Source organism: Gordonia amarae NBRC 15530 (genome assembly GCF_000241345.1).
Taxonomy (GTDB): domain Bacteria; phylum Actinomycetota; class Actinomycetes; order Mycobacteriales; family Mycobacteriaceae; genus Gordonia; species Gordonia amarae.
The window spans coordinates 57,496-115,166 of record NZ_BAED01000050.1; the positions used below are offsets into that span (position 1 = coordinate 57,496).

The 57,671-nt window shown below is 66.5% G+C and carries 51 protein-coding genes and 1 riboswitch (1 of these 52 running past the window's edge); of the genes, 20 read left to right on the top strand and 31 right to left on the bottom strand.

Annotation, left to right across the window (positions count from 1 at the left end):
* Positions 1–399 carry the 5' portion of an alpha/beta fold hydrolase gene (locus tag GOAMR_RS14180; RefSeq protein WP_244427417.1) on the bottom strand. It extends 396 nt beyond the left edge of the window, so 399 of the gene's 795 nt are visible here — the first part of the coding sequence; the start codon lies at positions 397–399; its stop codon lies off the left edge, out of view.
* A gap of 190 nt (positions 400–589) precedes the next feature.
* On the opposite strand from GOAMR_RS14180, the gene GOAMR_RS14185 reads away from it, so the two are divergent.
* The 3 genes from GOAMR_RS14185 (at position 590) to pgfA (ending at position 3,841) form a co-directional block, all read left to right on the top strand.
* On the top strand, positions 590–1,846 hold the full coding sequence (locus GOAMR_RS14185; protein ID WP_005189009.1) for an MFS transporter: 1,257 nt from the start codon (positions 590–592) through the stop codon (positions 1,844–1,846).
* A 55-nt stretch (positions 1,847–1,901) separates the two neighbouring features.
* Positions 1,902–2,297: an ArsR/SmtB family transcription factor gene (locus tag GOAMR_RS14190; protein ID WP_005189011.1), complete on the top strand. Its 396-nt coding sequence runs from the start codon at positions 1,902–1,904 to the stop codon at positions 2,295–2,297.
* 155 nt (positions 2,298–2,452) lie between these two features.
* Positions 2,453–3,841 carry a cell envelope lipid trafficking protein PgfA gene (gene pgfA, locus GOAMR_RS14195; protein WP_005189014.1) on the top strand — a complete coding sequence of 463 codons (1,389 nt, stop codon included), beginning with the start codon at positions 2,453–2,455 and terminating at the stop codon, positions 3,839–3,841.
* 396 nt (positions 3,842–4,237) lie between these two features.
* Here pgfA and GOAMR_RS14200 read toward each other — a convergent pair whose 3' ends face one another.
* Complete coding sequence (locus tag GOAMR_RS14200; protein ID WP_005189017.1) at positions 4,238–5,194, bottom strand: alpha/beta hydrolase; 957 nt, start codon at positions 5,192–5,194, stop codon at positions 4,238–4,240.
* Between the two features lie 297 nt (positions 5,195–5,491).
* Here GOAMR_RS14200 and GOAMR_RS14205 point away from each other — a divergent pair, with 297 nt between their 5' ends.
* The 5 genes from GOAMR_RS14205 (at position 5,492) to GOAMR_RS14225 (ending at position 12,862) form a co-directional block, all read left to right on the top strand.
* On the top strand, positions 5,492–7,156 hold the full coding sequence (locus GOAMR_RS14205; RefSeq protein WP_005189019.1) for an FAD-binding dehydrogenase: 1,665 nt from the start codon (positions 5,492–5,494) through the stop codon (positions 7,154–7,156).
* An 83-nt stretch (positions 7,157–7,239) separates the two neighbouring features.
* The gene (locus GOAMR_RS14210; protein WP_005189021.1) at positions 7,240–8,238 is read left to right on the top strand and encodes a Dyp-type peroxidase; all 999 of its coding nucleotides are present in this window, start codon (positions 7,240–7,242) and stop codon (positions 8,236–8,238) included.
* Positions 8,239–8,290: 52 nt separating this feature from the next.
* Complete coding sequence (locus GOAMR_RS14215) at positions 8,291–9,091, top strand: family 1 encapsulin nanocompartment shell protein (RefSeq protein ID WP_005189024.1); 801 nt, start codon at positions 8,291–8,293, stop codon at positions 9,089–9,091.
* A gap of 115 nt (positions 9,092–9,206) precedes the next feature.
* Entirely contained in the window at positions 9,207–10,940 is a 1,734-nt protein-coding gene (locus tag GOAMR_RS14220; RefSeq protein WP_005189026.1) for an ABC transporter ATP-binding protein, read from the top strand.
* Entirely contained in the window at positions 10,937–12,862 is a 1,926-nt protein-coding gene (locus GOAMR_RS14225; RefSeq protein ID WP_040515335.1) for an ABC transporter ATP-binding protein, read from the top strand. Before GOAMR_RS14220 ends, GOAMR_RS14225 begins: the two co-directional genes overlap by 4 nt.
* 25 nt (positions 12,863–12,887) lie before the next feature.
* On the opposite strand, the gene GOAMR_RS14230 is transcribed toward GOAMR_RS14225, so the two are convergent.
* From GOAMR_RS14230 to rnhA, 3 genes are read right to left on the bottom strand one after another with little or no spacing between them, the layout of a single operon-like run.
* Positions 12,888–13,556 carry a hypothetical protein gene (locus GOAMR_RS14230; RefSeq protein ID WP_005189030.1) on the bottom strand — a complete coding sequence of 223 codons (669 nt, stop codon included), beginning with the start codon at positions 13,554–13,556 and terminating at the stop codon, positions 12,888–12,890.
* Between the two features lie 20 nt (positions 13,557–13,576).
* Positions 13,577–14,491, bottom strand: a complete 915-nt coding sequence (locus GOAMR_RS14235; protein WP_005189033.1) for a D-isomer specific 2-hydroxyacid dehydrogenase family protein — start codon at positions 14,489–14,491, stop codon at positions 13,577–13,579.
* A 40-nt stretch (positions 14,492–14,531) separates the two neighbouring features.
* Positions 14,532–14,999, bottom strand: coding sequence for a ribonuclease HI (rnhA, locus tag GOAMR_RS14240; RefSeq protein WP_005189036.1), 468 nt, complete (start codon positions 14,997–14,999; stop codon positions 14,532–14,534).
* 90 nt (positions 15,000–15,089) lie between these two features.
* Between rnhA and GOAMR_RS14245 the strand changes: the two genes are divergently transcribed.
* On the top strand, positions 15,090–15,860 hold the full coding sequence (locus GOAMR_RS14245) for a methyltransferase domain-containing protein (RefSeq protein ID WP_005189040.1): 771 nt from the start codon (positions 15,090–15,092) through the stop codon (positions 15,858–15,860).
* A gap of 44 nt (positions 15,861–15,904) precedes the next feature.
* Here GOAMR_RS14245 and GOAMR_RS14250 read toward each other — a convergent pair whose 3' ends face one another.
* Positions 15,905–16,474 (bottom strand): TetR/AcrR family transcriptional regulator, encoded by a 570-nt coding sequence (locus GOAMR_RS14250; protein WP_005189044.1) that lies wholly within the window; start codon positions 16,472–16,474, stop codon positions 15,905–15,907.
* A 54-nt stretch (positions 16,475–16,528) separates the two neighbouring features.
* Here GOAMR_RS14250 and kstD point away from each other — a divergent pair, with 54 nt between their 5' ends.
* On the top strand, positions 16,529–18,208 hold the full coding sequence (kstD, locus tag GOAMR_RS14255; protein ID WP_040515337.1) for a 3-oxosteroid 1-dehydrogenase: 1,680 nt from the start codon (positions 16,529–16,531) through the stop codon (positions 18,206–18,208).
* 144 nt (positions 18,209–18,352) lie between these two features.
* On the top strand, positions 18,353–19,330 hold the full coding sequence (locus tag GOAMR_RS24225; RefSeq protein WP_005189048.1) for a hypothetical protein: 978 nt from the start codon (positions 18,353–18,355) through the stop codon (positions 19,328–19,330).
* A gap of 410 nt (positions 19,331–19,740) precedes the next feature.
* Here GOAMR_RS24225 and GOAMR_RS14270 read toward each other — a convergent pair whose 3' ends face one another.
* On the bottom strand, positions 19,741–21,087 hold the full coding sequence (locus GOAMR_RS14270) for a malate:quinone oxidoreductase (protein WP_005189050.1): 1,347 nt from the start codon (positions 21,085–21,087) through the stop codon (positions 19,741–19,743).
* A 92-nt stretch (positions 21,088–21,179) separates the two neighbouring features.
* Between GOAMR_RS14270 and GOAMR_RS14275 the strand changes: the two genes are divergently transcribed.
* Positions 21,180–22,067, top strand: coding sequence for a LysR family transcriptional regulator (locus tag GOAMR_RS14275; protein ID WP_040515341.1), 888 nt, complete (start codon positions 21,180–21,182; stop codon positions 22,065–22,067).
* Between the two features lies 1 nt (position 22,068).
* Here GOAMR_RS14275 and GOAMR_RS14280 read toward each other — a convergent pair whose 3' ends face one another.
* Positions 22,069–22,596, bottom strand: a complete 528-nt coding sequence (locus GOAMR_RS14280; protein ID WP_040515343.1) for a DUF1697 domain-containing protein — start codon at positions 22,594–22,596, stop codon at positions 22,069–22,071.
* Between the two features lie 59 nt (positions 22,597–22,655).
* Positions 22,656–23,594, bottom strand: coding sequence for a putative endonuclease domain-containing protein (locus GOAMR_RS14285; protein WP_005189056.1), 939 nt, complete (start codon positions 23,592–23,594; stop codon positions 22,656–22,658).
* A 158-nt stretch (positions 23,595–23,752) separates the two neighbouring features.
* Between GOAMR_RS14285 and GOAMR_RS14290 the strand changes: the two genes are divergently transcribed.
* Positions 23,753–24,427 carry a nucleoside/nucleotide kinase family protein gene (locus GOAMR_RS14290; RefSeq protein ID WP_050942733.1) on the top strand — a complete coding sequence of 225 codons (675 nt, stop codon included), beginning with the start codon at positions 23,753–23,755 and terminating at the stop codon, positions 24,425–24,427.
* Between the two features lie 44 nt (positions 24,428–24,471).
* Here GOAMR_RS14290 and GOAMR_RS14295 read toward each other — a convergent pair whose 3' ends face one another.
* Both GOAMR_RS14295 and GOAMR_RS14300 read right to left on the bottom strand, forming a co-directional pair.
* Positions 24,472–24,969 carry a hypothetical protein gene (locus tag GOAMR_RS14295; RefSeq protein WP_005189066.1) on the bottom strand — a complete coding sequence of 166 codons (498 nt, stop codon included), beginning with the start codon at positions 24,967–24,969 and terminating at the stop codon, positions 24,472–24,474.
* 34 nt (positions 24,970–25,003) lie between these two features.
* On the bottom strand, positions 25,004–25,498 hold the full coding sequence (locus GOAMR_RS14300; RefSeq protein WP_005189069.1) for a MarR family winged helix-turn-helix transcriptional regulator: 495 nt from the start codon (positions 25,496–25,498) through the stop codon (positions 25,004–25,006).
* 106 nt (positions 25,499–25,604) lie between these two features.
* Between GOAMR_RS14300 and GOAMR_RS14305 the strand changes: the two genes are divergently transcribed.
* Both GOAMR_RS14305 and GOAMR_RS14310 read left to right on the top strand, forming a co-directional pair.
* On the top strand, positions 25,605–26,045 hold the full coding sequence (locus tag GOAMR_RS14305) for a DUF5313 family protein (RefSeq protein WP_005189072.1): 441 nt from the start codon (positions 25,605–25,607) through the stop codon (positions 26,043–26,045).
* A gap of 55 nt (positions 26,046–26,100) precedes the next feature.
* Positions 26,101–26,910: a sulfite exporter TauE/SafE family protein gene (locus tag GOAMR_RS14310; protein WP_005189075.1), complete on the top strand. Its 810-nt coding sequence runs from the start codon at positions 26,101–26,103 to the stop codon at positions 26,908–26,910.
* Here the strand turns inward: GOAMR_RS14310 and GOAMR_RS14315 are convergent.
* The 18 genes from GOAMR_RS14315 to GOAMR_RS14400 all read right to left on the bottom strand — a co-directional run bounded on the left by GOAMR_RS14315 (position 26,907) and on the right by GOAMR_RS14400 (position 47,524).
* Complete coding sequence (locus GOAMR_RS14315) at positions 26,907–28,907, bottom strand: YhgE/Pip domain-containing protein (protein ID WP_005189082.1); 2,001 nt, start codon at positions 28,905–28,907, stop codon at positions 26,907–26,909. The genes GOAMR_RS14310 and GOAMR_RS14315 overlap by 4 nt on opposite strands.
* Positions 28,907–29,626 (bottom strand): ATP-binding cassette domain-containing protein, encoded by a 720-nt coding sequence (locus GOAMR_RS14320; RefSeq protein ID WP_138943744.1) that lies wholly within the window; start codon positions 29,624–29,626, stop codon positions 28,907–28,909. Before GOAMR_RS14320 ends, GOAMR_RS14315 begins: the two co-directional genes overlap by 1 nt.
* Before the next feature lie 195 nt (positions 29,627–29,821).
* The gene (locus tag GOAMR_RS14325) at positions 29,822–31,216 is read right to left on the bottom strand and encodes an NAD(P)/FAD-dependent oxidoreductase (protein ID WP_005189089.1); all 1,395 of its coding nucleotides are present in this window, start codon (positions 31,214–31,216) and stop codon (positions 29,822–29,824) included.
* A gap of 21 nt (positions 31,217–31,237) precedes the next feature.
* A riboswitch (ZMP/ZTP riboswitch) is annotated at positions 31,238–31,318 on the bottom strand.
* A gap of 71 nt (positions 31,319–31,389) precedes the next feature.
* Positions 31,390–31,773: a helix-turn-helix domain-containing protein gene (locus GOAMR_RS14330; RefSeq protein WP_005189092.1), complete on the bottom strand. Its 384-nt coding sequence runs from the start codon at positions 31,771–31,773 to the stop codon at positions 31,390–31,392.
* 333 nt (positions 31,774–32,106) lie between these two features.
* Complete coding sequence (locus tag GOAMR_RS14335; RefSeq protein WP_005189095.1) at positions 32,107–32,811, bottom strand: helix-turn-helix domain-containing protein; 705 nt, start codon at positions 32,809–32,811, stop codon at positions 32,107–32,109.
* A 20-nt stretch (positions 32,812–32,831) separates the two neighbouring features.
* Positions 32,832–34,019, bottom strand: coding sequence for an NAD(P)/FAD-dependent oxidoreductase (locus GOAMR_RS14340; protein ID WP_005189098.1), 1,188 nt, complete (start codon positions 34,017–34,019; stop codon positions 32,832–32,834).
* A gap of 11 nt (positions 34,020–34,030) precedes the next feature.
* On the bottom strand, positions 34,031–35,362 hold the full coding sequence (locus GOAMR_RS14345; protein ID WP_005189101.1) for an FMN-binding glutamate synthase family protein: 1,332 nt from the start codon (positions 35,360–35,362) through the stop codon (positions 34,031–34,033).
* 156 nt (positions 35,363–35,518) lie between these two features.
* Positions 35,519–36,238, bottom strand: a complete 720-nt coding sequence (locus GOAMR_RS14350; protein ID WP_005189104.1) for a GltB/FmdC/FwdC-like GXGXG domain-containing protein — start codon at positions 36,236–36,238, stop codon at positions 35,519–35,521.
* 29 nt (positions 36,239–36,267) lie between these two features.
* Positions 36,268–37,164: a class II glutamine amidotransferase domain-containing protein gene (locus GOAMR_RS14355; RefSeq protein WP_005189106.1), complete on the bottom strand. Its 897-nt coding sequence runs from the start codon at positions 37,162–37,164 to the stop codon at positions 36,268–36,270.
* Positions 37,165–37,292: 128 nt separating this feature from the next.
* Positions 37,293–38,654: a type III glutamate--ammonia ligase gene (gene glnT / locus GOAMR_RS14360; protein ID WP_005189109.1), complete on the bottom strand. Its 1,362-nt coding sequence runs from the start codon at positions 38,652–38,654 to the stop codon at positions 37,293–37,295.
* Between the two features lie 354 nt (positions 38,655–39,008).
* Positions 39,009–40,352: an ammonium transporter gene (locus GOAMR_RS14365; RefSeq protein WP_005189111.1), complete on the bottom strand. Its 1,344-nt coding sequence runs from the start codon at positions 40,350–40,352 to the stop codon at positions 39,009–39,011.
* Positions 40,353–40,410: 58 nt separating this feature from the next.
* On the bottom strand, positions 40,411–41,448 hold the full coding sequence (locus GOAMR_RS14370; protein WP_005189114.1) for a heme-dependent oxidative N-demethylase family protein: 1,038 nt from the start codon (positions 41,446–41,448) through the stop codon (positions 40,411–40,413).
* Positions 41,445–42,440, bottom strand: coding sequence for a PDR/VanB family oxidoreductase (locus GOAMR_RS14375; protein WP_005189115.1), 996 nt, complete (start codon positions 42,438–42,440; stop codon positions 41,445–41,447). The genes GOAMR_RS14370 and GOAMR_RS14375 overlap by 4 nt, the downstream gene beginning before the upstream one ends.
* A complete protein-coding gene (locus GOAMR_RS14380; RefSeq protein WP_005189118.1) occupies positions 42,437–43,978 on the bottom strand; it encodes a heme-dependent oxidative N-demethylase family protein in 1,542 nt (513 codons plus the stop codon). Before GOAMR_RS14380 ends, GOAMR_RS14375 begins: the two co-directional genes overlap by 4 nt.
* The gene (locus tag GOAMR_RS14385; RefSeq protein WP_005189120.1) at positions 43,975–44,937 is read right to left on the bottom strand and encodes a PDR/VanB family oxidoreductase; all 963 of its coding nucleotides are present in this window, start codon (positions 44,935–44,937) and stop codon (positions 43,975–43,977) included. The genes GOAMR_RS14380 and GOAMR_RS14385 overlap by 4 nt, the downstream gene beginning before the upstream one ends.
* A complete protein-coding gene (locus GOAMR_RS14390) occupies positions 44,934–45,473 on the bottom strand; it encodes a dimethylamine monooxygenase subunit DmmA family protein (RefSeq protein ID WP_005189123.1) in 540 nt (179 codons plus the stop codon). Before GOAMR_RS14390 ends, GOAMR_RS14385 begins: the two co-directional genes overlap by 4 nt.
* Positions 45,474–45,476: 3 nt before the next feature.
* Positions 45,477–45,881 (bottom strand): cupin domain-containing protein, encoded by a 405-nt coding sequence (locus GOAMR_RS14395; RefSeq protein WP_005189124.1) that lies wholly within the window; start codon positions 45,879–45,881, stop codon positions 45,477–45,479.
* 140 nt (positions 45,882–46,021) lie between these two features.
* Positions 46,022–47,524, bottom strand: a complete 1,503-nt coding sequence (locus tag GOAMR_RS14400; RefSeq protein WP_005189126.1) for a flavin-containing monooxygenase — start codon at positions 47,522–47,524, stop codon at positions 46,022–46,024.
* Between the two features lie 124 nt (positions 47,525–47,648).
* Here GOAMR_RS14400 and GOAMR_RS14405 point away from each other — a divergent pair, with 124 nt between their 5' ends.
* The 3 genes from GOAMR_RS14405 (at position 47,649) to GOAMR_RS14410 (ending at position 50,187) form a co-directional block, all read left to right on the top strand.
* Positions 47,649–48,866: a PucR family transcriptional regulator gene (locus tag GOAMR_RS14405; RefSeq protein ID WP_005189128.1), complete on the top strand. Its 1,218-nt coding sequence runs from the start codon at positions 47,649–47,651 to the stop codon at positions 48,864–48,866.
* A gap of 438 nt (positions 48,867–49,304) precedes the next feature.
* Entirely contained in the window at positions 49,305–49,646 is a 342-nt protein-coding gene (locus GOAMR_RS24845) for a hypothetical protein (protein ID WP_005189131.1), read from the top strand.
* Between the two features lie 76 nt (positions 49,647–49,722).
* Entirely contained in the window at positions 49,723–50,187 is a 465-nt protein-coding gene (locus GOAMR_RS14410; RefSeq protein ID WP_005189134.1) for a hypothetical protein, read from the top strand.
* 19 nt (positions 50,188–50,206) lie between these two features.
* On the opposite strand, the gene GOAMR_RS14415 is transcribed toward GOAMR_RS14410, so the two are convergent.
* Entirely contained in the window at positions 50,207–51,859 is a 1,653-nt protein-coding gene (locus GOAMR_RS14415) for a nuclease-related domain-containing DEAD/DEAH box helicase (RefSeq protein ID WP_005189135.1), read from the bottom strand.
* A 61-nt stretch (positions 51,860–51,920) separates the two neighbouring features.
* Here GOAMR_RS14415 and GOAMR_RS14420 point away from each other — a divergent pair, with 61 nt between their 5' ends.
* Both GOAMR_RS14420 and GOAMR_RS14425 read left to right on the top strand, forming a co-directional pair.
* A complete protein-coding gene (locus GOAMR_RS14420) occupies positions 51,921–52,991 on the top strand; it encodes an HNH endonuclease (protein WP_005189137.1) in 1,071 nt (356 codons plus the stop codon).
* 443 nt (positions 52,992–53,434) lie between these two features.
* Complete coding sequence (locus tag GOAMR_RS14425; protein ID WP_005189140.1) at positions 53,435–55,720, top strand: TPR repeat domain-containing protein; 2,286 nt, start codon at positions 53,435–53,437, stop codon at positions 55,718–55,720.
* A gap of 856 nt (positions 55,721–56,576) precedes the next feature.
* Here GOAMR_RS14425 and GOAMR_RS14430 read toward each other — a convergent pair.
* Positions 56,577–57,380 (bottom strand): alpha/beta fold hydrolase, encoded by an 804-nt coding sequence (locus tag GOAMR_RS14430; RefSeq protein WP_005189141.1) that lies wholly within the window; start codon positions 57,378–57,380, stop codon positions 56,577–56,579.
* Positions 57,381–57,671: the final 291 nt, after the last annotated feature.

The window sequence follows — 57,671 nt, forward strand, 5'->3', positions numbered from 1 at the left end:
CGGCGGCGTCACCAGCACCAGCCGCCCGAACCGGCCGGGATCTGCGAGGGCCGCGTACATCAGCGTCGCCGCACCCATCGACGCGCCCACCCCGTCGACCCGCTCACCGGGCGCGACCGCGTCGAGCAGCCCAAGGAGATCGGCGGCGAGCTCCGGCCAGGTGTACCCGGCCGGGTCCGGAGCACCCGACGACAGGCCGTGCCCGCGGGCGTCGTACCTGATCAGCCGGTGGGCGGACGTCAGCGGCGTCCAGTCGAACAGGCCGGCATCCTCCTGCGCGTACGACCGCGACGTGAGGCCGTGCGCCCAGATCACCGGCGGCCCCGATCCGGCCGCGGTCCACGCCAGCCGCGCACCCCGGACCCGGGAATGGACAAATCGCGCGTCGTACGACAACAAGTTCGCCTCCCCCACATGGAGCAAAACACTACGAAAGCTGCACAATTTAGCACTTCTTGGACATTGGTGACGGACCTCAGGGTGGGTTCAGTGCGGCGGCGCGGTCCCAGGGAGGACATTGCGCGAACAAGGCCACGGTGCGTCATATCTCATATGTGCGCAGATGCGCACATATGAGATACTAGAATGCATGGCACCACTGCTGCACAATCGCGTCTTCCGCCGGCTCTACGCCGCACAGTTGGCGTCGTTGCTCGGCTCCGGTCTGCTCACGGTGGCCCTCGCCCTGCTCGCGGCGCGGCTGGCCGGCGACGACGCGGGTGTCGTCCTCGGTGCGGCACTGACCATCAAGATGCTCGCGTACGTGGGCATGGCGCCGGTCATGCGCGCCGCCTGCGAACGCCTCCCGCGGGCGACGGTCCTCGTCGGCGCCGACGCCGTGCGGCTGGCGATGGTGGCGGCACTGCCCCTGGTCACGCAGGTGTGGCAGGTGTATGTCCTGGTGTTCGCGCTGCAGACCGCGGCGGCCACGTTCACGCCCACGTTCACCGCGGCGATTCCCGCGATCGTCGGGCGTCGCGAGGAGTACACGCGGGCGGTGGCGGCCTCCCGGGTCGCCTACGATCTCGAGGCGCTCGTCTCCCCGATGCTGGCGGCAGCCCTCCTGTTCGCGGTGCCGACATCAGGTCTGTTCCTCATCGCCGCAACGGGTTTCGCGGCGTCGGCGGCTCTCGTCGGATCGGTCCGGGCCGCACTGCGCGCCTCGGTACCGCCGGCCGCCCCCACTCTTCCACTCCACCGACGCGCCACCGCAGGACTACGGATCATGGTGTCGCACAGAGTGTTCCGTGGCCTTATCGCCGCCAACCTGTGCTGTGCGGCAGCCACCGCACCCGTCATGGTGTATTCGGTGGTCTACGTGCACACCGGGCTCGGCATGGGCGCCACCGCGCTCGCCGTCCTGCTGGCCGCCGGCGGCATCGGATCACTGTGCACCGCACTGCTGCTGCCGACGATCAGCCGCATCGCGCAACCTCGGGCGATCGCGACGGCCGGTGCGCTGACCGGCTGCGCGGCACTCCTGCTGACCGTGGTCGCACAGCTGGCGGGCCTCACCTATCCGGCGCTCCTCGCCCTCTGGTTCGTCACCGGGATCGCGACCTCACTGATGAACACGTCCGCCCCACGCCTCATCGCCGACCACACCGCACCCGGAACCGCCGACGACGTGTTCACCGCACAGTTCTCCGCCTCCCACGCGGCCTACCTCATCGCCTATCCGATCGCCGGCGCCACCGCCACCCAGGGCGCGGCCGGTCCCGCAATCCTGCTGGGCGTCGCGCTCATCGGGCTGACGGGCGCCGCACTCGCCTGGCGTCCCGCCGCCGGCATCCGATCGGCGACCCGGCGCCTGCCCACACGGGCTAGGGTGGCTACACCGACCTGACCGGCCGAACGAGACCGGGCGGATCAAGACAGGCGGATCAAATCAGGGGGCGCGCATGACAGGCACGGGCGGCAGAGCCGACCGCACCGCCCACACACCGGCGGTCCCCGAGACGGCACCCAGCCTGCATCACAGCGTCGACCCCGACGCCGCACATCTGCAGGCCGCCACCGAGGTGTTCGCCATGCTCGCCGACCCCACCCGGCTCGGCCTGCTCTGGCACCTCACCAACGGCGAATCCGACGTCTCGGCGCTCACCGACGCCGTCGGCGCCTCCCGGACCGCGGTGAGCCAGCACCTGGCCAAACTCCGCTTCACGGGCCTCGTTGACACCCGCCGCGAGGGCCGCCGCGTGGTGTACCGGATCCGCGACGGACACGTCGCCCGGCTGGTCCTCGAAGGGCTCAACCACGCCGATCACCGGATCACCGGAGAGCCCACCCACGACTGATCATCCCGGCCGCCATACTCCCGAACCCCGGGCTCCATACGCTGAAGTAGGGCGTGTCCGGGCGTAAAAACCCCACGGTCATGAGACCGTACGTACTGTCCGGACCACGGCGCGGGTTAGGGTATCACCGTCATGTGCAACCACAGGAGTCACGAATGAGACGTATCTGGCCGGCACTGCTGGCGCTGTTCGGCTTCGCCTTCATCACCGCGGCGATCCTCATCCCCACCGTGCTGGTGTCTCAGCTCCGTGTGGTGCCGCTGGATCTGGACATCACCTCCGATGCCACCACGGTGTCCGCCGACGGCGACGCCGGCGACCGCTTCCCCGCCGTCGTCCTCGACCGCTGCTCGCTCACCGAGAAGAAGGTCCGGCAGCTCGACGCCCACCTGACCCAGCAGCGCCGCTCGGTCATCATCGACCCGTCCAGCAAGACCCGCGCCACCGTGCAGTCGGCGCAGACGGTCCGGATCGACCGGGTCCGCGACGCCGACGGCAAGGAGACCGACCTGTCTTTCGCGGCCGCCGGTGAGCAGCGCACCTGCAAGGACGGCCTGCTCAGCGCCACCATCGACCGCATCTCGGTCAACCGCAAGACCTCCGTCCCCGACGGCAAGGTCCACTCCATCCAGTTCGAGGCACTGCCCGAGGGCGGCAACCTCGAGGACGTGTCGGTGGACGTCCCCCGTCAGGGCTTCCAGTACAAATTCGGTTTCGACGTCAAGAAGCGCCCCTACCTGTACTTCGACACCAACACCCGCACCGACAACCCGGCCAACTTCGTCGGCGAGACCACCCTCAAGGGCGTCAAGGTGTACGAGTTCGTCAGCGAGGTCCCCGAGACCGACCTGTCCGAACTCCCCAACCCGCAGGGCGAGGCCTCCCTCGGCACGCTGCTGACCCAGCCGGCGAGCTGGTGGGGCATCACCGGCAAGGGCATCAAGCCGGGCGACCCGGTCACCATGCACCGCTACGCCAAGGCCACCCGGCACGTGTTCGTCGAACCCGTCACCGGCACCATCCTCGACGGCAAGGAAGATCAGGAGCAGTACTACCGCTCCCCCGATCAGAGCGAGGCGATGCCCACCGCGATCCGCGAGTACAAGCTGCACGCACTCAAGGGCACCTTCAAATGGGCCGACAGCACCGTCGCACGCCAGGCCGACAAAGCCGACCACTACAAGGGTCTGCTGAACATGGCCAAGTTCTGGCTGCCGCTCATCCTCGGCATCCTCGGCGCCCTGCTGATCCTGGCCTGGCTGCTGCTGTTCCTGCGTGACCGCCGCAAGCCCGCCGGCGACGGCCCGTCCGACAGCGCCTTCGACTACGAGGCCCCCTCCGCCACCGCGGCAGGCACCACGACCGCCTGGTCGGCCCCGCAGGCCACCGAGGCCGAGTACCCGGCCGACGAGGGCGCCACGGCGATCCTGCCCCGCGACGACGAGCCCACCACGCCCGGCATCGGCCCCTGGGACCGCCCCACCGAGCAGATCCCCAACCTCAACCAGGGCGACGAGCCCGACGACCCCCTCCGCAAGAGGTAGTCACCTGAACCCACTGTGCCCCGCAGCCCCGGCTGCGGGGCACAGTGCTGTTTGCGCCCACTCGCAGGCTCGCGGATCGCGGGTCCTGCGGGCCAGGAGCCGTGTTCTTCCCTCGTCGTTCACGCGGACTCGCAAGCTCGCCCGGCTCACTCCTCACTCCAGAACACGACGGCCCTCCGGACCGTGCTATCTGCGCCCGCGACCATACATCTTGATCCCCGAGGCCGAAGCGACGAAGGAGCGAGGGTCACGAGGGGTCCGGCGACCTTTCCCCACCTGACGCCACCACCCCGAACCGATCGGCCACCGCAGCCTCCACCCCGACAACAACCCCCACAAACGACCACCGGCCGGTGACCAAGAAGGTCACCGGCCGGTGGCGGGATCTGAGCGGGATCAGCGCAGCGCGGGCTTGAAGGTGGTGTACCAGGACTCCTTGAACCGGTCCTGCCAGTAGTCCCACCAGTGTCCGCCGTCGGGCGAGATGTGGGTCTTGAGCTTCACACCGGGCACCGCGGCGAGGCGGGCGATGTAGAGCCGGCTGCTGGTGGAGGCGGCGACCTCCAGCGGAACCATCTGCGCGAACTTGACCGCGTCGAAGTTGGCGCTGCCGGGCACGAGGGCCGCGTTGCGGTTGCCGACGCCGCTGCCCGAGGACACGTACACGTAGTGGCCGGCCAGGTTGTTGGCGGTCAGGAACGGGTCGTTGGCGGTCCAGGTGCCGAACGGTGCGATACCCCACATGTTGGTCGGGTCACCACCCATCTCCATCACCGACACCTGGATGCCCTGGTTGAAGCCGGGCATGGTGACGGTCGGGTAGCCGCTGTAGGAGGCGACGGCCTTGTAGAAGCTGGGATGCCGCGAGGCCAGGTTGAGCGCGGCGGTACCGGACATCGACAGACCGGCGACGGCGTTGCGGCGGTTGTCGCTGTTGTACTTGCGCTTCATGTAGCCGGGCAGTTCACGGGTGAGGAAGGTTTCCCACTTGTTCTTGCCGAGCTTGGGATCGGTGCGCTGCCAGTCGGTGTAGAACGACCCGCCGCCGCCGAACGGGATCGCGACGTTGACGCCCTTGCCGACCATGAAGCTGTCGACGTTGGTGTTGATCAGCCAGCCGCTGTTGTTGGCGGGGGCGCGCAGACCGTCGAGCAGGTACAGCGTGGGCTTGGCCGCCCCGCCGCCACCGCTGATGATGCGGACGGGCACGTTGCGTCCCATCGCTGCCGAATAGACGTATTCGGTGGTCCCGGCGGCTGCCGCGTCGGGTGCGGTGGCGACAACCGCGCCGCTGGTAAGTGCGACCGCGGCGACGACGCCGGCCACAAGGCGTTTACGAACGCGCTTGAACATGGACTTCAATTCCTAACGATCTTGGCCGGGAGCGGCCTCGCTCGACGAGGGTGTGGTTCTACCGGCAGGCCTCGCGGAAGGAGGTCGGCCGGTCCATCGCATGACACTGTAACGGCTCAATAACAGCCCGGCAAAGGGACCAGCCCCGGCAAAGTCATTATTTTCCGCAGTACATTGCCGGTTTTCGGTACTTTCCGGGCCGCACGCCCCCGTACCCGGCGGTGTGTCCGTGACCACAACCTGCGGGTAGTGTCACCGATGGATTTCTCGCCGTGCGCCTCGATGAAGGAGTTCCTTGTGACGCAGCAGCAGGCTGACGCCGTCGTCGTCGGAGCGGGTCTTGCGGGTTTGGTCGCCACCTACGAGCTCACGCGGGCCGGGCGCAGGGTGATCGTCGTCGACCAGGAGAACCGGAACAATCTCGGCGGGCAGGCGTTCTGGTCGCTCGGCGGCCTGTTCCTGGTCGACAGCCCCGAGCAGCGCCGCCTGGGCATCCACGATTCGGCTGAGCTGGCGTTGCAGGACTGGATGGGTTCGGCCGGGTTCGACCGCGAGGTGCAGGACTACTGGCCCCGGCAGTGGGCGCGCGCCTACGTCGAGTTCGCGGCCGGCGACAAACGGCAGTACCTGCACGATCTGGGCCTGCGCTTCGTGCCGATCGTCGGCTGGGCCGAACGCGGCGGCGGCTTCGCCGACGGCCACGGCAATTCGGTGCCCCGCTTCCATCTCACCTGGGGCACCGGCCCCGAGGTGGTGCGCATCTTCCTCGAACCGGTGCTGGAGGCCGAGAAACGCGGCCTGGTGCAGTTCCGGTTCCGGCACCGCGTCGACGAACTGATCGTCTCCGGCGAGGCGGCGGTCGGTGTCCGCGGCGCCACCCTCGCGTCGTGCGACGAGCTCGAACGCGGAAAGGCGTCGAACCGCGACGTCGTCGGCGACTTCGAGGTGCGGGCCGGTGCGGTCATCGTCACCACCGGCGGCATCGGTCACAACCACGAGCTGATCCGCGAGAACTGGCCCACCGAACGGCTCGGCAAGGCACCCGAGCACATGATCTCGGGGGTTCCCGCCCACGTCGACGGACGCATGCTCGGCATCGCCGAGGAGGCCGGGGCGAGCCTGGTGAACCGCGACCGCATGTGGCACTACACCGAGGGCATCCACAACTGGGATCCGATCTGGCCCGATCACGCGATCCGCATCATCCCCGGACCGTCGTCGTTGTGGCTCGACGCCGAGGGCAATCGGCTCGCCGCCCCCAATTTCCCCGGTTTCGACACCAACGCGACGATGCGCGAGATCCTCAAGACCGGTCACGACTATTCGTGGTTCGTCCTCACCCAGACGATCATCGAGAAGGAGTTCATGCTGTCAGGGTCCGAGCAGAACCCCGATGTCACCGGCAAGGACGTCAAGGTCCTGGCGCGCAGCCGCGTCGCCAAGGGCGCCCCCGGGCCGGTCGACGCGTTCACCAGACACGGCGTCGACTTCGTGGTTGCCGACGATCTGCCGACGCTGGTCGCCGGGATGAACAAGATCTCCCGCGGCCCGGCCCTGGATCTGGCCCATATCGAACGGGTCATCTCCACCCGCGACGCCCAGATCGACAACAAGTTCACCAAGGACGCGCAGATCATGGCGATGACCAACGCGCGTCAATTCGTCGGCGACAAGGTGGTGCGGGTGGCCAAGCCGCACAAGATCCTCGACCCGGCGCACGGCCCGCTGATCGCGGTGCGCCTGAACATTCTGACCCGCAAGACTCTCGGCGGCCTGGAGACCAACCTCGACTCGGCCGTGATGCGCCCGGACGGAACGCAGTTCGATGGTCTGTACGCGGCGGGCGAGGTCGCCGGTTTCGGCGGCGGCGGTGTCCACGGCTACAACGCGCTGGAGGGCACCTTCCTGGGCGGCTGTATCTTCTCGGGCCGCGCCGCGGGCCGGGCCGTCGCAAGTATTTAATGGTCGGCCTCGTACTCAAAGGTCGAGTAGGCTAGGCGCGCCTTCATGGCGGTACCGTCCACACGGCACTAACGTGAATTCACGTGGCCACACCGCAGACGATCCTGACGCGCAAGACCAAGGTCGCGATCTTCCTCGTCGCGACCATCAATGACGGTGCCGAACAGACCGTCCACGATTTCCTGCCCGACCTGACCGGCCTGACCAGCGCCGTGTCGTCGCGGGCTCCCGAGGCGGCGCTGGCGGCGATCATCGGGATCGGCTCTGACGCCTGGGATCGCCTGTTCGACGGTCCGCGGCCGGAGGCGCTGCGCCCGTTCATCCCGCTGACCGGCCCGGTACACAGCGCGCCGTCGACGCCGGGTGATCTGCTGTTCCACATCAAGGCCGATCAGATGGATCAGTGTTACGAGGTGGGCAGGCTGATCACCGGCGCGCTCGGTGACGCGATCACCGTCGTCGACGAGGTGCACGGTTTCCGCTACTTCGATCTGCGCGACCTGATCGGTTTCGTCGACGGGACCGAGAATCCGACCGGGCAGGACGCCATCGACACCATCGTCGCCACCGACGACGACGGTTGCGCGGGCGGCAGTTACGTCGCGATCCAGCGGTATGTGCACGATCTGAGCGCGTGGCGGGCGCTGAGCACCGCGGACCAGGAGGCGGCGATCGGGCGGACCAAGACCGACAACATCGAGATGTCCGACGAGGTCAAACCCACCAATTCCCATATCGCGCTGAACGTGATCACCGACGACGACGGCAACGAGCTCGACATCGTCCGCGACAACATGCCCTACGGCGATGTGTCGGGCACGGGTGAGTCGGGTACCTTCTTCATCGCCTACTCGGCGACACCCGACATCACAGAACACATGCTGCGCAACATGTTTCTGGGTGATCCGCCCGGAAACCACGACAGGCTACTGGATTTCACCACCGCCGTCTCGGGTGCCCAGTTCTTCGCTCCCACAGTCGAATTCCTCGATGCCCCACCCCCACTGCCCGCCGCCGATAACCCCGCCGAGCCGGAACCGAAACCGGCGCATGGCTCGCTGGGCATCGGCTCCCTGCACTGAGTTCCCCGCACAACCTCCCACCCGACCGGATCACGCCAACAAAGGAGCAGCAATGAACAATCTGCATCGCGAACTCGCCCCCATCTCCGAAAGTGCGTGGAAGGAGATCGAGGACGAGGCCACCCGGTCGTTCAAACGCAACAGCGCGGGCCGGCGGCTGGTCGACGTCAACGGCCCGCTCGGCCTCGACACCGCGTCGGTGACCCTGGGCAGCCGCGCCAAGATCGACTCCCCCGCCGACGGCATCGCCGCCTTCCTGCGGCAGACGCAGCCGCTCGTCGAACTGAAGGTGCCGTTCGCGGTGACGCGCGAGGCCATCGACAACGTGGACCGCGGCGCCAAGGATTCGGACTGGGATCCGGTGCGTGACGCTGCCGCGCAGCTCGCGCTCGCCGAGGACCGGGCGATCTTCGAGGGCTATGCGGCGGCCGGCATCACCGGCATCCGCTCGCAGGCCGCCTCGCACGCCACGGCGCTGCCCGCCGACGTCCGCGACTATCCGGAGGCCATCAGCCAGGCGCTGACCGGGCTGCGCCTGGAATCGGTCGACGGACCGTACTCGCTGGCACTGTCGGCCGACCTGTACTCGCAGGTCGCCGAGACCTCCAACCACGGCTACCCGATCCGCCAGCACATCCAGCGCATCCTCGACGGGGAGATCGTGTGGGCGCCGGCGATCACCGGCGCCTATTTGATCAGCACCCGCGGCGGCGACTTCGAGCTGACCATCGGCCAGGACGTGTCGATCGGCTACGACAGCCACACCGGCGACTCGGTGAACCTCTACTTCCAGGAGTCCTTCACCTTCCTCACGTATACACCTGAGGCCGTCATCCCACTCACCGTCGCGTAGCGGGGACGATCCCGGATCCGGCATTCCGGGCGCGAGATCCATACCGGCAGCTAATGTCGTGGCCCGATGTCGGCACCGGTTGCTAGCGTGGTCGGATGCCCCAGGTCTGTCGCCCATGCTGATCCGTCTCGTCCGGACCTATCTGCCCCCGTATCAGAGCAATCTCGTCGCCGTCGTGCTGTTCCAGCTCGTCGCGACGGGCGCGATGCTGTACCTGCCCACTCTCAACGCCGACATCATCGATCGCGGCGTGGCCGTCGGCGACACCGGTTACATCCTGCGCACCGGCGGCATCATGCTCGTGTTCACGTTCCTGCAGGTGGCCACCACGATCGCCGCGCAGTTCTTCGGGGCGCGCGGGGCGCTCGGCATCGGCCGCGACATCCGGCACGACCTGTTGCACACCGTCGACGGCTTCTCGGCGCGTGAGGTGGGCCGGTTCGGTGCTCCGTCGCTGATCACCCGCACCACCAACGACGTCCAGCAGGTGCAGATGCTGAGCGTGATGGCCGCGGCGATCCTGGTGTCGGCGCCCATCATGTGCGTCGGGGGCATCGTGATGGGTGTGCACGTGGCGTCGGGACTGGCGTGGGTGCTGGTGGTGGCCGTGCCCATTCTGGGCGGGGCGATGGCGGTGCTGATCAGCAAGATGGTGCCGGGTTTCCGGGCGATGCAGGACAAACTCGATGCCATCAACCGGGTGCTGCGTGAGCAGATCACCGGTATCCGGGTGGTGCGGGCGTTCGTCCGCGAGCGCTATGAGACCGACCGGTTCGCCGTCGCCAACGACGAACTGTCGGCGGCCACGCTACGCGTCGGCAAGATGATGGCGCTGATGTTCCCGGTGATCCTGCTGGTCTCCAACGTGACGATTGTCGCGATCATCTGGTTCGGCGGGCACCGCGTCGACGACGGCCACCTCGAGATCGGGGCGCTGACGGCGATGATGTCGTACGTCATGCAGATCATGATGTCGGTGATGATGGCCTCGTTCCTGGCGATGATGGCCCCGCGCGCGTCGGTCTGCGCCGAACGCATCCTGGAGGTGCTGGGCACCGAGTCGTCGGTGCACGCTCCCGACGCACCGATCGGTTTCTCCACGGACCCGGCGACGGCGGAGTTCTCCGGCGCCGAGTTCCGTTATCCGGGCGCCGATTCGCCTGTGCTGAGCGATATCTCGTTCCGCATCACCCCGGGCACCACCACCGCGATCGTCGGCTCCACCGGCGCCGGCAAAACCACCCTGCTCAACCTCATCCCGCGGCTCATCGACGTCACCGACGGTTCGGTGTCCGTCGGCGGCGCCGACGTGCGGCAACTCGACCCCGACAGGCTGCGGGAGGTGATCGGGCTGGTCCCGCAGCGGCCCTATCTGTTCTCCGGCACCGTCGCGAGCAATCTGCGCTACGGCAAGGCCGACGCGACCGAGGAGGAGATCTGGGAGGCGCTGCGCATCGCGCAGGCCGCCGATTTCGTCTCGGCGATGCCGCAGGGCATCGACACCCCGATCGCGCAGGGCGGCACCACCGTCTCGGGCGGTCAGCGTCAGCGCCTGGCGATCGCCCGCGCCCTGATCCGCCGACCGTCGATCTACCTGTTCGACGACTCGTTCTCCGCGCTCGACCTCACCACCGACGCCAAACTCCGTGCCGCACTGGCCCCGGTCACCCGCGACGCCGCGGTGGTCGTGGTGGCGCAACGCATTTCGACGATCACCTCGGCCGATCAGATCGTCGTCCTGGAGCACGGCCGGATCACCGGCATCGGCACGCACGACCAACTGCTCGCCGGCTGCCCCACCTATGCCGAGATCGCCGAATCGCAGCGCGCCGTGGAGGATGTGGCATGACCGGACCACGTAGACCCGGAATGATGCCGATGGGGGCGCCCGGCGACAAGGCGCGTTCGTTCGGTCCGTCGATCAGGCGGATCGTGCGGCTGCTGTCGGGGTATCGGGTGCTGATGCCCACCATCCTGCTGTCGCTGACGTGTTCGGTGATCCTGCTGGCGATCGCGCCGCGGGTGCTCGGGCACGCCACCGACCTGGTGTTCAACGGCGTCATCGGCAAGGTGTTGCCGGCCGGGCAGACCAAGGCCGAGGCCGTGGCCGGGCTGCGGGAGAGGGGGCAGGACACTTTCGCCGACATGGTGTCGTCGATGGATGTCACCCCCGGCCAGGGCATCGATTTCGGCGCGGTGGGCCGCATCCTGCTGATCGTGCTGGGCCTGTACCTGGTGTCGATGACGATGGCCTGGCTGGCATCGTATCTGCTCAATATCGTGGTGGTGGCCACCATCCGGCGGCTGCGCGCCGACGTCGAGGCCAAGATCCATCGGCTTCCGTTGCGCTACTACGATTCCCAGCCGCGCGGCGATCTGCTCAGCCGCGTCACCAACGACCTCGACAATCTGTCGCAGAGCATGCAGCAGACCATCTCCCAGCTCCTCAACTCGGTGCTGACGGTGATCGCGCTGCTGGTGATGATGATCATCATCTCGCCGCTGCTGGCGCTCATCGCGATCGTGACGGTACCACTGGCGATCGGTGCGACCACGATCATTGCCAAGAAGTCCAAACCGCATTTCATCGCGCAGTGGGGATCCACAGGCAAGCTGAACGCGCAGGTGGAGGAGGCGTTCACCGGCCACGAACTGGTCAAGGCGTTCGGCCGTCAGCACGAGGTCGAGCAGGTCTTCGACGAGCGCAACCAGAAACTGTACGAGTCGAGCTGGCGGGCCCAGTTCATCTCCGGCATCACCATGCCGGTGATCATGTTCCTGGGCAACCTCAACTACGTCGCGGTGGCCGTCGTCGGCGGTCTGCGGGTCGCGTCGGGCGCGCTGAGCCTCGGCGAGGTGCAGGCGTTCATCCAGTACTCACGCCAGTTCTCGCAACCGCTCACCCAGATCGGGTCGATGGTCAACCTGCTGCAGAGCGGTGTCGCCTCGGCCGAGCGGATTTTCGACATTCTCGACGCCACCGAGGAAACCCCCGACCCGGACAAGCCGGCTTCCCCGCTCGAGGACCACGGCCGCATCGAGTTCGATGACGTCTCGTTCCGGTACCTCGCCGACAAACCGCTGATCGAGGACCTGTCGCTGGTGGCACGGCCCGGGCAGATGGTGGCGATCGTCGGCCCCACCGGCGCCGGCAAGACCACCCTGGTCAACCTGATCATGCGGTTCTACGACGTCGATACCGGCACCATCAGCGTCGACGGCCTCGACTCACGCCTGATGACCCGTGCCGACCTGCGGGAACGCACCGGCATGGTGCTGCAGGATTCGTGGCTGTTCGGCGGCACCATCTACGACAACATCGCCTACGGCGACCCCACCGCCGAGCGCGAGGAGGTCATCGAGGCCGCCACCCTCAGTCACGTCGACGCCTTCGTGCGGCATCTGCCCGACGGCTACGACACGGTGCTCGACGACGAGGGCGGCGGTGTGAGTGCCGGTGAGCGCCAGCTCATCACGATCGCCCGCGCGTTCCTGGCCAAACCGACCATCCTGATCCTCGACGAGGCCACCAGTTCGGTCGACACCCGCACCGAGCTGCTCATCCAGAAGGCTATGGCCCGGCTGCGCACCGACCGCACCAGTTTCGTGATCGCCCACCGCCTCTCGACGATCCGCGACGCCGACATCATCATCGTGATGGAGGACGGCCACATCGTCGAGCAGGGTTCCCACGAGCAGCTCCTCGCCACCCACGGCGCCTATTACCGCCTCTACAACAGCCAGTTCGCCGGCGCCATCGAATCCGAATAGGGCTCGTTCCGATGGCCGGGTTCGGTCAGTCCCGGCCGCGTTCGAGGGCCTGGGCGATGGATCGTTCGATGCGTTCCCCGGCGGCGGACGGCACGTCGATGATGCCGCGCAGTTCGTCGCGCAGCTTCTTGTAGGCGGTCTGCCGTTCGGCCGGGGTGGCACCCCCGTCTTCGGCGGTCGCGACCAGTTTGCGTGCGCGGCTCAGCGACGCCTGTTCCGCTGCGGTGAACCCACTGTCGCGGCGGCGTCTGGCCTCCCGTTCGGCGGCCTCGAACGACACCACGTATTCGCGGACGGAGTCCCGGTAGCGTTCGACGTCGGCCGCGTCGTCGATGTCGTCGGCGTCGGCGGGCCGCAGCGTGTCGGCACGGACCCGTGCCCTGTGGAAGGCCTCGGTGAGCGGTTCGCTGAGGTCGATCAGCAACGGGTAGTCGATGAGGGTGGCCAGGTCCATCTCGTAGGCGAACCAGCGTTCGTTCACCTTGTCGTGGGTGGCCATCGTCTTGGCCACCTGCCGGGCGTTCGGCGTCACGGCCGGCTGCGCGGACTGCGCCTCGATGCGGGCCAGTTCGATCTTGTCGCGGCGTCGTCTCTCGTTGTAGGCCGCGACAGCTCTGCCCCAGCCGCCGACGATCGCGGCGAACGGGAACACCAGCCACCAGTAGCTGGACAGGAAGCTGAACAACGGGCCCACCCGTTCGACCTTACGTGCCGTCAGTAGTTCCGGCCGGTGCTCACCCTCGCGATCAGGTCGTCACCGGCGATGAAGCGCCGCATGTTCTCGGCCAGGAACGGCGCCATCTCCCTGGTCAGACCCGATGCCGGGTTGGCGATGTGCGGGGTGATGATGACGTTGGGCAGCGACCACAGCGGGTCGTCGGGCGACGGCGGTTCGGGGTCGGTCACATCCAGCGCGGCCCCGGCGATCACCCCCTCGCGCAGCGCGTTGTACAGCGCTTTCTGGTCGATGAGCGGCCCGCGGGCCACGTTCACGACCCACGCGTGCGACGGCAGCGCGGCCAGGGTGCGCTCGTTGATCAGGTGCCGTGTCTCAGGTGTCGACGGCGCGGCGAGCACCACGTGATCGGTCTGCCCCCACACCTCGTCGAGCCGGTTGGTGGGCAGGGTGAGCTTGGCGCCGTCGACGGGCCTGCCGGACCGGTTGACGGCAATGACCGACGCGCCGCCCGCGGTCAGCCGCGGGATGAGCGAGGCCCCGATACCGCCGGCGCCGACGATAGCGACGGTTGCCCCGCGCAGCGTGCGCACCCCGGTGTCGATGGGTTCCTTGTCCCAGTGCCGCAGCACGGAGGTGTTGATCTGCCGCAGCCCGGCCAGCAGCAACGCCAGCGCGTGTTCGGCGACGCCTTCGGCGTAGAACCCGGACGCGTTGGTCCACAGCCGCTGGTCGTCGATGACCCCGGCCGCCACGTACGCCTCGATGCCCGCGGTCTTGAGCGCCACCCACTCGACGGCGTCGGACAACTCGGGGAAGCCTTTCGGCCCGGCGCCGATCCACACCAGCACCCGCGCCTCGTCGAGCGGCACCACCCGCCCGCCGGCGCCCTCCACGGCCGCCACGAGCTGCGGATCGTGTTCGGGCTCGATCGCCACCGTCAGTTCACTCACGTCTACTCCTTCAGTGCCCAACCCCTCAGCGCCCAACCCCTCAGCGCCCCGCGATCTCCCGCGCGGCGCTGGTCGCCAGGTCGTCGGCGATCTCGTTGTAGTGATCGCCGTTGTGCCCCTTCACCCATTTCCACGTCACCTCGTGACGTTTCTCCTCCTCGACCAGCTTGCGCCACAGGTCGGCGTTCTTCACCGGTTTGCGGTCCTTCGTCTGCCACCCGTTGGCCTGCCAGCCTTTCACCCACGACATGATGCCGTTACGGACATAACTGGAGTCGGTGTAGAGGACAACGGTAGACGGCCGCGTCAGCGCCGCAAGACCTTCGATCGCCGCGGTTAATTCCATTTTGTTGTTGGTGGTGTGTTCCTCGCCCCCCGACAGCCGCTTCTCCTGCCCCCGCCACCGCATGATGACACCCCAGCCACCCGGCCCAGGATTACCGAGACACGCTCCGTCGGTTGAGATCTCGACAACGATTGACGCTGCACCATCCGCCTCCGGCGACACCGCCGCGGCCCCTTCTTCATTCACCACGACTGGAAGGTTACCCAACCTTTGACCCTGCGATCACGTCACAGAACCGCCTACCCTGGGAGTATGCCGACCTGGGATCCAGCTCGATACCTACAGTTCGCCGACGACCGCGCGCGCCCGTATCTGGACCTGATCGGCCAGATACGCACCACCGCCGACACCATCGTCGACCTGGGTTGCGGCACCGGCAGTGTCACCCGCCACCTGCGCACGTTCTGGCCCGACGCCGACATCCTCGGCATCGATTCGTCACCGGAAATGGTCGATGTCGCGCTCCGCGAGAACTGCGACGCCCACCTCAACTACGACATCGCCGACGTGGCCACGTGGGAGCCGTTCGCCCCGGTCGACCTGATGGTGTCCAATGCGATGTTCCAGTGGGTGCCCGACCAGTTCACCGTCATCGACCGGCTGCTCGGTTTCCTCACCGACGGCGGCAGCTTCGCCGTCCAGGTACCCAACAACACCGACACGGCCACCCACACGTCGGTCCGTGAGCTGGCCGAGACCGAACCCTACCGTTCGCACCTGGCCGATATCCGCCCGATCCCGGCCATCGAACCCGAGGACTACCTGGAGTTCTTCGCCGAACGCGGTTTCGCCGTGAACGCCTGGTCCACCACCTACCGCCACATCCTGCACGGCGACGACCCGGTGTTCGACTGGATCTCCGCCACCGGCGCCCGCCCCTACCTACAGGCCCTGGACGACGACCTGCGCGACAAGTTCACCCAAGACCTCAAGACCCGCCTCCGCCACGCCTACCCCGCCCGCCCCTACGGCACGGTCCTCCCCTTCCAGCGCACGTTCGCCGTAGCCTCCCCCCAAGCCTGATCAATCCGGAACATCACTGCACATATGTGGCACCGATGTTCCGGTCAGAGTGGCCGAGCGGCGAGTGCCGCTTCGATGTAGTCGGCCAGTGAGCGGCCGTCGGTGGCGGTCACCCAGCGCCGGTAGGCATATTCGACGATGGCGAGCACCATCGCCACACAAACACCGGGCCGGAAATCATCGTCGGGGTCGACGCCGAAACGCTGCGCCGCGATATCGATCAACTGCCGACGATCGTCGTCGGCGATGAGCGTGACGCGATCGAGGATGCCCGGGACGCTCGCGATGACGGCGCGCCACTGGGCGGGCCCGGTCTCGCTGGTGGCCGCCACCTGTTCGCGGATGGCCTCGATCAGATCCTGCTCCGGTGTCGACGCCGTGCGCCCCGCATAGCGCTCGACGATGGCCGCGCTGCTGGCACGGATCGGCCGCAGCAGCAGATCTTCTTTGGCCGGAACGTGCCGGTAGTAGGTACTGGGCGAAATACCGGCCGCGCCCGCGATCTCGTCGGTCGTGACCTGGTCGTACCCGCGTTCGAGGAACAGGGGCAGGGCTGCGGCGTCGATCGCCCGGCGCACCGCTTCACGTTGCCGTACGCGCAGGGGAGAGCTCATGCGTTCCACTCTCGCATATTGTGCGGCCCATCCGGTGATGGTAGTAACTGTCATATGGACAGTAACTATCGCAATGCTGACATAGTCGTGGTCGGTTCAGGAGCGGCCGGGATGTCTGCGGCGATCACCGCGGCCCGCAACGGACTCTCGGTGGTCCTCGTCGAGAAGTCCTCCCGGTGGGGCGGGTCGACAGCCCGTTCCGGTGGTGGCATCTGGATTCCCGGCAATCACGTCCTGGTCAGGGCCGCCGGCCCGGACTCGCTCGACGACGCCCGCCGCTACCTGCACGACATCGCGGGTGATGCGGTGGCGCCGGAACGCATCGACGCGTTCATCGACCACGGCGCGCAGGCACTACAGGCGCTGTGCACGTGGACCCCGCTCGAATTGATGTGGGTGAAAGGCTATTCCGACTATCTTCCCGAACGCCCCGGCGGCCGGGCCGCGGGCCGCTCGGTGGAGCCGCGACCCTTCGATGTCCGTGCACTCGGCGACGACTACGCGACGATGGAACCGTTCTACACCAAGACCCCACTGAATGTGATTGTGCATCAAGGGGACTACAAATGGCTGAGCACCGGGCTACGACACTGGCGCGGGCCACAGCGGATACTGACGGTCGGCGCACGCACGGTGCTGGCGAAGACATTGGGCCGCAAGCTCGTCGGCATGGGTGGAGCACTCGCGGGCGCACTCATGGTCGGCGTGCGCGATGCGGGTGTCGACGTGCGGCTCGGCTGCGGTGTCACCGATCTCATCGTCGATGAGGATCACGTCACCGGCGTGACGCTCGACGACGGATCCTCTCTGACGGCATCTCGCGGAGTGATCTTGTGCAGCGGAGGGTTTGACCACAACCCGGCCCTGCGCAAACGGTTTCACCGGAGCCCGGCTGGTCCCGAGTTATCGCTGGGCGCGACGTCGAACACCGGTGAACCGATTATTGCCGCCGAGTCGATCGGCGCGGCAACCGATCTCATGGACGATGCCTGGTGGGCGCCGTCGATTCCGCTCCCTAACGGCCCGTGGTTCGCTCTCGCCGAACGTTCGCTGCCCCGCAGCATCATCGTCAACAACCGCGGCGTGCGATTCATGAACGAATCGCTCCCGTACGTCGAGGCCACGCACGCGATGTTCGGCGGCCCGCACGGCAGCAGCGAGGGACCGGCCGAGAACCTGCCCGCCTGGCTGATCTTCGATCAGGGGTATCGCGACCGCTACATGTTTGCCGGCAGGACGGCGCGATCGCCACTGCCGAGGCGCTGGTTCGACGAGGGATACCTGGTCCGCGCGGACTCGATCACCGAACTGGCCCACCAACTCTCGCTACCCGAAGGAGCACTGGAGCACACCCTCGACCGTTTCAACGATGCCGCCCGCCGGGGCGTCGACGACGACTTCGGTCGCGGCGTCTCGGCCTACGACCGGTACTACGGCGACGTCACCAACAAACCCAATCCCAGTCTGGGCGAACTCACCAAGCCGCCGTTCTACGCCGCTCCGATCGTCCCCGCAGACCTTGGCACCAAGGGCGGGATCGTCACCGACGACCGAGCCCGCGCCCTGCGCCCCGACGGCTCGGTCATCAACGGCCTGTACGCAGCAGGCAACGCCTCATCGGCCGTCATGGGCCACACCTACGCAGGCCCGGGCGCCACCATCGGCCCCGCCCTGGTCTTCGGCTACCTCGCCGCCCTCGACGCAGCAAACCGGAATTCTGGTGCCAGTATCTGACACCAAACTTCCAAATAGGCTGCGGCCCAATCACGCAACCCGCGTATCCACAGCGACGGGGTTGTCCACAGATTTCGTCCACGGCGCCTTCTGCGGCCCGATCGACGGCACAGTAGACCCATAACTTCCCCGCTCGACGACCTGATGCGTCGCCAAGACGATGTCATCGCACGCCATCAGGCCGTGGAGCTCGATCTGTCGCCGAGCGACATCCGCCGCAAACTGCGCCGCCGGGACTGGACGGCGGCCACACCAGGCGTCTATGTCGGGCACACCGGCCCGTTGACCTCGTCGCAACGGGCTTGGGTTGCGGTGCTGCACGCCTGGCCGGCCGCACTGAGTCATGGGTCGGCGATCCACGCAGCAGGCAGCGGAACCCAGCCCGACGGACCCATCCACGTCGCCATCGACGCTGACCGCAAAGTCATCGAGGATCAGGGCATCGTCGTGCACCGCATTACAGGACTCGACGACCGCGTGCTCTGGACCACCTCCCCGCCCCGGATGCTCATCGAAGAAGCCGTCCTCGACGTCGCCGCCACAGCCACCACACCCGAGCGGGCCGTCGCCTGCCTGTCCGACGCCGTGCAGTCCCGTTCGACGACAGCGGGCCGCTTGCTCATCGCACTGGACTCCCGTTCCCGGATCCGCTCGCGCAGCTTCCTGCGCGAAGTCCTCCTCGACGTCCGAGACGGCAGCTACTCGGTTCTCGAACACCACTACCTGACGAAAATGGAACGCAGGCACCGCCTTCCGAAACCGATACGGCAATCCCGGACCCCGACTGCCCACCGATCTGACCGGAATGCGTCGGTGGTGAAGTCTGCTTGGGTTGCGGTGCGTTTGATGGTGGTCGCGTTCGGTCCGTCGACGTCCGCAACCCACCGGACGGCATCGTGCGGTGGCCGTCCGCCGGCGACGTGGCGCAGGACGAGTCGTTCCTCGCGCACGTCGTCCGGCGCATCCAGGTACCAGCTGATGTCGAGAAGCGGTCGCACCCCGCCCACGGACCGTCATCGAGCAGCAAATAATTGCCCTCCACGACGACGACTCGTGTTCCGGGATCAACCCGTCCGCCTGCCGCGACCGGCTCATGCAGATCACGACGGTAGTCGGGGGTGAATACCGGAGCGGTTCGTCCGGATTCGCGCACGCGAAGCAGGATGTCGATCAACCCCCACACATCGAACGTCCAGGGACTGCCCTTTTCCTGATGCAGGCCAAGATCGTCGAGTTGCGCGTTCGACCGGTGAAACCCGTCCATCGCCAACACCGTCGCCGGTATCGCCACCGCGTTGAGTGCGGCCACGATCCTGCTCGCCGAGTGCGTCTTCCCCACTCCGGGTGGCCCGACCAGGCCGACGACGACGGTCCGATCGGACGCTGCGGCACGCGCCACAATCGCCCGCACCACCGCATCCGCCGTAGACAAGTCTCCCGCCATGACTACCAATGATGCTGCCGAATCGCCCTAGCACGACTATCCGGAATTCTGGTGTCAGGATGTGACACCAGAATTCCGGATAGTGCGGTCACTCGTCGGGGAAGCAGCGGCGCATGAGGTTCTGCATGATCGGGACTGCTGTTGATGCTCCGGGGGAGGCACCGAGGAGGCCGGAGATCGAGCGGTCCGCGCTCACGACCAGTTCGGTGCCCTGTTGCAGCACCCCGATACGACGACGGTCCGGAGTCACCAGCTGTGCACGCTGACCGGCTGCGATCAGCTCCCACTGGGTGATGTCAGCGCCGGGATAGAACCGGCTGAGCTGGTTGAACTTTCGTGTGCGGGTCGTCGCGAGCTGCCCGATGAGGTAGCCGATCAGCGGCAGGTTCTGCAGCAGCGCGGCGACGATCACATGCAGGTTGTGCCACCGCAGCGTGGCGAAGAAGTCGGTGAACCGGCCCGCCTTGAGGAGCTTGGTGCCGAATGTCGCGTACGGCCCGAACATCAGATACCCGCGGCCGTCGACGATGCGTTTGTCGAGGTGCGGCACCGACATCGGCGGTGCGCCGGTGGGCGCCTGGCCGTACATCTTGACCTCGTGCCGGGCCACGACGTCGGGATCGTCGGTGCGGAAGAAGGCCGCACCCACCGGCAGCACGCCGTAGCCGCGCACTTCGGCGACCTTGGCCCGTTGCAGGAGCCGCAACGCCATCCCGCCCGCCCCGACGAACACATGACCGGCGCGAACGACGAACTCATGTCCGTTCTCGGTGTCGCGACCGCTGATCAGCCACCGGCCGTCGGGCTGCTTGCGCAGGGTGCGCACGTCATGACCCAGCCGGACCTCGCAGTCGCTCGACTCGACGAGTTGCCGTGTCAGTGAACCGAAGTCTACGTCGGCACCGTGCCGTATCCGGGTGGCGGCGATAGGTCCGTCGGTGCCGGCGGTGAGTGGGGCCCACGCTGCGATGGTCGCCGGGTCGTCGGAGAATTCCATACCCGCGAACTGTTCGTGCTGCGACAGTGTCGTGAACCGGCGCCGCAGGTAGTCGACGTCACGCTCCCCGAACACGACGGTCATGTGCGGAACCTCATTCAGGAAACGGTCCGGATCGACGGCGCCGCGTTCGGCCAGCCGCGACCACCATTGTCGCGTTTCCCGGAACTGGTCGGCGATGCCGATGGCCTTGGCCGGGTCGTCGGGGTCGGGCATGTAGTTGAGTTCGCAGAATCCCGAATGACCGGTACCCGCGTTGTTCCACGGGTCGCTGCTCTCACCGGCCAGGCGGGGAGCCTTCTCCAGTAGGAGGACTCGGTGGTCCGGGTGTTCGGTGGCCATCATCGACGCCAGCGTCGCCGACATGATGCCACCACCGATCAGCACGAGGTCGGCATCGTCGTACTGCGTTGTCTCGCTTGATCTCCCGGCCCCCATCGTTTCACCCTTCTCTCGGCTTCTGATACCTATCAGCGTCGTCTCCGGCGATCGTTCCGTCCAATATGCAATCGGCTGGATATGATCCGATAGTGGATGAATGGATGACCGGACTCGCGCCACACCTGCGCGCGCTGACCGAACTGGTCGCGCACAACGGTCACATGACCGCCGCGGCGGAGTCCCTGGGCATCCCGCAGTCGTCGATGAGCAGACGCATCCACGCCATCGAGGATCGGCTCGGTGTGCCGCTGACCGTTCCCGACGGCCGGAAGGTGCGGCCGACTCCCGCCGCGGTCCGGCTCGCGCAGCTCGTCGACGGACCTCTCCGCGAGATCGACGCGGCCCTCACCCATGTCGCGGCCGACGCCGACCCGGAACACGGCACGGTGCGGTTCGGCTTTCCGCTGACTATGGGTTCGGGCGCGGTGCCCGACCTGCTGGAGGCGTTCAATCGACGAAACCCCGGTATCCGGCTCGAACTCAAACAGGCCCACGGCGCCGCACTCATCGACGATCTGCGCAGTGGCGCATTGGATCTGGCTGTCACCATCCCGGCACCCGACGGTCTGCCGCACACGGTGCTCGGCGTTCAGCGGATCTGCGCCGTCCTCCCCGACAACCATCGCTTCGCCGGACGACGCCGGATCCGTCTCGCCGAGCTACGCGACGAACGGTTCATCGCCAACCCTCCCGCCTACAATCTGCGGCAGCTCACCGAGACATGGTGCGCCGGTGCCGGATTCGATCCCCGTATCGACGTCGAGATCTCCGAGTTCGCCACGGTCCGCGAATTCGTCCGGCGCGGACTGGGCGTGGCGCTCCTGCCGGTGGGCGGCGGCCTGCCCGACGACGGAGCCGTCGATGTGCCCCTGGCCGGAGATGGGCATCGGCGCGAGATCGCCCTGACGTCGGCGACCGCGCTGCAATCCCCGCCGGCCAGGCTGTTGGCCGATTTCATCGCCGCGAACGGACTGTGAATTACCCGGCGAGCGCGATGAGTTTCGCGACGGTGCGCAGGTTCCGTCCGGTCCCGGTGACCCCGAGCGCCTTGGCGATCACCGGAGGCGTCAGCTTCGAGGTGCCCGCGCCGGCTGCGTAACGGATGTGCAGGTCGTCGCCGATGACGGCTAGCCTGTCGTCCCCGAAAGATCGTGCGGCAAACTCTGTTACCCGCGCCGTGCCGGGTGTGCCGGTGAGCGGGTACAGGTAGCTGAACTTCTCGTCGATCACCTCGAACGGATGCGCCCGCACCGCCGCCTCCAGTTCGGGCACCGACCGGCTGACGACCTCCCGGAAGAACCCGAACCGCGATTCGATCGCGGCCTCAAGAGCCTGATCGAACTCGCCGGGATCGCCCGGCGGCACACAGATGAGATTCCCCGACGCGATATACGTCGACACCTCCGACGCCCCGAGCGTCTCAGCGACCTCCCGCAACTCAGCCATCGGCAACTTCGCCGTACCCCCCACATTCACCGCCCGAATCAGCACCACACGTCGCGACATCCCCAGAGCATCTCATCTATCCGGAATCCAAGTGTCACATACTGACACCTGGCTTCCGGTTAAGTGGGTGGGCACTGGGGGCATCGGGTGGGTGTGCCTTGCCAGCCTCGGTTGCGCAGGGCTTTGGCGACCTTGTGGGTGGTTGCGCATGGGCGGCCGACGACCTGCCGGTACCCGATCCGCAAGGTGAGCAGGTTGCCGTCGACGGCGGCGTCGAGGTCCCGTTCCATATCGAAGGCGCGGGCGGTCGCACTGTCATGCGCCATTCGTCCGTCGAGTTCGACGACCACACCCCACTTCGAGTACTCGAGGTCACGGAAGCCCGGACGTCCCAACGTAGTTCGGGACTGACGGTGAGGCCTCGGTAGCTGGTGCCTCCGTTCCATTTTGGTGAGGTAGTGGTGTTCGAGGACCGAGCAGGTACCGTCGCGGACGTCGATCAGGACCCCGCGCAAGAAACCGCGTAGCCGGATCCGGGGACGGGAATCGAGTGCGGCCAGCAGTCGGTCCGCCGTCGTCGAACGAGACTGCACCGCGTCGGACAAGCAGGCGATCGCACGTTCGGGACGGGTGGCCGACGACGCGACGTCCAGGACGGCTTCTTCGATCCGCATCCGGGGCGGCGACGCAGTCCACAGCACACGATCGTTCATTCCCGCGATGCGGTGTACGACGATGTCGTGGTCATCGACGACCCGGCGTTCGGCGTCGATCGCGACATGGATCGGACCGTCGGGTTGGGTATCACCACCGGCGGCGCAGATCGCCGACGAGTGGCTCAGCGCAGCCGGCCAGGCATGCAGAACCGCCACCCATTCCCGCTGCTTCGACGTCAACGGACCGGTGTGCCGGACGTATACCCCCGGAGCGGTGGCAGTCCAGTCGCGACGGCGGAGTTTGCGTCGAATCTCGTTCGGAGACAGTCCGAGATCGACTGCCTGGGGCCGTGCGATCACCCCATCCTGGCGCTGCAACAGTTCGTCGAGTGCAGAAGTCATACCCACAACAGTGCGGCCGCTCAGGCGCCAGTGGATAACCCAAACCCAAATTGTGGATAACCCGCCCCCCTGTGGAATCAGCGGTTGCGTCGGAGAACCCCATCTATCCGGAATCCAGGTGCCACATACTGATACCTGGCTTCCGGATAGTTGAGGGCATGGTGGGTATGGTGCGGACGACGGCGGGTGCGGTGGTTTCGGCGATCGCTGAGCAGGCTGTGGTGTCCGATAGGACTGTCGTCGTCGGACTTGTCGGACCACCCGGTGTTGGGAAGACATACTCGGCAAGCCGGATCGCCGCTGCGCTCAACGCACTCGGGCTACCGGCGACCGTACTGGCGATGGACGGGTTCCACCTGTCGAACGCACAGCTCGACCGCCTCGGTCTACGTCAGGAGAAGGGTAGCCCGCAGACGTTCGACGTGTGGGGACTCATCGAACTGCTGCACCGCATCCGCCGACCAGGTCGCACCGCTCCGATATTCATTCCGGACTACCGGCGCGATCTGCACGACCCCATCGCGGCGACCGGGCTGGTCGATCCCGACACCCGCGTCGTCGTCGTGGAAGGCAACTATCTGTTGCTGGACGAGTCACCCTGGGGCGGCGTGCGACCGCTCCTCGACGTGACCTGGTATCTCGACGCACCCGACGATGTACGACGTGAGCGCCTCCTCCTGCGGCACGTGGCGGGCGGACGCCTACCGCACGAAGCCGCAGCATGGGTGACCGAGGTGGACACCCTCAACGCGACAACAATCGAACGCACCGCTCCCCACGCCCGCTACCTCACGGACGCAACCCGCATCGACGACGAGTTGACACTCATCTAACCGGAATCCAGGTGTCATCTACTGACACCTGGATTCCGGATTGATCACTCCGGGGCGGCACCGGCCTGGACGGCGGCGGCGGCGGCGGCGAGGTCTTCGAGTTGCTGGTCGGTGGGGGCTTCCCAGAGTTTCTTGGGGAGTTTTTCCAGTTTCTTGATCGCGGCCTCGGCGCGGTCGAGGGCCTCGTCGTGGGTGTCGCCGGGTTCAGTGTCGGCGACGGCGATCAGCCGGTCGTCGAGCGCGAAGGCGGCGTCGTCGAGGCGGTCCCGCGCGGCGACGAGCGAATTATCGTGCGGCAGGGCCGGATTCTGATGGACGTCGAGCATGGCGTAGCGGATCCGCTGATGCAGCAGCGCTTCTCGCGAGGTGTCGGTGATCCAGGACTGCGGGGCTCGGCCCGGTTGGCCGGGGATCAGGTCGGTGGAGCGAGCGAAGTTGCGGACCCGTTTGTTGGAGTCGTAGGCGAACCACACGACACCGATGAGCAGGAACAGCGCTGCCACCGCCACGACGACAATGACCACAATCGCTACCGTCGACATCGACGCGCCTCCCTGTTCGAGTTCCCCACCGACCTTAGTCGCCGCCGCCCGAACCTTTGTGTTCGGCTCGCAGGGCGGCCGCGTTCACCTTGGTGAGCGCGCTGTGCAGTTCCAGGAGGTCGTCCCAGTCGACGCCGAGCGCGTCGACGACGGCGGGCGGGATCGCCAGGGCCTGTTCGCGCAGGTCACGGCCGGCGTCGGTGAGGACGATGTCGACGTTGCGTTCGTCGTCGCCGCGACGGCGCCGTTCGATGAGTCCGTTTGCTTCGAGTCGTTTGAGCAGTGGTGACAATGTCGCCGAGTCGAGTTGCAGCACGTGGCCGATCGCCTTGACGGCCATCGGCTCGGACTCCCACAACGCCAGCATCACCAGGTACTGCGGATGGGTGAGGCCGAGCGGATCGAGGAGCCGCCGATAGATCCGCAGCACCGACCGGTTGGCGACGGCGAGCGCGAAACACACCTGCCGGTCGAGCAGCAGCGGGTTCTCCCCAAGAGCAGTGTTACCGGGTCGGAGCGTGGTGGCCATGCGTCGATTCTACGTGAATTCGATCGCACACGATTGAATCGCAAACCTGATTGTGCGATATTCGATAGCACACGATCAATTAACCCACGATCACAGTGAGGGCCTCATGAGTACGCCAGCAGCGACCACCCCGGCAACCGACGGGCGCGACGACCCGATCCGCCGGCCCAACCCCCTGCGGTGGATCGCCTACGCCTACAGCGCCGCGCTCCCGGCCAAGAATCGTTCCTGGGTGTACAACGACCTCACCGGCCGCTTCGCCGTCCCGCGCCACCTGCTGCGCAGTCAGTTCACCTTCCTGCCGATCTACGTCGCGCTGTACTTCGGCTTCCCGGGCGAGGTGGGCATCCGGCTGGCGATGGTGGGTCTGGGTGCCTCGCTGGCGCTCATCTTCTCCATCACCTACATGGATCAGAACCGCAGTCGGCGCCTGGAGAAGAACGGCCTCGAGGCCACCACCCTCACCCAGCGCCGCCGACGTGAGGCCGACGCCGAGCGGGAGGCCTACGAAGCGATACACGGACACCGCGGCACAACCGCGGCCTGACACTCAGACCGCCCCCGATACGCACGCCACCGGCGGCCGTGCCACGGTGTAGAGCATGACGATCGCCGAAATCCTCGCCGTCTTCGCCGCGGGCCTGGGTGCGGGCGCCATCAACACGCTCGTCGGCAGCGGCACCCTGATCACCTTCCCGACGCTGGTGGCGTTCGGTTACGCACCGGTCACCGCGACCATCTCCAACGCGATCGGCCTGGTCGCGGGCGGTGTGTCGGGTACCTGGGGTTACCGGCGCGAGCTGTCGGGGCAGTGGGAGCAGCTCAAGTGGCAGATGCCGGCGTCGTTCTGCGGCGCGCTGGTCGGCTGCTGGCTGCTGCTGCATCTGCCGGAGTCGGTGTTCGAGGCGGTGGTCCCGATCCTGATGGTCGCGGCGTTACTGCTGGTGGTGGCGCAGCCCCGCATCCAGCGGTGGGTGGTGGCCCGTACCGGTTTCGACATCCGCGCCGTCGCCGACGAACGCTCCGACCATCATCGGCTGCCGATGACGCCGGTGCGCATCACCGCGATGCTGACGGCGACGTTCCTGATCGGCATCTACGGCGGCTATTTCACCGCGGCGCAGGGCATCATGCTGATCGCGGCGCTGGGCATCATCGTCCCCGACGACATGCAGCGCATGAACGCGGTCAAGAATCTGCTGTCGCTGATCGTGAACGTGGTGGCCGCGGTCACCTACACGATCACCGCGTTCGACCGGATCAGCTGGGCGGCGGCCGGGCTCATCGCCGCCGGCTCCCTGATCGGCGGCGTGCTGGGTGCCCGCTATGGCCGCAGGCTCTCCCCCACCGCCCTGCGTTCGATCATCGTCGTCGTCGGCCTCATCGGCCTGGTCCGCCTCCTGTTCAGCTAAACCTCTATCGGCGGGTACAGCCGGTCCATCGTGTACACCCGGTTGCGGCGCGCCGCCCACGCACTGACCGCGAGCGCCGCCAGCAACAGCCCCAGAAGCACCGCGATCGCGATCGGCAGCCGTTCGTCGATACCGCCGTTGATGAGCTGGCGCATCCCGTTGACGGCGTAGGTCATCGGGTCGAACGGGTGCAGGAACTGGAACGGTTTGGCGGTGGTCTCCACCGGATAGATGCCGCCCGACGACACCATCTGCACCATCAGGAACGCCAGCGTCAGCACGCGACCCACGGGTATCCCGAACACCGCGTTGAACATCTGGATGATCGCCAGATAGGTGGCGCCGATGAGCAGCACGAACGCGATGGTCCCGGTGACATGCGCGACGTCGAGGCCGAGCAGCAGGTGCACCACCGCGTACATCACGACGCCCTGACCGGCGGCGATGAGCAGGGCCGGCCAGTAGGAGCTGAGCACGGTGCGGATGACGCCGACGCCGTTGACGATGGGCCGTGACTGCAGCGGTTTGAGGATCATCCAGATCAGCATCGCGCCGATGAACAGCGCCAGGGTCATGAAGAACGGCGCGAACCCGGACCCGAAGTTGGGTGCCTCGTTGTGGTGGAACATGTCCAGCGCCACGGGCGCCGACAGCGTCTGCGCGGTCCCGAGCCGCTGCTGGTCGCTCCACTTGGGTACCTGTTTGGCCCCGTCATCGAGTCCGGCGGCGAGTTGTTGTGCGCCCGCCTTGAGTTGCGGAGTGCCCGCGGCGAGCTGCCCGGCTCCGTCGGCGAGTTGCTGCCCGCCGGCGGCGAGCTGGGTCAGCCCCCCGGCCAGGGTGTCGACGCCGGTCTTCAGTTGCGCCGACCCGTCGCGCAGCGCGGTGACCTGGGTGCCGAGTTGCCCGCTTTCGAGCATGGCCAGCATCGATTGCAGGCCCGGATTCGACAGCTGCGATGTCAACGTCGTGCTGGTCTGTTTCAGCTGGTTGATCTGGGCGGTGGTCTGCGGGGTGAGACCCTGGGTGGAGAGGAAGGTCGCCACCGGGGCAAGGGTTTTGGCCGCTTCCCGGACCGCCGGATTGGGATCGAGTCTGAGGAAGGTGATGATCTGCCGTACCGACCGGTAGGCCTCGGACTGTGCCGAGCCCGCGAAGGACAGCCCGTTGAGTATCGGCTGCAGTTGTGTGCTCAGTTGTTGCGCCTGGGTCAGATACGACGACGGTGTGACGCCCGAGCTCTGGATCTGGTTGATCACCCCGAGCAACGGCCCGGTTGCCGACTCCACACCGGCGGCGAGTTGTGTTGCCCCGGACTGTAACTGGGCACCGCCTTCGCGGGCGGTCGTGAGATTTTCCGAGAGCAGCTTGGCACCGGCGGACAGTTGCTGGGCGGCCGAGTCGGCCGTATCCAGTCCGGCGGCAAGCTGTTTCGATCCGGCCGCCGCCTTGTCGATCCCCTTGCCCGCGGTCGTCAGCCCGACGAGCACCTGGTCGACGGACTGCTGCCCGATGGTGGAGCCGACCTTGTTGAGCACCTCGCGGGCAGCGTTCTGCCCGATGACACTGGCCAGGTAGCTGTTGGCGTCGTTGAAGGTGAACTGCAGCAACGCCTTATGCGGATTGTCCGTGGTTGGCGAGACGACGGCCTCGGAGAAGTCCTCGGGCAGGGTGATGGAGAAGTAGTATTTGCCGTCGGCCACGCCGCGCCGCGCGTCCTCGGCCGACATCTCGGTGAGGTTGAGCTGTCCCGACGTCTTCAGCGCCTCCGCCACCTGATCGCCGGCGTTGAGTTTCTTACCGCCGTTGTCGGCGCCCTTGTCGAGGTTGACCAGCGCGGCGGGCATCTTGTTGACCTCGCCGAACGGATTCCAGAACGCCCACAGGTACAGGGCGCCGTACAGCAGCGGCAACAGCACCATGGTGATGACGGCGATGCGTGGCAGCGTGCCCCGCGAGTACCGCCTGATCTCGGTGCCCAGCGACATTCCGGCCAGCATCAGCGACCACCTTCCCGGGTTGCGTCGATGTGGTCGATGATGAGTTCGTGCTGCATCAGATTGGGCACGTGTGTCTGGGTGTGCCAGCCGGCTTCGGCCGGCAGCGGGTTGGCCGAGGCGGTGATGACGGTCTGCCGCGCGCCGAGCGCGACGAGCCGGTCCACCAGCAGCACCTGATCGCGGGCGTTCGCCACCTGGTCGATCGCCCCCACCACCAGCAGCGGCGGGTTCTTGGTGTTGCCGAGCGCGATCCTCAGCAGCAACCCGTCGAGTTCGGGGAGTTCCTCGACGTACTCGTCGAGTCCGGGCAACGGCAGGTCACCGAACACCGGGCCGCACACCCGCCGTAGGTCGTCGGGCCGGGCCCTCCCCACCAGCGTGTACCAGGGCGCATCCCAGCGCAGCTGTTCGGTCAGCAGGTCGACGACGCGCACCGACTCGTAGATGGAGTCGAGTCCTTCGACGCCGACCATCCCGGACCTGCGGAAGATACCGCGGGGCGCGGACTCGCCGAGCACGTCGAGGTGGCCGCTCTTGACCTTCATCCGCCCGGCCAGCGTCATCAGCAGCGCGGTGCGGCCACTGCCGGCGGGACCGACCAGCACGTTCAGTCCCCCTTCGGGGATGTCGAGGTCGACGGGCCCGTATACCGGCCCCCACGGCCCCGACTGGGTGATCGCTCGTGCGGTGATCGCCGACGCGGCCATCAGCACCTCCATTATCTGATCGCAGCTGACGACATTCACTATCGCGCATCACAGGTGCCCCCCGCCGGTTAAAGCCCCCACTGCCGGTTGAGGTGCGAGGTCGCCCTGCGACCGAGCCTCGAAACCCCGTGAGCTGACATTGTCGTCTCCCGGGGTTTCGAGGCTCGTCGCTCGCGCTCCTTGCGCCTCAACCGGCAGTGGGTGAGGTCAGGCTACTTCTTTGCCTTCACCTGAACGTTGTTCCAGCCGCGCGATCGCCGACCGCCCGAACACCTGCTGTTCGGTGATGGCGAGCTGGCTGCGCGAGCGGGTCGTGAACGCCAGGGTCCAGTCGATGAACGTGGTGAACCGGCTGCGGTGGCCCACCAGGTACATCAGGTGCAGGAACAGCCAGCCGAGCCAGGCGAGGAAGCCGGCGATCTCGATCTTCTTCTTGGTGCCGGGGATCGGGATCTGCGCGACGGCACTGAGCCGGGCGATGGTGGCCATCGACCCCTTGTCCCAGTAGCTGAACGGTTTGCGGGATTGCGCTGTGGCGCCGGACAATCCGGCCTTGATCGCGTCGGTGGCGTACCGCGCGCCCTGGATCGCGCCCTGCGCCATGCCCGGCACACCGTCGACAAAGGCCATGTCGCCCACCACGAATACCTCCGGGTGACCCGGAATAGTCAGGTCGGGAAGCACTTTCACGCGGCCGGCCCGGTCTAGTTCCACCTCGCTCTGCGCTTCGAGCTGCTTGCCGAGCGGGCTGGCCGAGACGCCGGCCGACCACACCTTGCACTGGCTCTCGATGCGGCGGGTGGTGCCATCTGAGTCTTTGACGACGAGGCCGTCGTAGTCCATGTCGACGACCATCGCGCCGAGCTGCACCTCGACGCCGAGCTTGGCCAGCTTCTCGGCGGCCTTGCGGCTGAGTTTGCCGCCGTACGGGGGCAGCACGACGGGCGCGCCGTCGAGCAGGATCACCCGCGCGGTGGTGGAGTCGATGTTGCGGAAGGTGCCCTTGAGCGTCTTGCGCGCCATCTCGGCGATCTGCCCGGCCATCTCCACGCCGGTGGCACCGGCGCCGACGACGACGAAGGTCAGCAGCCGGTCACGTTCTTCCGGGTCGTCGGACAGTTCGGCCTGCTCGAACGCCCCGAGGATGCGTCCGCGCAGTTCGAGGGCGTCGTCGATGGTCTTGAGACCGGGCGCGAACTCGGCGAACCGGTCGTTGCCGAAGTACGACTGCCCGGCGCCGGCGGCGATGATGATGCTGTCGTACGAGGTGGTGGTGACCCGTTCGAGGAGCCGCGAGGTGACCGTCTTGGCGCTGATGTCGATGTCCTCGACCTCACCGAGCACCACGGTCAGGTTCTTCTGCTTGCGGCGCACCACGCGGAAGGGCGGTGCGATCTGTCCTTCGGAGATGATGCCGGTGGCCACCTGATACAGCAGCGGCTGGAACAGGTGGTGGGTGGTCTTGGCGATCACGGTGACGTCGACGTCGGCCTTGGCCAGTTCCCGGGCGGCGGTGAGACCGCCGAATCCGGAGCCGATGACGACGACGTGGTGGCGTGCGGTTGTGGTCGCTTGTGCGGGCGGTGTTGCCGCTGCGGACATGGGCGCATCCTTTCGGTCCATCGTCGGCACCCAGGCGGTCGATGCCGTCGTCGATAAACGCTCCATGCCGGTACTCCGGCTACGCCAGTCGCACTGCCGATGCTAATACACAGGCGACCGCCCACGCACCCGCCTTTACGGGATGTGTGGGCGTGACACCAGGCACGAATGTCTCAGCGGACGACGGACACCACGGGCGTGGTCACCAGATCGTCGTCATCCTCCTGCGCCCCGAAGTCGAGCTTGCAGGCGATGTCGTCGAGGGTGCAGTAGCCGTCCTCGACGGCCCGGATGAGCAGGGCGATCTTGGTGCCCGCGGGCCGCCCGGCGTCGCGGTATTTGGACCGGATCCGGGCCAGATGCGTGCGCACGGTCGCGACGGTGACGAACAACCGCTCGGCCACCTCCACCTTGGTGTCACAGACCAGCCAGGTCGACAGGATCTCGACCTCGCGAGCACTGAGCCTCGGCGTGGCCAGGCCAGGGCGCGGCACGGGGCCGGCCGCCACCGGTGCCGGACCGGTCATGAGTTCATCGGTCACGAGCCAAGCAGTCATCTGTTTCTCCTACATTCAGTATCGACACCACCGATCGCGCTGATTCGCTTCAGCAATCTGGTGATGTTCGAACGTAAAGCACCCCGCCGCGATCCTGAATATATGCCAAGAAGCAGTCACCCGTACAGACGAATAATCGTGCGACACCAGCACTGGGGGCACGGTTACCCGGGCTAATCGCATTTCGCCGAAAATTAGGGTCTTTCGGCACTTTTCGCAGTTTCAGGCTTGTGATGGAACCCGCGGATCCGCACCTGTAACGCTCACCTGAGAAACGACGATAGACCTCGGCGACACCCGAGTCGATAGCCCGCTTGATCGACTGCCGATTCGTTACACAGCCGAGTCGGGGAAGGCGATCACTGAGAGGAAGCGCACCGGCAGCTCGATCAGGTCCACGGGTCCGTGCACGCCCTCGCCGTCGAGTTGCATCGAGTCGCCCGGCGAGAGCCGGTACACCGAGCGACTGTGCGCGTAGTCCATGACGCCCTCGAGCATGTAGAGGAACTCGGTGCCGGGGTGCTGGAACAGCGGCTGGGTGACCGACTTCTCGGTCAGCGTCACCAACAGGCACTCCAACCGCTTGTGCTCGCCGCGCAGCGAGCCGAGCAACTCGTACTCGTGGCCCTCCCGCGAGCCCTCACGCACGATCTCCGCCCCCTCGCCGGCCTTCACGTACACCGCCGATCGTTCGACGTCGGCGCCCCGGAACAGCGAGGTCACGGCCACGTCGAAGGCAGTGGACAGCCTGGCCAGGGTGCTCAGGCTGCACGAGGTCTGCGCGTTCTCGATCTTGGACAGCATCGCCTTGGAGATGCCCGCCTTGGCAGCCATGTCGCCGACGGACAGCCCGGCCTGCAGCCGCAGCCTGCGCACGTTACGGGCGATGGCCGTCTCCAGTTCGAGTTCCTCGACGGGCTGGTCGACGGTGCGTTCTCGCGCGGTGCCCGACTGGTTGCGGATCAGCGCCGCGGCGGCAGCGGCGTCGATCAGTTCTGCGTCCTGATGCGTTTCGACGGTGCTGTGGTCGGCTGTCATCGGGCCAAGGATAGTCGCAGCTACCGCATCTCCCCCGCCCCCACATACGGGAAGCGGGTGGTGAGCAGGTCACCCTCGGCGAACCGGGAGAACCGGAAATCGGTTTCCGGGATCCGCGGGTCACTGCTGCGTCCGTCGATGACGAGGTCGGCGGCCAGGCGTCCGACGGCCGGCGAGATCTTGAACCCGTGGCCGCTGAATCCGGCGGCGATCACCAGCCCGTCCAGCGGCCCCTTCGAGATGATCGGGTTCCAGTCCGGGGTCACGTCGTAGCAGCCGGCGTAGCTGCTGGAAATGGCGGCCTCGGTCCAGCCGGGGAAGCGGGTCCCCACCTTCTCGACGGTCAGGTCGATGAACTCCTCGGTGGCCCGGTTGAGGTACGAGTCGGGGTCGGCGATCTCCAGTTCGGCCAGGTCACTGTTGCCGAAGAGGATCTCCCCGCGCACGTCGGGCCGCACGTACTGCAGCGACACCAGGTCCGAGAACACCGGCACCGCACCGAGTTCCACACCCGGGTCGATCATCACGATCTGTTCGCGGTGCACCTTGATGGGCACGTCGATGCCGTACGGCGCCAGGAACGGCGCGGTCCACGCCCCGGTGGCCACGACGACGGTGTCCGCCGAGATCGTCGATCCGTCGGCAAGCGTGACACCCGTGACGTTGTCGCCCTCGACCACCAGCCCGGTGACCGTCGCGCCCTGCTTGATGCGCACCCCGGCCGCCCGTGCCGACGTCGCGAACGCCTGCGCGGTCTGATAGGCGTCGCCGTAGCCGCCACGCTGTTCCCAGCCGAACGCCGCGAACGGTTCGAGGTCGGCACCCGGCCACATCCCGGCCACCTCGGACTTGTCGATCTCCTCGGTCTGCACACCCACCTCACGCTGCGCGGCAAGGCTGTTGCGCATGGCCTCGACGTTGGGTTCGCCGACCCCGACCACATAGCCGGTCTGCCGGAACCCGATGTCGGTGCCGAAGATCTCCTCGGCCTTCTCGAACACCTCGAGCCCGTAGGCGGCCATCGCGGCCAGCGAACTGACCCCGTAGTGGCAGCGGACGATGCCCGACGACTTGCCGGTCATCCCCGAGGCGACGGTACCGCGTTCGCACACGACCACATCGGTGACGCCACGCTCAGCGAGCGCCCACGCCGTGGCGGCCCCCTCCAGGCCACCGCCGACGATCACCACGCCCGCCGTGTCTTTCACAGGGGTATCCGTCACAGCCCGGCCCCCGGGATCCAGGAGGTGCCGGCCAGCGGCACCCGCGCCATCGCGGCGGCCTCGATCGAAATCGCCACCAGGTCCTCGGGTTCGAGGTGCTGCAGGTGCGCCTTGCCGCAGGCGCGGGCAATGGTCTGGGCCTCCATCGTCATCACACGCAGGAAGTTGGCCAGGCGACGGCCACCGTCGACGGGATCGAAGCGGGCCGCCAGTTCCGGGTCCTGGGTGGTGATGCCGGCCGGGTCCTTCCCGTCCTGGAAGTCGTCGTAGAAACCGGCGGCCGAGCCGATCTTCTCGTACTCCTCGGCGTAACGGGGATCGTTGTCGCCCAGGGCGATCAGTGCGGCGGTGCCGATGGCGACGGCGTCGGCGCCCAGCGCCATCGCCTTGGCCACGTCGGCGCCGTTGCGGATACCGCCGGAGACGATGAGCTGCACCTGCCGGTGCACACCGAGTTCCTGCAGCGCCTGCACGGCCTGCGGGATCGCGGCCAGCGTGGGGATGCCGACATGTTCGATGAACACGTCCTGGGTGGCGGCGGTGCCGCCCTGCATGCCGTCCACCACAACCACATCCGCGCCCGAGTGCACGGCGAGCTTGACGTCGAAGTAGGTGCGGGTGGCGCCCACCTTCACGTAGATGGGTTTCTCCCAGTCGGTGATCTCGCGCAGCTCGTTGATCTTGATCGCGAGATCGTCCGGGCCGGTCCAGTCGGGGTGCCGGCAGGCGCTGCGCTGGTCGATGCCCTCGGGCAGGGTTCGCATCCCGGCGACGCGCTCGGAGATCTTCTGCCCCAGCAACATTCCGCCACCGCCCGGCTTGGCACCCTGACCGAGCACGACCTCGATGGCGTCGGCCTTGCGCAGGTCGTCGGGGTTCATCCCGTACCGCGACGGAAGATACTGGTACACCAGGTGTTTCGACTGCCCGCGCTCCTCTGGGGTCATGCCGCCGTCGCCGGTGGTGGTGGAGGTGCCCACCTCCGACGCGCCGCGCCCGAGGGCCTCCTTGGCACCGGCCGACAGCGCACCGAAGCTCATGCCGGCGATGGTGACCGGGGTGTCCAGATGCAAGGGGTACTTGGCATTCCGGGCGCCCAGCACCACATCGGTGCCGCACTTCTCCCGGTACCCCTCCAGCGGGTACCGCGACATCGACGCACCCAGAAACAGCAGGTCGTCGAAGTGCGGCAGCGCGCGCTTGGCGCCCCACCCGCGAATATCGTAGATACCGGTCTGCGCGGCCCGCTGAATGGCGGCGATGGTGTTGCGGTCGAAGGTGGCGGACTCCCGCAGCCCGCGCTGTTCCACACTCAGTTTGTCAGTCATTTCTCAAAGTCCTTAAGTATCCCCTCGCCGGTTGAGGTGCGAGCTTGCGAGCCTCGAAACCCGGTGAGATTGCGATGTCCTGTCACGAGGTTTCGAGGCTCGTCGCCAACGCTCCTCGCACCTCAACCGGCGGGTGGGGCCGACCGGCGATGAACCTCAGTAGGCCGAGGCGTTGTCCACCTTGAAGTGGTACAGCGTCCGCGCCGACCCGTACCGGGTGTACTCCCCCGGATCGTCGTCGCCGAACCCGGCGGCCTGCAGCAGTTCGGTCAGCTCCTTCACGTGCTCCTCACGCATCGGCTTGGCGATGCAGTCCGCGCCCAGCGAGGCGACGGAACCGCGCACATACAGCCGGGTCTCGTAGATCGAATCCCCCAGTCCGTCACCGGCATCGCCGCGGATCACCATGCGGCCGGCCTGCGCCATGAACGCGCTGTTGTGGCCGACGTTGCCGCCGATGACGATGTCGACGCCCTTCATCGAGATACCGGCACGCGCCGCGGCATCGCCTTTGACCACGAGCAGCCCGCCGTGGGCGGTGGCGCCCGCGGACTGCGAGGCGTTGCCCTCGACGATCACGGTGCCGCTCATCATGTTCTCGGCCACGCCGGTGCCGGCGTTGCCCTTGATGAGCACGGTGGCCTGCTGGTTCATCCCGGCGGCGTAGTAGCCGACGTGGCCGTCGATGGTGATGCTGATCGGCTCGTTCACGCCCGCCGCAACGCTGTGGGCGCCGGCCGGATTGGTGATCAGCACCTCGCCGGTGATCGGCCCGTGCAACGTCGAGTTGACCTCACGCAGCGGCGTCACCGCGAGATCGAAACTGTGCAGATTGTCTGTGCCGGCGATCGTGGGCTCGGCGATGGTGTCAGTCACGGTTTGTCTCCAATCGGGATAGGTGGCCGCTAGCGCGTCCAGGCGTAGACGACTTCGGGTTCCGGCTCCCAGATGCGGGCGCTGCCCACACCCGGCAGGTGCGCGAGGGCGCGGAACTCGCTGGCCATGGCCACCCAGTCGTCGGTTTCGGCGATGACGGCGGGCTTGCAGGCGATGGCGTCGCGCACCACGGCGAACGAGTCGTGGTTGGACACCAGCAGCGTGTAGAAGCCGTCGAAGGTGGTGCACACCTCCTTGAGCGCGGTCTCCACATCCTTGCCCTGGGCGAGCTGGTGGGCGACGAAGCGGGCACCCACCTCGGTGTCGTTCTCGCTGTCGAATCCGACTCCGGCGGCGCGTAGTTCGCGGCGGATGGTGGCGTGGTTGGAGAACGAACCGTTGTGCACCAGGCACTGCTCGGGGCCCACCGCGTACGGATGCGCACCCGACGGGGTGACGGCGGATTCGGTGGCCATCCGGGTGTGGCCCACACCCTGCCAGCCCGACGCCCCGTCCAGACCCCACCTCAGAGCCAGGTCACGCGGTGCGCCAACACCTTTGAGGACGGTGAGGTCGGCGCCGAAGCCGGCGATCAGCGCGTCGGGATAGGTGGCCTTGACCACGGCGAGCAGTTCCTCGGACTGCACGGGCGCCGAGATGACCAGCGTCTCGTCGACGAGCTTGGCCTCGACGGTCTGCCCGACGGCGGCGGTAAGTGCCGCGGCGGCGTCGGCCGGGGTGACGTCCACCTCCAGGACGCTGACGCAGCCGTGCCCGGCGGGCGACCAGGCGTCGTTGCCGTAGACGGCGATACCGGCCGAATCGGCTCCGCGGTCCTGCATTTCGCCGAGCATCCGGGCCAGCAGCTCCCCGAGCCGCGGCTCAAGTTCCGGGTTGCGCAGATGCAGTCCGACAATTCCACACATGTCTATGTTCCTTCGAGTTCGTTGATCAATTCGCCGACCACTGCCGGTTGAGGTGCGAGGAGCGCGAGCGACGAGCCTCGAAACCCCGTGAGATACATACGTCCGCAACCACTGCCGTGACGCAGGGTTCAGAACGCCGTGAGGTACTTCTCGACCTCCCACGGCGACACCGCCGAATGCCAGGAGAAGAACTCCTCCCGCTTGAGGTGCGAGAAGTACTCGGACACCTTCTGGGCATCGGCGGGCCAGCCGTCGGGAATGGCGGCGTCGAGCACACCGCTGACGACGGCGTCACCGTCGAGCGCCTCGACCGCGTGCAGCAGGGTAAGCGGTAATTCGCTGATGTGCGCGGGGCAGGTGCCGAGGGCGCCCGGGTCGAGACTGCGCTTGATGCCGTCGAGTCCGGCGCCGAGGGCGGCCGCGATGGCCAGGTACGGGTTGGCCGAGCCGTCGCCGCCACGCAGTTCGAGGCGCTGTTCGTCGGGGACGCGCACGTAGTGGGTGCGGTCGTTGCCGCCGTAGGTGGCGCGGCGTGGTGCCCAGGAGGCGCCGGAGCGGGTGGCGGTGGCACCGGTTCGCTTGTAGGAGTTGACCGTCGGCGCGATGAGCGCCTGCAGGGCGGGGGCGTGTTCGAGAACGCCACCGAGGAAGCCGTAGGCGGTGGGCGACAGCCCCAGACCGCGGTCGTCCTCGCCTCCCGTGCCCGGGAAGACCGGGGTGCCGGCGGAGGTGAGCGAAAGGTGCAGGTGCAGACCGGATCCGGTGCGTTCGGCGAACGGCTTGGGCATAAAGGTGGCCAGCATGCCGCGTTCGGCGGCGAAGGTGCTCAGGATGTAGCGCAGGGTGATGACACGGTCGGCGGTGGTGAGGGCGTCGGCGTACTGGAAGTTCTGCTCGAACTGCCCGTTGCCGTCCTCGTGGTCGTTGGCGTAGTTGCTCCAGCCGAGCTGGTTCATGGCGTCGGAGACGCTGGTGAGGTGGTCGTACATGCGGGTCAGGCCGCGCACGTCGTAGCAGGGCTGGTCGGCGTCGTCGGCGTCGTCCGCGGTCACCAGCCGGCCGTCGGCGGCCTTCTTGAGCAGGAAGTATTCGACCTCGGCACCCACCCACGGCTCGAAGCCGGCGTCGGCGGCGCGGGCGATGAGGGACTTGAGGATGACACGCGGGGCAAACGGCCACGCCTTGCCCTCCACGTGCGGATCGCAGTGGACGATGGCCAGACCCTCTTTGATGAACGGGACCGGCAGGAACGACGACGGGTCGGGAACGGCCATCAGGTCGGGATCCTTGGGTTCCTGCCCGATGGCGCCGACGGCGTAGCCGGCGAATCCGACTCCGTCGGTCGCGAGTTCGTCGACGGCCGAGACCGGCACGAGCTTCGCGCAGGGCTTGCCGCGCAGATCGACGAACATAGCGAGGATGAACCTGATCCTGTGCTTGGCACAGAGGTCGGCGAGTTCGTTGGTGCCTGTCTCGGTGGTGTCTGTCATGGTGGTCTCCGGGAGGAAGGGCCGAGCAGGGTGTCTACTCGGATGAATCAATGTTCACACATAGTAGACACCCGGATTGTTTCGGGTCTGTTACCGACCAGTGAGTTGCTCGTGTCCTTCTTCGTCTCACCAGGTTTCGAGGCTCGCAAGCTCGCACCTCAACCAGCAAGTGGTTGACCGGCCGAGGCACCTCCGCCGCAAGCCACCTCCGCCGGTTGAGGTGTGAGGAGCGCAAGCCACCTCTGCTGGTTGAGGTGTGAGGAGCGCAAGCGACGAGCCTCGAAACCCCGCAAGACGACGATGTCGTCTCACCAGGTTCCGAGGCTCGTCGGGATAACACCTCAGCGAGGGGCGCTACGTGGTGCTTGTCCTGGCCGGTGCCGCCGCATCCATCGTCGCGATCCGGCTCGCCGACGCCGCGGTCAGTCCACCGTGGCCGACACCCGCGGCCGGGATCTCGTAGGCCGACTCGGCATGGATGATCGGGTCGAGGCCCTCCATCTCGGTCTCGTCGTCGACGCGCAGGCCCATCGTCTTGTCGATGGCCTTGGCGATCAGGTAGGTCATGATGAACGAGAACGCGCAGGTGATGGCGATACCGGCGAGCTCGCGCCAGAGGATGTCCCAGTCACCGCCGAGCAGGATGCCGCGCACACCTGCCGGCGCCGACTCGGAGGCGAACAGCACCACGCAGAGGGTGCCGACGATGCCGCCGACGCCGTGGACGGCGAACGCGTCGAGTGCGTCGTCGACCTTGACCTTGCCCTTGAGGCTGAGCAGGAAGGCCACCACGGCACCGGCGAAGATGCCGACGCCGAGCGCGCCGATCGGGCTCATGGCATTGGCCGAGGGGGTGATGCCGACGAGGCCGGAGATGGCGCCGGTCATCAGGCCGAGCGAGGTGACGTGCCCCTCGCGGATCCGCTCGATGACGCAGAAGCCGATCATCCCGGCGCTGCCGGCGAGCAGCGAGTTGACGATCACGAACTGCGCCAGGAAGTTCGCACCGAGCGCACAGCTGCCGTTGAAGCCGAGCCAGCCGAACCACAGGATGCCGCCGCCGAGCAGGGCCATCGGAACGTTGTTGGGGCGCTCGACCTTACGCTTGCGCGAACCGATCACCAGCGCCAGCGCGAGCGCCGCGACACCGGAGTTCATGTGCACGGCGGTACCACCGGCGTAGTCGTGGATCTTGATGTCGTTCAGCAGGAATCCGCCCTGGAAGCCGTCCTCGCCGTCGGCCGAGAACACCCAGTGCGCCATCGGGAAGTACACGAGCGTCAGCCAGATCGGGGCGAACACCAGCCAGGCGGTGAACTTCATCCGGCTGGCGGCGCCGGAGGCCACGATGGCGATGGTGATGGCGGCGAACAGGATGAACCAGCCGGCGAAGTAGATCGGCTGCGTGGTGCCGCTGCCGTCGTCGGCCTGGAAACCCTGCAGGCCCAGGTAGTCGATCGGGTTGCCGATGAAACCACCGCCGATCGAGTCGCCGGAGACCAGGCCGTAGCCATACAGGACGTACAGCACGCTGGTGATACCGAGGGTCGACAGGACCATGGTCATCACGTTGAGAACGTTTCGGGCGCCGACCATTCCGCCGTAGTAGAAGGCCAGGCCGGGGAACATGAGCAGGACAAGCGCGAATGCCGCGAGCATCCAGGCCAGGTCGCCGTTGGCGGCGATCACGGGATCCATAAGAGCTACCTCACGGGGGTTGTCGGTCAGGGGTGCGGGGTTGTGACGTGGTGCGGGTTCAGCGATCCCGCAGGAATGCGACAACGTCGTCGCGGTAGTGCAGAAAGCCTTTGTAGGCGGCGATACTCTCGTCGAGGGTTTCGATGACCAGCGCGAGCTGATCGGCCCACTCCGGGATCCGCTTGACATCGTCGAGCGAGGCCATGAAGGTGCGGATATTGAAGGTTACCGCACCCGACATCGGAAGGCGGATAAAGTGCTCCAGCTCAATTCTGAGCCGGGCACGGCCGAAGTCACGTTCGCCGAGCATCGTGTCGATGTCCGACGACCATTCGGGCAACTCCTCCAGGCTCACGTCGAGCTTGTGCGAGTCGGAGGCCGACAAAGTCCAGTTGACCCGGCGGTACACCTGGTCGGCGGGCAGTCGGCGTAGGAACATCTCGGCACGGTCGACCACCCCGTCGCGGATGAGTCCCGGTACGGGAGCGTGGATCTGGTACATGTCCATTCCCACGTCGAACGAGACGGACCAGGCGGCCGCGAAAGTGACGATGCCGGCGTCGAAGTACAGCCTGCCGTCGCGTTCGATGACCAGCAGCAGGTCGTCGGGCACCTCGCGGGCGAGGAAGTCGAGCGGCCCGCCGGGTATCGACGACCAGTCCCCGAGCGTGAACTCCTGATCGGTGCCGAGAATGTCGTTGCGCCAATGGAATCTGGCCCTGCCGGTATCGGTCGAGCCCAGCTCGTCGAGGTGCATCAGGTCGGGGTAGGACAGCGCCAGGTCGCGCAGGTAGTACAGCAGCAGGTCCCAGCACGCCGGTTCCATGCCGGGCCGCACCCGGGTGCGCGACGGGTCGGCGTCGAGGATGCGCCGACGGTCGGCCATGTGGCTCGGATACTCGGCGCCGCCGAGATCCACCAGGTGCCTGCCCCATTCGCCGCCACGGGTGGGCCGCGGGACGCGGGCCGGCTCGACGTTGACGCTGTAGGAGAACTGTTCCAGCTCGTCGGGGAACGGCCACGGGATGCTGGCCAGATGGTCGACCGGCTGCTCCAGGTATTCCCTTGCCGCCTTGCTCAATTCGGTTGTGGTCACAGGTCCACCTCGATATCGGTTCCGCGGGAGACGCAGCACAGCATGATGTCGCCCGCGGCTCGTTCGTCATCGCTGAGCACCAGGTCGCGGTGGGTGATCTCACCCGAGCGGACCGGGATGCGGCATTCGCCGCACACGCCCTGCCGGCACAGATTTGCCACGGGCACACCGCTTTCGAGCAGTCGCTGCAGCAGCGACACCCCGGCGGGAACCTGGATCTCCGCACCCGTGGAGGCCAGGCGCGCGGTGAACGGTTCACCGGCGTCCTGTTCAGGGGCGGTGAAGCGTTCCAGATGCACCCGCGCCGACGGCCAGCCCGCCTGCGCGGCCAGTTCGGTGTAGGCCTGGAGCAGCGGACCGGGCCCACACGCGTAGGCGTGGGTACCGAATCGTTGCTGCGCCAGCCGTTCCCGCAGCACGGCCACGGTGTCCTCGACACTCTGCGCCTCGAACAGGGCGATGCCGGAACCTGCGGCCATCGCCCGCAGCTCATCGAGGTGCGCGGCATGCCCGGGCCGGTACGAGTACACGATCTCGGCGGTGCCGCCGTCACGGACCAGGGCTTTGGCGTGCGAGAGCACCGGCGTGACGCCGATACCGCCGGCCACCAGCAGCGCGTGCCGCTGGTCGCCGATGGGCGCGAACATCGAACGCGGACCCTCGATCTCGACGATAATCCCGGGTACGAGATGATCGTGCAGCCAGTCCGAGCCACCGCCCTCGCCGCGGCGCAGCACCGAGATGGCATAGCTGGTGGGGTACATGCCGTCGTCGACGAGCGAGTAGGCGTTGCGGTGGCCACCGTCCTCTCCGGTGGTGATGATGATGTGGCTGCCGGGCGCGAACGGGGTGAGCACCGATCCGTCGAGTGCCTCGAACCGGAAATGCTTGATACTGTCGGTCAATTCGGTGATCTCGATGACCCGCATCTCACGCGCCCCGGTCGCATACCCCGGATGCAGATGTCCTGGGGAGACTTCCGCGGTGGTCATGACGACGCCTCCTCCCCCGCCGCCGACGCCAGGAAGCTGCCCAGCCGGGGCGCGTGATGGGCGTGGATCTCCACTCGCCGCGCACAGCCGGGGCACTCGACGACGCCGCCGGGTGCGCCGATGACGCGGTGGGTGTCGCGGCAGTGCGCGCAGTACATCGGCAGATCGCTCAGGTCGGTGACGAAGGCTGTCAGCTCGGCGGAGATCGCCCCCGCGTCGTACGCCCAGGCAAGTGCCGTCATCACGTTGTACTGCGACCCGGTGACCAGAATCCTGCTGCCGGTGCGTAATTCGTTGTACGTCTGACGTAGCGACGCGGCGTCGGCCGCGGTGGTCAGCGAGTCCAGGACCAGTAGCCGGGTCGGGCCGGCGCTTTCGGCGGTGCGCACCCAGGTGCGTGCGGCGTGTGCGGTTCGTGGCTCCTGCCCGATCGACACGATCAGGAACGAAGCCCCGCTCACGTCCACCTCCGGCGGCATCGCCGGCCACTCGGGCAACCCCGGTGATGGAGTAACAGGCTCGGTCACAACAGCTTCGGGCACAACGGACTCACCCGCGGCCGCGAGCCACTGCGCCGCCCGGTCCCGGTACTTGATGATGCCCTTGTAATCGGCCATGTCGTCGGGCAGCTCGGCGAACACCTTCGCTGCCCGCGCCCGCCACGGTTCCACTGTCGCCAGCTCTTCCAGCGGCAGCATGTACGTGCGGATAAGGAACATCAACGCACCGGAGTCGGGCAGGCGGATCAGGTGCTGCACCTCCACCCGCAGGTGCACCAGCCGTCCGAACTCGTCGTCGGGTACGCATCGGATCATCTCGCGGTCGGGCCCCCAGTCGGGGTAGCGCTCGGTGGACACGTCCAGACGACGCCCGATGGTCATGGTCCAGTTGGTGCGCCGGTACGGCTGGTGCGGCTGAAGCCTTTTCAGGAAGTCGTGGGCACGGGTGATCACGCCCTCCTTGCGCACCCGCGGCACCGGGCCGTGGATCTCCAGGAAGCTCATGCCGACGTCGAAGCCGAAACTCCAGTCGGCGGCGAAGGTCACCACCCCGGCGTCGACGTAGAGCTGATCATTGCGCTGGTCGAGCAGTGCGATGTCTTCCTGCACCTGGGAGGTGATGTACGCCAACGGTTCCTGACCGAGCGACGCCTCGTCACCGTACCGGAAGTCCCGGCATTCGCCGAGAAGCTCGTTGCGCCAGCGCCACTCGTCGCCGCCGAGCTGTTCCAGCGACATCTGCCCGGGATAGGCGGTGGCCAGCTCCCGCATCAGCGTCAGCAGGGCGTCCCAGGCCGCGGGCCGCATGTGCGGCAGGACGGCGTGCCGGGTGGGGTCGGCGGCCAGGATCTCGGCGCGTTCGGCGAGTTCGGCGCGGTAGTCATCGTCGATCTCGACGACCGCTGCGCCCCACTGCCCGGCGGCCGTCACATTGGGGCGGGCGGCCGGTTCGACGTTGGTGGAGTAGCGGTAGCGGTCCTCCGGAAAAGGAAAGGGGAAAGCCGCAATTCGCCCACTCATCGGCAGAACGGTGGTCATAGCGGAACCTCCAGGGTGCATCCGGCAGCTGCTCGGGACACGCAGGGCATGATCACGTCGCCCGCGTGCTTTTCCTCGTCACTGAGGTAGTGGTCTCGGTGCAGCGGCGTACCGCTCGTGACCGGGATGCGGCATTCACCGCACACCCCTTGGCGGCACAGGTTGCGGACCTCGATACCACCGGTTTCCAACGCCTCGAGCATGCTGACGCCCGATGAGACACTGAGAATACGGCCGTCCGATCCGAGCCGCACCTCGAACGGTTCGCCCGGGTCGAGGGCGTCGGTGCCGAACAACTCGGCATGGATCCGGGAGCGCGGCCAGCCCCCCACTTCCGCCGCCTCGACAACGCCGTCGATCATGGCGGAGGGACCACAGACGTAGAGGTGGGTGCCGACAGGCTGACCTCGCAGTGCGGTGGCCAGTCGGGAGATGAATGCGTCACGGCTGGTGAAGGTTTCGATCTCACAGTCCGCACCGTCGGACAGTGCGGCGAGGTCATCGAGGTGGGCGGGACTTACCTCGCGGTGGACATAGAGCACCTGGCTGGTGCGCCCCCAGCGGCGTGCGGCGCGCAGGTGCGAGATCATCGGTGTGATCCCGATCCCACCGGCGATGAGCAGGTGTTTGCGGGCGGCGGCGAGCGGCGCGAACGCCGATCGGGGCATGATCACCTCCACACTGTCACCGACCGAGAGTTCGTCATGCAGCCAGCGCGATCCGCCGTTGCCACCGGCCACCCGCAGCACCGAGATGCTGTATTCGGTGGGTGCGGTGCCGTCGGAGGTGAGGCTGTAGGCGTTGGTGCGTTCGCCCGCCCGCACCACCAGGTGGCTGCCGGCGACGAAGGCGGGCAGGGGCGCGCCGTCGGGTGCGGCGAAGGTGAACGAACGGATGTCGCCGGATTGGTCGGTGATGTCGCGCACCACGAGCGTCGCGGCGCCGCCGGCCCAACTCATGTTCCCTCCCTGACGGTTTCGGCATCAACCATGAAGCCGAGGTAGGAACCCTTCCGCCGGGACACGTGGTAGTAGACGAGCAGACCGCGCCCGCAACCGGCGCACGGCACCACGTCGTCGATGCCGGCGTCGGCCGTGGTGGTGGCCCGGCAATGCGAGCAGAACACCTTGATCGGTCCGGACCCGGTTGCCGAGACGTGGATTTCGTCGTCTTCCAGCCCCGCCCGCAGGGCGTGCGCACGCACCGTCAGGCAGTCACCGGCCGGCCCGGCGACGAGCAGCCGCACCCCCACCGTCGACGCCGCGAGCGCCGAATCGAGTGGGGCGAGCGCGTCGTCGGCGGTGTCGGCGGTGATCAGGGTGACCGGAACCGGCCGGCCGACGGCGTCCTGCCACCGGTTGGCCAGTTCGGTCCCCGGCCCGCCGATGCCGGCGACAATATAGGCGGCGCCGCTGCCGTCGGGCAGTTCGGCACCGGAATCATCTTGTACCCGAGCCCATTCCGGGACACTCGAGTATTCGAGCTGGGTGGTCATCGATCAGAGCAGGGTGGCGTCGCGGTGGCCGCAGTAGTACGCCAGCGCCCGATCGGGGGTGCTGAAGTAGATCTTGGAGCCCTTCGGGAAGAAGATGGCGTCCTTGGCCTTGGCGACGATCTTCTGGCCGGTTTCCTTGTTCTCCAGCAGGAACTCGCCCTCGAGCACGATCTTCATCTCGTCGTACTGGTACTCGTAGTACAGCGGGGCGTCGGTGTGGTTGAGCTCGAAGTAGCCGCTGCACATCACGCTGCCGTCGGGGTTCTCGTAGACGTCGCCGATGTAGCCGTCGGTGCCCGGGTACTCCTCCTCGGGCATCTTGGGCAGGTTCTCGTAGGCGCCGCTGGTGACCCGGAACGGGAGCGCTTCGGTCGGTGTCGTTTCAGACTGGGTCGCTTCGATGGTCATGGCAATCTCCTTGGATGTTTCGCCTGGGGGACCGAGTAACGAGAGGAAACTCTGTCATCCACTATGAAACAGTGGGAGTATTGCCGGAATGTGACGCCGGTGTTGACAATCGCGTCATACACCGGCGTCACCGAGTGAGGTCAGCTCGCCTGAGCCACCGCTTCCTTCCCCTGCGACACCGCCGGGACGGGACGGCCGTACCGCAACGCCGGATCGTCGAAGGCGTTCTTCTTCAGCACCCGGCGGTCGTGGTAGTAGCTCATCGACATCCGCCACGGACCCGACTCACCCTGCCTCGGCAGTCGGCTCGCGGCGCGCTGCACATACCCGGCGCCGAAGTCGATGGCCGGCAGCGTCGGCATCGACGGGTCGGCGACCGGCCGCACCGACGTGAGGCCGCGCTCGTCCATATGTCCGATGAGCCGGCACAGGTAGTCGCAGATGAGTCCCACCTTGAGCGTCCACGACGAGTTGGTGTAGCCGAACGAGAGCACGAAGTTGGGGATGCCGCTGAGCATCGCGCCCTTGTAGATCACCGAATCCGACAGGATGACCGGCGTGCCGTCGACGGACAGGTCGATGCCGTCGAGGAGGCTCAGGTTGAGGCCGGTCGCGGTGACGATGATGTCGGCGGGCAGTTCGGTTCCGCTCGTGAGCTTGATCCCGGTCTCGGTGAACGTCTCGATGTGGTCGGTCACCACCGAGGCGCTGCCGTCGGACAGCGCGGTGTAGAGGTCGCCGTCGGGCACCACGCACAGCCGCTGGTCCCACGGATCGTAGGGCGGGTTGAAGTGGGTGTCGACGGGGAAGTCCTTGGGCAGCCGGCTCTTGTTGACCGCGCGGATGATGCGGCGGGCGGTCTTGGGGAACCGCATGCAGCCTTCGTAGAGGGCGCGCTGGCGGGCGATGTTCTTGGCCCGGCCCACCCGGTAGGCGACGCTGTCGCCGAAGGCCGACCGCAGCGCGTTGACCATCGTGTCCTCGCGGCCGAGCGGCACCACATAGGTGGGGGTGCGCTGCAGCATCGTCACGTGGGCGGCGGACTTGGCCATCGACGGCACCAGGGTGACCGCGGTGGCACCGCTGCCGATCACCACGACGCGCTTACCGGCGTAGTCGAGATCCGCGGGCCACTGCTGCGGATGCACGATGGTGCCGGTGAAGCGTTCCTCGCCGGGGAACTCGGGCCGGTGACCCGCGCTGTACTTGTAGTAGCCCGCCCCGGAGAACACCCACGACGCCGCGACCGTGCTGCGCTCACCGGTGTCGATGCGCTCGATCTCGACGAGCCAGCGGCAGCTTTCCGACGACCAGTTCGCGGCGACGACTCGCTGCCCGTACCGGATACGGTCGGCGAAACCGTACTCGTCGACGGTCTCGTGCAGGTAGGCCAGGATGCGGTCGGCGTCGGCGATGGCCTGGGTGTCGCGCCACGGCTTGAAGTCGTAGGCGAAGGTCAGCAGGTCACTGTCGGACCGGATGCCCGGATACCGGAACAGATCCCACGTGCCGCCGGCGCTCTCCCGCGATTCGATGATGGTGAACGACTTACCCGGCAACTTCCTGGTCAGCTGCGCTGCGGCGCCGATCCCGGAGATTCCGGCGCCGATGATCAGAACGTCGACGGTGTCTGGCTGCGACATGGTTGTTCCTCACTCCCCTGGTGCCGGTGATCCCGGCGACTGATACCAGTGTCGGCGAGTCGGGACTCCGATCACAGGGCCATTTCGCACCCTGATCACAGGGCCAGAGGTGCATACTGCACACATGCAGGAGTCCTGGCCACTACCGTCACCGCAGGTCCGCGAACTGATTCGCCGAGCCTCGGAGCAGGCCATCAATCCCGACCCCGAATGGATCGAAACGCTGCAGACCGCCGCGCTCGGCGGCGAACGGATGGCCGAGGTGGCCGCCGACCCGCTGCTTGCCGACGGCATCCGGCACATCAACTGGACCAACACCATGAACTGGGTCGGATCCAATCTCGCCCGTCCCGGCGAGCCCGTTCCCGTCCACCTGTCCGCGGAGATCACCGGAGCGGTCCGCGACCTGGTGCGCCGCGGACTCGACGAGACCTCGCTCGACGCTTTCCGCACGGCGCACGGCGTCGCGTGGCGGCTGTGGATGGATATCTGCTTCGGCCTCACCGGCGACGTCGACGACCTGCGCGAGCTCCTCGACGTGAGCTCACTGTCGATCTCCGCGTTCATCGAGGACACCGTCGACGCGATGAACACACTGATGCGGGCCGAACGCGCCGAACGGGCCCGCGACATCGCGAGCCGGCGCGGCGAGGCCATCGCCCTCGTGCTCGAAGGTGCGCCGATACCGGTGCAGCGGGCCGAGGCACAGCTCGGTTACCGGCTGTCCGGGCAGCGGCACCTGGCCCTCGTGGTGTGGAGCACCGCACCCGGCAACTCCGCCGACCTCGAATCGGTGATCGACGACATCACCCGCGGCTGCGGCCGGGACCGGCCGCTGGCGATGATGGCCAGCGCGTCGTCGTGGTGGATGTGGCTCCCGGCCGCGCCGGAGCCGTTCGCACCACCCGCGCTCGACGGCCGCCCGGGCGTCCGGATCGCCGCGGGCAGGAGCGCACCCGGCGTCGACGGCTTCCGCGAGAGCCACTTCCAGGCCACGGCCACGCAACGCCTGATGGCTGACGCCGCATCCGGGGACCGGCGCTTCGCACGGTACGACGAGGTACGGCTCGTCGCGATGCTCATCGGCGATCCGGCCGCGGCGCAGGCCTACCTGACCGACACCCTGGGCGACCTCCGGGACGCGGACACCGAGCTCGTCGACACCCTGCGGACCTGGATCCGATTGCAGTGCAACATGTCCCATACCGCCGAAGCCATGTTTACGCACCGCAACACGGTGGTCCGCAGAATCGCCCGGGCCGAGGCGCTCCTGCCGCGCCCGCTCGACACCTGCATGGTCGATCTCGCGGCCTGCCTGGAGCTGCTGAGCTGGCGGCGGTAGCGTGCCACATTCTGCGCATACTCCAAAAGCCACATTCATGGTGTTGAATGATCCTTCGTGAATTAGATTCCTCGCTTTATTCTGGCAAATAGTGAAGCCCCCAGAATTGGTGGGAATGCATAATTACAGACCAGGTTGCAACGAATTGCGCAACGTTCATGCATTCTTACCGCAGCGTAAGTTATCCATGCTGATGAACTCAAAGTCGCAGGTAGGCCCGCTGCACCGCAGCCCCTCACCGGCCGTCAATCCTCTGATCGAGCCAATCATCGGTCTAATTTCTGCTAACTGATACATCACGGAGAGAGATATTCACCGTATTCCTGCGATTCACCCCCGAATTAAACGAAACGCGGTCTAGTCTGTAAAAATCGAGCCATTGGGGAGCCTCGTAACACCGGCTCTACCGCAGGAGGTTGACCTTTCGAAGGGAGTCGCATGTCCGCGCCTAATAGCTCCACGGACAGCCCGGTGCAGTCCGGCAGTTCTGTACGTTCGTACCCACCCGTCTCCCATCTCGGCGACCCCGTCCTGGCCGAAGCGATGCGAAGTTCTACCGAAACGCCCAGTACTGAAACCACATTCACAGGCGAGGCCGCGGCCGTGGGTCCCGCCTCGCATTTCCTGCGACTGGTCACCCTCGTCGACGACGGGGACTCCCTGACACGGGACGGCGACACCAAGGCCCAGGTTCTCGACGAGCTCGAATCGATCATCGAGGTGCAGCAGGAGACCCTCGCCCGCCTGGAGTGCCTGTACCAGACCATTCGCGAGCTGTGAGACACTGAACCCCGGTCGAATACCCGTTCGACCCCAAGGGTTGATCAAGTGTTTATCAGACCGCTAATATGTTCGTATGGTCGCCACCGAAACCTTCACCGAACTCCTGCGCCGCCCCCGTGACGTCGTCGCCAAGACCGACGACGGCCCCGTCCACATCACCCGCCGCGACGCCGACGACCTCATCCTCATGCGCGCCGACGACCTCGACCAGCAGGAACGGGGAATCGCGGCGGCCTCCGGACTGCTACGCGCCACGCTGCGCTCCGACGGCAACCTGACCACGGCCTTCGACTCCCTGTACCCCTGGTTCGCACTCCTGTCACCCGCCGAACAGAAGGCATGCGTCGACGACGTGTCCAAGCACCTGTGGAGCGCCGCGGACCTCGGCACCTACGGGGCGCTGCTGCGCCGGGTGACCGGCTGGCGCACCACGGCCGAGGGGTATGCCGCCGGCGCGACCGCCCCCGCCGACATCCAGTGGAGCTCGGAGGCGGTTGCCGAGGCCACCACCACACGCCCTCGGCGCGCCCGCAAGTAGGGGCGCCCACGGGCGGCGGCTACAGGCCGAGCCGCTTCGCGACGTCGGGTCCGCCGACCTCGCGGACGAACTCGGGATCACCGCACACCACGAGCTGGTCGCGGGCCCGTGAAAGCCCCACGTACAGGCGCTCTTTGGAACGATCTCGCGGTTTGGTCTCATTGAGGGCGAGCACGACGACGCGACGTTCGAGTCCTTTGAAGCCGAGGACGTGCCCGTAGAACACCTGCTCGTCGTCCCAGAAGGTGCCCCAGTACGCGGTCGGCCCCTCTTGCTGCCGGGCCACCTGTTCGTAGTGCCGGCTGCCGGTGGTGAGCAGCGCGATGTCCTCGGGCCGCCAGCCCTCGTCCATCAGCGTGTCCACCTCGTCGTCCGCGCGCTCTAGTGCCTCGGCGGGGCTGCACGGGAGGAACCGCACCTCGGGTCCGTCGCCGCCTTTGAGCTGCATCCGTTGTCCCACAAGGGGGCTGAAGGTGGTGGCGATCTGCCGGGTGTTGCGCATGTTCTGGTCCAGCACCAGCGGCACGAGGTCGACCGGCGGGTCGCCGTGCCGGTCGAACACGCGTTGCGCCTCGTCACTGAAGACGTAGACACCGCCTTCGTCGGGGTCACGCAGGCAGGCGAGGACGGGCCGCCACCAGTCGTCGGCGAAGTCCTGCGCCTCATCGATCACGACGGCGTCGAACCGGCGTCCCCAGTCGAGCTGTTCGGCGAGTTCAGCCATCTGCGCGGGCAGTTCATGTTCCCAAAAGTGTTGTGATTCATCAGATCTGAGATTTTCATCGGGACCTTCGGCGGCACCCCACCCGACACCCAGCCGATGAAACTCACCGACGTAGGCGGGACGCTCCTTGTATTTCCAGGTACCGGTGAGCCGGGTCAGGTACGACGCGAGGCCATGCGAATAGCAGATGAGCGCGACCCGCTTGCCGGCCTTGGTGAGCCGGCGCGACTGCTCCACCGCCAAGTACGTCTTGCCGCTGCCGGCGCCGCCCCGGATCTCGACCCGGTTGAGTAATCCGATCGCGCCGAGCAGCACGCTCTGCTGCTGGGTGAGCAGTTCGGCCGCCGACTCGTTCTCCATTGCCTGCGCCACCACATCCCGTTGAGACAGGCTGCGGCCGTTGAGGATCGAGGTGAGTTGCTCGATGCCGATGGGGCCGAGGAACGGCAGGTCGCCTTCCTTCTTGTGCGACACCCTCCGGATGAGTGGGAACAGGTCCGCCAGCTGGGTGCGGTCGACGACCTTCCAGCGCGGGCAGTCGGGAGCCGAGAAGCTGCCGGGCAGTTCCGAATGCGGCAGCGCCACCACGTGGTCCCACCGCAACCGGCCCAGCGTCCACTCCGGACGGTTCTCCACATACTCGCGCAGCGCGTAGCAGGCGTCGCGGGACTGCGCGACCGGATTGATCACCTTCGGCGGTTCTCCGGTCCGCCCCTGGAACCAGTCGACGCCGTCGTGCCACACCTCCCCGCCCTTGACCTCGACGCACACGATGCCCGCACCGTTGATCGCCACCAGAATGTCGACCTCGTGGTCCTTCTGATGGTCGGTGACCCGCTGCCCGAAGATCATCACATCCTCGTCGAGCAGCTGGTCACGCAGAAGGTTCCACACCTGCTGCTCCGCGCTGCTGGCAAACCGCGGTGTCTCGGGATACATCTGCGGCAACGGTCGACCTCCCTCTCGTCTCCCTGCACTCTCCCACACCCCGACCGCCTACACTCCTCCCATGCCACCACCCAGCGACGACCCCCTCACCCTGGGCCAACGCCTGGTGGCGGTCCTGGAGGGCGGCCAGCGCGTGGCCACCTACAAACTCGCGGTGATGGTCGCTCTCCTCGACCTCGCCGTCGAGAACGTCCCCGAGGATCCGGACGCCCCGGTGTCCATCAACCTCGACACCCTCGCCGATCGCGTGATGGAAGGCTACTGGCGCCAGCTCCGCCCCCTCGACGGCCACGACCTGCGCCAGTCCAACGACGGCCGCGGTGTCGTCTTCACCCAGATCACCCGCCTGCGCGAGGCCGTCACATCGCCCCGTTCCCGCGAGGTCCCCCTGGACACCGCAGCCCTCCTCGCCCCGGATGTCTACGCCGACGCACGGCTGACAATCAAGAAGAACCTGGTCCGCTACCCGCTCAAGCTCCTGCAACGCGTCGGCAGCGGCTCCTACGACTGCTTCCTCTACGACGACAGCTGGCTGGGCACCGACTCAACTCGCGTTATCGACGCCCACGGCAACAGCATCGAACTGTTCCCCGGCGTCTGCCACACCCTCGCCCGCCTCGCCCCGCTGGTGAAGCCGGCCTTCCAACTCGCCTGGGTCGAGGACGTCCGACGCATGAACAAGAACCTCCTCGACGACGGCCCCGACCTGGCCCACCACCTGTTCGGTTCCGACCGGATCTCCCTGACCCGCCCCGGTATCGCCCTGGCCGACACCTTCGGCAACGCCTGCTTCTACTGCGACACCACACTCAGGTCCGGCCGCCACGTGGACCACGTCCTCCCCTGGTCCCGGGTGGGTATCGACGGCCTCACGAACCTCGTACTCTCCTGTCCAGCCTGCAATTCCAGCAAGTCCGATATCCTCCCCGCCACCGACCTGGTGACCCGGGCCCTGGACCGCGGCCGCACCACTCTCGACGATCTCGCCGAATCCATCAACTGGCCAAGCCAATTCGACAGGGTCCGGTCCGCCGCCCACGGCCTCTACCTGACCCAACCACCAACCACCCCAGTCTGGCTGGGCGCCAAGTCGATCTCCCCACTGGGCACCGTCGACATCGTGTGGCGATAGCGTCGAACCCTATCCACAGCTGATCAACCTCGGAGGTTTCTTCCGGCGGATCCGGTGTGCTACTCGTTGTGGGTCATTCCGGTTCGGGTTCCGGATATCGAGGGGGTTCTGATGACACGAGTTGATCCGTCGTCACTGCGCACGGCGGCAAAGCTGATCGGCGATTCGCCGACGGCGGGGTCGGTGCCCACGATGAGTACACCGGGTTCGGACCCGAACCACGGTGGTGCAGGCGCGGTTCGAGATGGAGCTTCGGGGATTTCGGGGACGGAGACCGCATCTGCGCTGCAGACTGCGGCCGATTCGTGTGAAACGGCATACAACGTGGTGGGCGGACGCCTGAGCGCCTGGGTCTCTGTTCTGACGACAGCCGCCGACACCTACTCCGGAACCGATGATCAAGCATCGAAACGCGTAGCAGCACTGGGTGATTTCAACGGATCATGGGCGGCGCCGAAGGGCCGACACCGGTGACCGTACCAACGCGATCTCAGATAAACGGCTTCCAGCTGGAAAAGTTGGCGACAGCCTCGGAACGGATCACCGCCCTCGGTCGACAGATCAAGTCCGATGGTGTGCGTGTCAGAGACGCGATCACCGAACTGGCCTGGGATGGCGACGGAGCCAACGCGGCGGAGCTTCGGGCAGAAGACGAGTACCACGAGTTTCGGCGCGCTGCAATCGAACTAGAGGATATGAGTGAGTCGGTATCGTCGGGCCTATCGTGGCTGTCGGACACATCGAATTCGTTGAAGCTTCGTGTAGTCAGTTGTCAGCTTCAGAAGTTCGATGTCAACGACGACTGGGTGGTCATCGACAAGTTCGATTACGCATCCGCCGACGCCACGGACGAGTCCACGGAGGACACGGCGTTGCGAGAGCAGCGCGCCGAGATCGCCAAGACGGAAACCGTGCTGCTGCAGCAACTGGCACAGACATTCAGCGACCAGGACACCGACTTCGCAGCAGCAGTTCTCAAACACAGTGAAGCGTTGGAGCGGCTGACGCCCGTGTCATCGGCGATCGGGGGTGGTATCGGCGATCGGATCGGCGACGAGCTCGCCGCAGGCGAAACCCTGACCGAGTGGGAACAAAAGATCCTCAACGTTGCGACCACCCATCTCAACTTCGAGACGACGACCGATCTGAGTCTCGGCCGGCCAACCACTATCCCGCAGGGTCACTTCGACTTCCTCCGCGAGATCAGCCGCGACCTCGACGGACTGACAATGAAGGAGATCCTCGCGCTCAGCGACGGACAAACGCCCAGAACCCGGACCAATCTGGCGAGCGCGGTCGAACTGATCGGTTGTCCCGGCCTGCGAACGGAGTCGGGCGACCAGGGTGGTGTGGCTCAGGTCCCCGACGGTATCCGCAGCCTGCTGACATCGGACCTGACCACCTCCACCGGAGGCATGTTTCCCGACAAGGACGGAATATCTCATGAGTACACCGTGATTGACCGGTTGGACGAGGTTCGGGACCTGACCACTTTCATAGCCGCGGGTAGTCCGAATCTGCAGGGTTCGGATATCAACCGTGGTATGGCCAAACAGATCTCCGAAATCAGCAGGGCAACAAGCCAGACCGGCAGGGCGATGGGCAATGGCCTGCGGTTGGAGCCGGACGAACTCAACAACCTCATGTCGCACACATTGGAGATCGCGGGTCAAGATAAGATAGCCGCCCGAGACTTCATCACCGGTAAGGACATGAACGTCACCTGCGACAACGGCGGCCGGTACGTGGCAAACGACCACCTGGAAGGTTTGACACAGCATCGCTGGGGTACACGGACTGCCGGCCTGGAAAAAATGTTCAGCTGGATAGGTGACGACGCGGGCGCCACAACGCCATTCGCGAAGGAACTCACCCGCGACGCGGCCACCTCTCTGGGCAACTACCTCGGCTCCGAGGAGTACCTCGACACCAATAAGAAACTGGGTATCAACACCCCCGGGCTTGCCCAGATCTTCGCGAACGCTGTCCATCCCTACCTGGGCAGTTACGTCGGCGCAGAAGGCTTGGCAGGCATTCCCGATCGAGGTGTCGACGACCTGAGCACGGATCAACTCAAGCGTGTGTTCCAGTCTCTGAACACAGATCCGGAGGCGGCGGCCACCATGAACACCGAAGCTGCCAAGTGGCAGAACCTGATGGCCTACCATTACGGCGCCGACCCCGACGCACCGTTGGCGACCCGGTCGGGGATGCTGAACCAGGCGATGACGGAGGGCAGCAAACAAGCGGTCGAAGTGATATCCGATGAGCAGAAGAGCGTGTACGAACGGAAGAAGTTGACCTACCTGGCGATCAAAGACGTTGGCTGGCTGTTTCCCCAAACTGCGATCTTTGAACCGGCCCTCCAACAACCCGTGACAGATTGGGTAATCGGCAAGGAGCCGACCCAAGCGGACGCCACCAACGACCATACCAACCCAGATAAAATTCGTTCCCTGAATGACCCGTCCGCACACAATTACTCCATCCTGAAAGGATATTCTGAGAAGCCCGGGAACGAGTGGGTGCGCCGTGAGCATCCCAACTTGTTTGATCAGGATGGACTGAGCTGGGAGAAGATTCATTCCAACCAGCGCCTTGAGAATGATTTCGACAGAGCAGCCTCCGAGATGGAGAAAAGAGGTGGTCCCGAGCTGTCAGACTGGTTGCAAGGATACGACAAAGGCGTGAAGGCAACGGAGTCGCACGGCGCGGATGGTGTGAAATGAGGACCAGTCAAATTCGTCACAGATCTCTGGCGAGAGCAGCAAATTACCTGGCAGCAGCCGTGGTCGTGCTAGCAGCGGCACCCGGATGCAGCAATGAAGCACCTCCCTATGACGCTACGGACCCGCGGACACAGAGGACGGCGGACGACTATCCGATGGTGTGGATCGAGAATCCAGCATTGGATTTGACAAGTTCAGATGGAACTTTCATCCGGGGCTTCCTCGAGTCCTGGCTCCTAAGTGTCAGAATCGGCAAGAAGGGCAACTTTCCCGGTTTCAGCACCGCATATGGGGAATCTCTAACAATCAGCTTGAACTATGGCCCCTTCTACAGCGAGCCTTTTGTCAGCTACCTATGGCCGGCACCTTATACTGATCTCTCGTCACTTGAAGAGCGATCGGAGCCGGCATCGAGACCTGTTGGAGTGGCCGTGGTATGCATGACGACCGATCCGCTAGAGAATCAAGGGTATGAATTTTCATTCACCTACGAACGCAGCGGCCGGCTACCCGTTTCCCATCAGGCAGGGCCTCGTTCGACTCCTCGCTCCAAGATATTCGGCGACTGGAAACTGATCGAGCTGCTATCCCCCAGCAAGGAGCGACAGAAGCGGTGCGAAAGCCTTCCGAGACCCTTCCCATTCAATGTCCGAAAATCAACACCAGGCTGGCCTGCATAGCCACCTGACGGTGCCAGGGGACGATCCCGGCGTTTGCCCGGGCACCTATCCTGAGTGCTGATCGTGGGCGTCATTACCGAAGTACATCAGCTCCCAGATCGCGGGTTCTGTTGTCTCATAAAACATTTCGATGTTCTTTCAATGTATGAGGGTGACGCAACCGCAGACCGCCGCACTCACCCCCGAGAACGCAGAAACTCCAGCGCCGCAACCACAGTCGCATCAGTAGGAATATGCGACTCCCCCGCCACCGCCTCGAACACGACATCGGGCACCAACCGACTGATCATCTGCGCGGTGGCGAACGGAACCATGTCATCGTCGACCGCATGCCACATACGGACGGGCGCCACGATAGCGGCGAAGTCGAACCCCCAGGGCCGCTGCTGCAACCACGCTTCCCGACCGGGCCCGTACCCGTCGTTGGCGAGCGACGCGATCACACCGGGTATGAACGGACTGTCCGCCGGCGCGGTCTCCAACGACTGCTTCAACGAGTTGTTCCAGAACTCCCGAACCGCATCAAGCCCGGAGGTACGAAAGAACTCGAACGCCCGCCGAGATTCCTCCCCGTACTCGGCAACGACGGCCGGATCATTCACCAACCCGATCCCACTGGTGATAGCGACACCGGTGACCCGCCCCGGATCCAGCGCAGCCAGCGCGTACGAGTACGGCGCCCCGGCCGACACTCCCCACACCCCGTACCGCCCGACCCCCAACTCGTCGAGCAACGGCGTCACCAGCCGATGCCAGTCGGCAACACTCTCCATACCGGCGGGCGCCGACGACCCATACCCCGGCCGCGCCACCCCGATCAGCTCGATCCCCCGCGCCGCCGCAGCCTCCGTAGCCCGCGGCGCGGTCGCCGACCCGGCCACCAGCCCGTGATGGACCACCACCGGCAACCCACCGACCGCCCCCACCCGCTGATACTCCAGACCTGCGAAGACCTGCGGATTGTCGGCGTCGGCAGTCATCGGGAGCCTCCGATCAGAGCGGCAAGTTAGCCCACCTAACCCAGGATCAGATCAGATCGCTACGGCGAAGCCCACCACTGCCCTTGCACCCAACCCGAAGCAGCCGCGATGCTACGCGGGTTTAGCCTTCGCAAAACAAACCCTAACTGACACAAGGCGTTGCACCTGTCACGCCACGGGGAACCCACCCACATCTACATCACAAGAGCCGCGTAACTGGCGCTACGCACTATTCTCAACGACGCATGATTCCCCGCTTCATTACCTCGGAAGAATCATGCTGCGCCCACA

What these genes read in the sequence shown, in the direction of transcription:
- GOAMR_RS14185 (WP_005189009.1), top strand. Translation starts at nt 590, where the DNA reads ATGGCACCACTGCTGCACAATCGCGTCTTCCGCCGGCTCTACGCCGCA.
- GOAMR_RS14190 (WP_005189011.1), top strand. Translation starts at nt 1,902, where the DNA reads ATGACAGGCACGGGCGGCAGAGCCGACCGCACCGCCCACACACCGGCG.
- pgfA (WP_005189014.1), top strand. Translation starts at nt 2,453, where the DNA reads ATGAGACGTATCTGGCCGGCACTGCTGGCGCTGTTCGGCTTCGCCTTC.
- GOAMR_RS14200 (WP_005189017.1), bottom strand. Translation starts at nt 5,194, where the DNA reads ATGTTCAAGCGCGTTCGTAAACGCCTTGTGGCCGGCGTCGTCGCCGCG.
- GOAMR_RS14215 (WP_005189024.1), top strand. Translation starts at nt 8,291, where the DNA reads ATGAACAATCTGCATCGCGAACTCGCCCCCATCTCCGAAAGTGCGTGG.
- GOAMR_RS14220 (WP_005189026.1), top strand. Translation starts at nt 9,207, where the DNA reads ATGCTGATCCGTCTCGTCCGGACCTATCTGCCCCCGTATCAGAGCAAT.
- GOAMR_RS14225 (WP_040515335.1), top strand. Translation starts at nt 10,937, where the DNA reads ATGACCGGACCACGTAGACCCGGAATGATGCCGATGGGGGCGCCCGGC.
- GOAMR_RS14245 (WP_005189040.1), top strand. Translation starts at nt 15,090, where the DNA reads ATGCCGACCTGGGATCCAGCTCGATACCTACAGTTCGCCGACGACCGC.
- GOAMR_RS14250 (WP_005189044.1), bottom strand. Translation starts at nt 16,474, where the DNA reads ATGAGCTCTCCCCTGCGCGTACGGCAACGTGAAGCGGTGCGCCGGGCG.
- kstD (WP_040515337.1), top strand. Translation starts at nt 16,529, where the DNA reads ATGGACAGTAACTATCGCAATGCTGACATAGTCGTGGTCGGTTCAGGA.
- GOAMR_RS24225 (WP_005189048.1), top strand. Translation starts at nt 18,353, where the DNA reads ATGCGTCGCCAAGACGATGTCATCGCACGCCATCAGGCCGTGGAGCTC.
- GOAMR_RS14270 (WP_005189050.1), bottom strand. Translation starts at nt 21,087, where the DNA reads ATGGGGGCCGGGAGATCAAGCGAGACAACGCAGTACGACGATGCCGAC.
- GOAMR_RS14280 (WP_040515343.1), bottom strand. Translation starts at nt 22,596, where the DNA reads ATGTCGCGACGTGTGGTGCTGATTCGGGCGGTGAATGTGGGGGGTACG.
- GOAMR_RS14285 (WP_005189056.1), bottom strand. Translation starts at nt 23,594, where the DNA reads ATGACTTCTGCACTCGACGAACTGTTGCAGCGCCAGGATGGGGTGATC.
- GOAMR_RS14290 (WP_050942733.1), top strand. Translation starts at nt 23,753, where the DNA reads ATGGTGGGTATGGTGCGGACGACGGCGGGTGCGGTGGTTTCGGCGATC.
- GOAMR_RS14295 (WP_005189066.1), bottom strand. Translation starts at nt 24,969, where the DNA reads ATGTCGACGGTAGCGATTGTGGTCATTGTCGTCGTGGCGGTGGCAGCG.
- GOAMR_RS14300 (WP_005189069.1), bottom strand. Translation starts at nt 25,498, where the DNA reads ATGGCCACCACGCTCCGACCCGGTAACACTGCTCTTGGGGAGAACCCG.
- GOAMR_RS14305 (WP_005189072.1), top strand. Translation starts at nt 25,605, where the DNA reads ATGAGTACGCCAGCAGCGACCACCCCGGCAACCGACGGGCGCGACGAC.
- GOAMR_RS14310 (WP_005189075.1), top strand. Translation starts at nt 26,101, where the DNA reads ATGACGATCGCCGAAATCCTCGCCGTCTTCGCCGCGGGCCTGGGTGCG.
- GOAMR_RS14315 (WP_005189082.1), bottom strand. Translation starts at nt 28,907, where the DNA reads ATGCTGGCCGGAATGTCGCTGGGCACCGAGATCAGGCGGTACTCGCGG.
- GOAMR_RS14320 (WP_138943744.1), bottom strand. Translation starts at nt 29,626, where the DNA reads ATGGAGGTGCTGATGGCCGCGTCGGCGATCACCGCACGAGCGATCACC.
- GOAMR_RS14325 (WP_005189089.1), bottom strand. Translation starts at nt 31,216, where the DNA reads ATGTCCGCAGCGGCAACACCGCCCGCACAAGCGACCACAACCGCACGC.
- GOAMR_RS14330 (WP_005189092.1), bottom strand. Translation starts at nt 31,773, where the DNA reads ATGACTGCTTGGCTCGTGACCGATGAACTCATGACCGGTCCGGCACCG.
- GOAMR_RS14335 (WP_005189095.1), bottom strand. Translation starts at nt 32,811, where the DNA reads ATGACAGCCGACCACAGCACCGTCGAAACGCATCAGGACGCAGAACTG.
- GOAMR_RS14345 (WP_005189101.1), bottom strand. Translation starts at nt 35,362, where the DNA reads ATGACTGACAAACTGAGTGTGGAACAGCGCGGGCTGCGGGAGTCCGCC.
- GOAMR_RS14355 (WP_005189106.1), bottom strand. Translation starts at nt 37,164, where the DNA reads ATGTGTGGAATTGTCGGACTGCATCTGCGCAACCCGGAACTTGAGCCG.
- glnT (WP_005189109.1), bottom strand. Translation starts at nt 38,654, where the DNA reads ATGACAGACACCACCGAGACAGGCACCAACGAACTCGCCGACCTCTGT.
- GOAMR_RS14365 (WP_005189111.1), bottom strand. Translation starts at nt 40,352, where the DNA reads ATGGATCCCGTGATCGCCGCCAACGGCGACCTGGCCTGGATGCTCGCG.
- GOAMR_RS14375 (WP_005189115.1), bottom strand. Translation starts at nt 42,440, where the DNA reads ATGACCACCGCGGAAGTCTCCCCAGGACATCTGCATCCGGGGTATGCG.
- GOAMR_RS14380 (WP_005189118.1), bottom strand. Translation starts at nt 43,978, where the DNA reads ATGACCACCGTTCTGCCGATGAGTGGGCGAATTGCGGCTTTCCCCTTT.
- GOAMR_RS14385 (WP_005189120.1), bottom strand. Translation starts at nt 44,937, where the DNA reads ATGAGTTGGGCCGGCGGCGCCGCGACGCTCGTGGTGCGCGACATCACC.
- GOAMR_RS14390 (WP_005189123.1), bottom strand. Translation starts at nt 45,473, where the DNA reads ATGACCACCCAGCTCGAATACTCGAGTGTCCCGGAATGGGCTCGGGTA.
- GOAMR_RS14395 (WP_005189124.1), bottom strand. Translation starts at nt 45,881, where the DNA reads ATGACCATCGAAGCGACCCAGTCTGAAACGACACCGACCGAAGCGCTC.
- GOAMR_RS14400 (WP_005189126.1), bottom strand. Translation starts at nt 47,524, where the DNA reads ATGTCGCAGCCAGACACCGTCGACGTTCTGATCATCGGCGCCGGAATC.
- GOAMR_RS14405 (WP_005189128.1), top strand. Translation starts at nt 47,649, where the DNA reads ATGCAGGAGTCCTGGCCACTACCGTCACCGCAGGTCCGCGAACTGATT.
- GOAMR_RS24845 (WP_005189131.1), top strand. Translation starts at nt 49,305, where the DNA reads ATGTCCGCGCCTAATAGCTCCACGGACAGCCCGGTGCAGTCCGGCAGT.
- GOAMR_RS14410 (WP_005189134.1), top strand. Translation starts at nt 49,723, where the DNA reads ATGGTCGCCACCGAAACCTTCACCGAACTCCTGCGCCGCCCCCGTGAC.
- GOAMR_RS14420 (WP_005189137.1), top strand. Translation starts at nt 51,921, where the DNA reads ATGCCACCACCCAGCGACGACCCCCTCACCCTGGGCCAACGCCTGGTG.
- GOAMR_RS14425 (WP_005189140.1), top strand. Translation starts at nt 53,435, where the DNA reads ATGGGCGGCGCCGAAGGGCCGACACCGGTGACCGTACCAACGCGATCT.
- GOAMR_RS14430 (WP_005189141.1), bottom strand. Translation starts at nt 57,380, where the DNA reads ATGACTGCCGACGCCGACAATCCGCAGGTCTTCGCAGGTCTGGAGTAT.